Below are 57671 nucleotides of genomic sequence, written 5' to 3'. Positions count from 1 at the left end.
CCGTCGAGGTGGCGGGGACGTCGTCGATGCCGAAGATCGCCCCGAAGGTGTTGATGAACGCACCGGGTGAAAGGCGTTCGATGGTGTCACCGTCGATGTCGGCGGTGTCGGTGTCCAGGAGCGCGACCACCCCGACTCGCTCACCCGCCGTAGCCAATTCGACCGCCATGGCGTGGGCGATGAGGCCGCCGAAGGACCAGCCGAGCAGGTGATACGGGCCGGTCGGCTGGACGGCGCGGATCTCGCGCACGTAGCGGCGGGCGAATTCCTCGATGGACCGAGCCGATGGTTCCCGGCCGCTGAGGTCGGGCGCTTGCAGCCCGTAGATCGGTCGTCCCGGGCGTAGCTGCTCGGCCAATCCCAGGTAGCTCCACGACATTCCGGAGGAGGAGTGGACGCAGAACAGGGCGGGGCGGTCACCGCCGGGTCGGATCGGCAGCAGGACGTCGAGGCCGAGGCCAGCCGGTCCTGCCTTGGTGGGTGCGGTGCGGGCGGTCATCGCGGCGGCTTCGTCGGCCGAAGCGGTTCGGGCGGCGGGTGTTTCGGCGAAATGTGCGGCCGCGCGCAGTGCCTCGGCCCACAGGTCGGCGAGCTCGGTGACGTCTGCCTCGGCCAGTAGTTCCGCGGCGTAGCCGAATTCGGCGTGCAGGCGTTCGCCCGTGACCATCGCGTTGATGTCGACGGCCGACATGATCGGCACGCCCTGGTGCTCGGGTGCGTCCAGGTCGCCGAGCGCGTCGGTGGGCAGCCAGCCGAGTCCTTCGAGACCCGCGGGGGTATCGACGGAGGTGTGCCTGCCCAGGTAGTTCAGGCAGATCTGGCCGGGAAGACGGGTCGGGAGTTGTTGCGCTGCCGTTGGATTCAGGTAGCGCAGCATCCCGAAGCCGATGCCTTTGTCCGGTACCGACAGCAGATCGTGCTTCACCGCCCGGATGGCCGTACCCATTGCGGGACCGCCCGCGAACGCCTCGTCGACATCGACGCCGGCGAGATCGAGACGGACCGGGTACAGGGTGGTGAACCAGCCGATGGTTCGTGACAGGTCGGCGCCCGGCACGATCTCCTCCTGCCTGCCGTGGCCTTCCAGCCGCAGCAGCGCCGAACGTTCGGTGACGCCGCGGCGCAGGCGCCACCGCACCAGGGCCAGTGCGAGGGTGGCCAGCAGCGCGTCGGTGACCGTCCCCTGGAACAGCCGGGGCAGGGTGGTGAGCAGGGCCGCTGTGGTGTCCTCGTCGACCTCGATGCCGAAACGGCGCACGGTGCGTGCCTGATCGATCGCCGGATCGAGGTGTCGTGTGCCGAGCAGCGGGTCGGGACCGTTCACCACCTGTCGCCAGTAGTCGAGTTCGGATTCGCGCCGTTCGGAATTCGCCTGCTCGGTGAGGGCGTGCGACCAGCGCCGCATCGAGGTGCCGACCTCGGGGAGCACCGGCGTGGCGCCCGCATCGACCTGCGCCCAGGCGCCGATCAAGTCCTGCACCAGGATTCGCCACGACACGCTGTCGATCGCGAGATGATGGGCCACCACGATCAGTCGACCGGGCCGGGTGTGCGAACCGGCGTCACCGATGGGGTCGAGCCACACGAATTGCAGCACGACACCATCGGCGGGACGCAGCCGGTTCATCGCGGTGTCGAGTTCGGTCTGCGCGAATTCCCGCAGGTCGACCGGGTCGGCGGCGGAGTCGAACACGGTGCGGTGCACTAGTGCGTCGACGTTCACCGACCCCGGTTCGGCGACCCGCAGCCGCCACCCGTCCGCGCTCGCCCACAGCCGCGATCGGAGCATGTCGTGCCGGTCGATGACGGCCGTGAGCGTGGTGACGAGCGCGGCGCGGTCGATGCCGACGGGCAGTTCGAGGACCGCCGTCTGGGCGAACCGGTCGAAGTTCCCGCCGCGTTCGACCATGTACCGCACGATCGGGGTCAGCGGGAGGTCGCCGGTGCCGCCGCCGGGCAGTTCGGCGAGCGCTTCGACGGTGTCGGCGGCGTCGATCGCGGCGCCGAGCGCGGCAACCGTGCGGTGTTCGAACACCTGCAGGGGCGTGCAGTGCACACCGCGCAGTTTGGCCTGGGTCACCAGCTGGATCGCGAGGATGCTGTCGCCGCCGAGCGCGAAGAAGGAATCGTCGACACCCACCTGATCGCGGCCGAGCAGCTCGGCGTACACCTCGGCCAGCACCTTCTCGGTCGGGGTCTCCGGCGCCCGGTACGGTGCTTCATCGGTGACGAAAATCGGTGCGGGCAGCGCCTTTCGGTCGAGTTTGCCGACTGCGTTGACCGGGATCTCGTCCAGGACGACGAAGGCGGTGGGCACCATGTACGCGGGCAGGGTGTCGGCCGCCAGAGCGCGGACGCGGTCGACGTCCAGCTCGGTGCCGGGCACGCGCACCAGGTAGGCGGCGAGCGCGGTGGCTCCGGTGGGACCGGGAACACCCAGTGTCACAGCGACTTCCACCCCGTCGATGCCGCTGAGAACCGCATCGATCTCGCCGAGTTCGATGCGCTGACCACGCACTTTCACCTGGAAGTCGGTGCGGCCCAGATACTGCAGGGCGAGACCGGACACCCCACGGGTCCAGCGCACCAGATCGCCGGTGCGATAGAGCAGGTCACCGGGCGCGCCGAACGGGTCGGCCACGAACCTGGCCGCCGTCAGCCCCGGCCGGGCGTGGTAGCCGCGCGCCAGTGCGGTGCCCGCGAGGTAGAGCTCACCCGCGACACCGACCGGTACCGGGCTCAGCCGGTCGTCGAGGACGAGAGCCGCCGCACCACGCACCGGAGTGCCGATGGTGACCGGCTCCGTCGCCGACAGGGGACCGGAACCCGTTGCCCAGATGGTGTATTCGGTCGGACCGTACAGATTGACCATCGTCCGCCCGTCGGTGCCACCGCACCACCGCGCGACCAGGTCGGGACCGACCGCTTCGCCTGCCACCGCGAGGACCCGCACACTCGACACCCCGCCGGGATCGATGGTGGACAGTGCCGAGGGGGTGATCACCATGTGGGTCACACCCTCGGCCGCGATGAGTCCGGCCAGGGGTGCGCCGCCGAACACGTCCGGCGGGGCGATGACGGAGGCGGCGCCGCAGCCGAAGGCCATCAGTGCCTCGAAGATCGAGGCGTCGAAACTCGGTGAGGCGACCTGCAAGACGCGGGCGTGCTCGTCCAGCCGCAGATCGGCGCGCTGGGAGGTGACCAGATCGGCCAGGCCACGGTGGGTGACGGTGACGCCCTTCGGGGTGCCGGTCGACCCGGAGGTGTAGATCATCCAGGCCGGGTTCTCGACCCTGATCGGCGCCGGGAGGTCTTCGAGCGCGCTGTCGTCGGCGTCGTCCAGGCGCGCGGCGAAGTCCGGGTCGTCGAGGATCAGCCAGCGGGTGGCGTCCGACAGCGCGGGTCGGTATTCGGCGAGGGTGATCCCTACGCGCGCACCGGAATCGGTGAGCATGTGCTCGATGCGGTCGGCCGGATGCTTCGGATCGACCGGCAGGAACGCGGCGCCCGCCTTCGCCGCGGCCCAGATGCCGAGGTGCAGCTCGGGGCAGCGGGGAAGGCCGAGGGCGACAACGGTCTCCGTGCGCGCGCCCGCCGCGATGAGCAGCCGTGCCAGCTGGTTCGAGCGGGCATCGAGGGTGCGGTAGGTCGTCGTGCCGCCGGTGCCGGCGACCAAGGCGGCACGGTCGGGGAAGGTGGTCGCTGTGGTGGTGAGCAGCTGGGCAAGGGTGGTCGTTCCGGCGGTGGCTGGCCCGAGCACCGGAACCAGTTCGGCGCGTTCGGATTCGGCGAGGAGGTCGATGTCGGACAGGCGGGTGTCGGGGGAAGTGAGGACTGTGGTGAGTACCTGCTTCCAGCGGTCGGCGAAAGAGACGACGGTGGCGGGGTCGAACAGGTCGGTCGCGTAGGTGAGGACGCCGTCGATGCCCGCCGCACCGGCGTCGGTGAAGCGTTCGCGCAGGTCGAGGGTGAGGTCGAAGGCCGAGGAGCGCCGGTCGAAATCCTCGACCTCGAAGCGCAGGCCGGGCAGCTCGAGAACCGGCTCCACGAAGTTCTGCAGCGACAGCGACACCTGGAACAGCGGGTGATGCGCGGTGGACCGGGTGGGGTCGAGCGCTTGGACGAGTTGCTCGAACGGCACGTCGGCATGGGCGAACGCGTCGAGATCGGTGGCGCGGACGGCGGCGAGCAGCTGCCGGAAATCGGTGCCGGGGTCGACCGGTGTGCGCAGGGCGAGGGTGTTCACGAACATCCCGACCAGGTCGTCGAGGGCCTCCTCGCCCCGGCCGGCGATCGGGGTGCCGATGACCACGTCGTCGGTGCCGCCGAGCCGGGCCAGCAGGACCGCCAGCGCCGCGTGCACCACCATGAAGACGCTCACATTGTGGGCGGCGGCGAAGTCGATCAGCGCGCGGTGTGTCTGCTCGTCGATGCCGAAGTCCACGTCGTCGCTGCGCATCGTCTGCACGGCCGGTCGTGGCCGGTCCGAGGGGAGTTCCAGGGCGTCCGGTGCACCGGCGAGCATTGCACGCCAATACTGAACCTGCTGGGCGGCAATAGCTTCCGGGTCCGAGGGGGAGCCGAGTAGTTCGCGATGCCAGAGCGCGAAGTCCGCGTACTGCACCGCGAGCGGCGGCCGTGACGGTGCCTCGCCCGCGACCCGCGCCGAATACGCGGCGACCAGATCGGCGGCCAAGGGCGCCATCGACGCGCCGTCGGCGCTGATGTGGTGCACCACGAGAACCAGGACGTGGTCGGTCACACCCTCGGCGGTTTCGGTGCCCGAGCGCTCGGCAGAGGCAGGCCGACGGTCAGCTCCAGCGCGCCGCCGGTGAGCAGAAGGGTGCTGTTGCACCGCGAACAGCCCGACGCGCAGGGGCGCCTCACGGGTGAGGTCGAACCCGGTGCCTGTCAGCTCGTTGATCCGATCACGCAGTGCGGCACCGTCTTCGGTCTCGATGAGCGGCATCACCGGCGTGGCGGTGTCGATACCGACGACGACCTGACGTGGGCCCTCGGCGTCGGCGGGGTAGCGGGTGCGCAGGCTTTCCTGACGGTCGATCACGTCGATGAGGGCCGCGCGCATGGCCGCGACGTCCAGGGTTCCGGTGAGGCGGAGCGCGATCGCGATGTTGTAGGCAGAGGAGGCCGGATCGAGCTGGTTGAGCACCCACATGCGCTGCTGGGCCGGGGACAGCGGAAGGCGATCCGGGCGCACCCGTGGCGCGAGCGCGGGACGTCCTCGGCTGCCCTCGGCGGCGGGCACCACCCGCGCCGACAGCTGCGCCACCGTCGGCGCGTCGAACAGATCGCGCAGGGCGATGGTCGAACCGAGCGCCGCATTGACCCGCGCCACCACCTTGGTCGCGCTCAGCGAATTGCCGCCGAGCTCGAAGAACGACTGATCGACGCTCACCCGCTCGTTGCCGAGCACCTCGGCGAAAACTTCGGCGACGGCCTGTTCGACGGGCGTGCGCGGCGCCAGATACGCCTGCCGGGCCGCCGAGAAGTCCGGTACCGGAAGGGCTTTGCGGTCCAGCTTGCCGACCGGTGTGAGCGGAATGTCGTCGAGCACGACAACATACGCAGGCACCATGTAACCGGGCAGTTCCGCCGCGACGCGTGCCCGCAACCGCTCGGTGTCGAGTTCGACGTGTGGGACCGGCAGCACATAGGACACGAGCACGGTCGCGCCCGCCGGTCCTTCGCGCCCGATGGTGACCGCGTAGTCGACTTCCTCGTCGCGCGAGAGCACCGCGTCGATCTCGCCGAGCTCGATGCGCAGACCGCGGATCTTCACCTGGAAGTCGCTGCGGCCCAGGTACTCCAGGGTGAGCCGGCCGTCCGCGTCGGTCACCCAGCGCACCATGTCACCGGTCCGGTACATGCGGTCGCCGGGTGCGCCGAACGGGTCGGCGACGAAGCGACCGGCGGTCATCTCGAAGCGGTTGAAGTAGCCGCGGGCCAGCGCGGGGCCCGACAGGTACAGCTCACCGGCGATACCGACCGGGACCGGCCGCAACCAGCTGTCGAGCACCACCACCGCCGCACCGCGAATCGGCCCACCGATCGTGACCGGTGCACCGGCCACGAGTTCGGCGGGACCGGTCGCCCAGATACTGAACTCGGTCGGTCCGTACAGGTTCACCATGCGCCGGCCCGCGGCCCACTTCTCGATGAGCTCGGGTGTGGCCGCTTCGCCCGCCACCGCGAGTACCCGCAGGTCGGTGAGATCGGTGGGTTCCATCGTGGCCAAAGCCGACGGGGTGATCACCGCATGGGTGACGCGTTCGGTGCGCAGCAACGTCTCCAGCTCGCTGCCGCCGTACACCTCCGGCGGGGACACCACGAGCCGTCCACCCGCCGCGTGCGCGGTGAGCATTTCGAAGACCGACGCGTCGAAACTGGGGGAGGCCACCTGCAACGCGCTCGCCGACGGGTCGAGAGCGAGCGTTTCGCGCTGGGCGGCAACGAGATTGGCGAGGCCGCGATGGCTGAGCAGGACCGCCTTCGGTTTGCCGGTCGATCCGGAGGTGTAGATCAGGTAGGCGGTGTGGTCGATGTCGATGGGGCCGCCGCGTTCGGCATCGGTGATCGGCGCGTCGGACACCAGCATGGCCCGGCGCAAGGTGTTCAGGTCGTCGAGCAGCAGCCAGTCGATGGATCCCGGCAGGGTCTCGCCGGTCTCGGTGACGGTGACACCGATGGGCGCCTCGGAATCGGCGAGCATGTGCTCGATCCGCTCCACCGGGTAACTGGGATCGAGCGGGACGAACGCCGCGCCCGTCTTGGCCAGCGCCCACACCGCCACCACCGATTCCAGGGATCGGGTCAGGGCGAGCACGACGAACACCTCGGGTCCGATGCCCCGGCCGAGCAGGACCCGCGCGAACCGGTTCGACCAGGCGTCGAGTTCACCGTAGGTCATCCGCAGGTCGCCCGAACTGACCGCGATCGCGGCGGGGTCGATGCGGGCGCCCGCCGTCAGTACCTCGGGCAGGGTGCGCATCGGCAGCGGGGGGGAACCGTATACCGGTGCCAGCAAAGCTCTTTCGTCGTCGTCGCACTGTTGCAGGCGGGCCACCGGGATATCCGGATTCTCGGCGAGCGCACCGAGGAGCCGAATAAACCGATCCAGAAGAGACTGTGCCGCACTGTATTCGAGCTGATCGGCCATGAACTTGACGGTGATGCGCAAGGTGTCGCCCGCGTCGTCCTCGCCGCGCAACGGAATCACCATGAGGTTCAGCGGGTACGGCGTGGCGTCGGTGCCCTCCACATCGAGTACACGCATCCCGGCGATGTCGAGGGCCTGCGACAATGCGGCCCGGTCGATCGGATAGGACTCGAAAACCGTGAGTGTGTCGAACAATTCGGCCAGGCCGACAGCGCGATGGATCTCCGCCAGCCCGACGTGCTGATGGTCCATCAGGCGCGCCTGCTCGGCCTGCACCCGCGCCAGGAGATCGGTGACGCGCTCACCGGGGTCGAGCGTCACCCGCACCGGAAGCGTGTTGATGAACAGGCCGACCATCTCCTCGACGCCGGGCAGCTCCGGCGGCCGACCGGACACGGTGCTGCCGAACACCACATCGGTGCGGCCGGTGAGCATGGCCAGCACCAGCGCCCAGCTCGTCTGGACGAGGGTGTTCACCGTGGCACCGGCGGCGCGGGCGGCGGATTCGAGGGTGGCGACGGTGGTCCGTGGCAGGTCGTGCGAGATCATCGCGGTTTCGGTCGACTCGATCCCGGCCAGGGTGGGGACCGCGCGCGTCGGGGTGTCGATCCCGGCCAGCGACCGCGTCCACGCGTCGAGCGATTCCTGGGCGTCGCGCTCCGCGAGCCAGGACAGGAATTCGCGGTAGGACCGAGGGGGTGGCAGCGGTGACGTGTCGCCCGCGGTGACGTAGAGGGCGAGCAGTTCCCGGACCAGCAGGGGCGTCGACCAGCCGTCCAGCACCAGGTGGTGGTTGGTCATCACGAGGCGGTACGTGTCGGGTGCCGTCGTGATCAGGGTGAACCGCAGCAGTGGGGGACGGCTGAGGTCGAAGCGGGTGAGCGCGTCCAGTTCGACCACCCGGTCGCACTCGCGCGCCCGCTGCTCCTCGGCGATGTCGGTGAGATCGACTTCGTGCCACTGGATCTCGGCATCGGCGAGGACGAGTTGACGTGGCCCGTCGGCGGTTTCGACGAACGCCGCCCGCAGGTTCTCGTGCCGGTCGACCAAGGCCTGGGCCGCGCGGCGCAGGCGGGAGCTGTCGACGGTGCCCGCCAGGGTGAGCAGGGACTGGACGGTGTAACCGTCGGCGGTGTCGGAGTCGTAGAGCGCGTGGAACAGCAGCCCGTACTGCAGCGGCGACAGCGGCCACACATCGGCGAGATTCGGGTAGGTCGCCTCCCAGCTGTCGATCTGGGACTGATCGACCGTGACGAGTGCGAAGTCCGACGGTGTGCGCCCGCCTGCCCCATCGGTGCGCGCATGGTGGACCAGCGCGTCGAGCGCCTGTGCCCACAGTTCGCTCAGTACCCGCACGTCGGCCTCGTCGAGCAGCCTGCCCGCGTATGCCCAGGTGACCTCCAGCTCAGCATCGGTGAGCACGGCGTTGACATCCACGACGGCGGCCAGGGGCGCGCGATCGTCGTTGGTCGCGGCGAAGCGGCGCGGCAGCCAGGGGCCCTCGCCGGTGACCGCCCGGCCCAGATAGTTGAAGCTGAGCTGGGGCACCGGCGCGTCCGCCAGGGCCGGTGCCGTCTCGCTGTTCAGGTACCGCAGCAGTCCGTAGCCGACGCCCCGGTCGGGAACAGCGCGCAACTGCTCCTTGGTCGCCTTGACGACCGAGCCCGCCGAGCCGCCGCCCGCGAACGCGTCGTCCAGGTCGATGCCCGCGAGGTCGATCGCGACGGGGTAGACGGTGGTGAACCAGCCGACGGTGCGGCCGATATCGGCACCGGGCAGCAGGGATTCGCTGCGGCCGTGCCCTTCCAGGGTCAGCAGGGTGCCCGTGCGCGCACGCCAGCGGCATACCGCCATGGCGAGCGCGGCGAGCAGCACATCGTCCGCGCCGCAATGGAATCGCTCGGCAACGGTGGTGAGCACCGCGTGCGCGACCTCGGCGGGGACGGTCGATCGCAGCTGCGCCATGGTGGCGACCACATCGCGGGCCGGATCGAAGGTGTCGCGGCCGAACGCCGGATCGGGGGTGGCCGCGATCCGCTGCCAGACGGGCAGCTCACCGGCACGTAGCGCCGCCTGTTCCGCCTGGCCGTGTGCCCACCGCCGGAACGAGGTCCCGACCGGAGCGGGCGTGCCACCGGCTGCGGCGATCGCCAAGTCGGGCAGCAGGATTCGCCAGGACACACCGTCGGTGACCAGGTGGTGCAGCACGAGCCAGCACAGCGGGGACGCATCCGCGCGTTCGATCAGCACGCATCGCACCACCACGCCGACGGCGGGATCGAGCAGGTCCGCCGCGTCCTGCAACGCGCGGTCGACAACATCGTCGGAATCAGACCGCGTCACCTCGACGAGACTGTCGGCGTCGATCGAACCTGCCTCGGCGACAACCCATCCCCCGTCGCGCAACGAGCTGCGCAGCAGATCGTGATGATCGAGCAGCACCCCGAGCGCCGCGACGAGCGTCTCGCGGCGGGTGCCGTCGGGCAGACCGATCAGGACGGCTTGACCGTAGCGACCCCACGGCTCACCGTGCTCGATCATGGCGTGCACGATGGGTGTGAGCTCCACCGCGCCGACACCGCCGCCGGGCAGCTCGTGCACCACGGTGGCCTCGGTGTCGCCCGCGATCGCGGCCAGCGCGGCCACGGTCTTGCGTTCGAACACGTCGCGGGCGCTGAACGCGATCCCCGCCGCCTTCGCCCGCGAGACCAGCTGAATGGACACGATGCTGTCACCACCGAGGGCGAAGAAGCTGTCGTCCACCCCGACCGTGTCTACCCCGAGCACCTCGGCGAACAGGGCGGCGAGGACTTCCTCACGCGGTGTGGACGGCGCTCTGCTCGCGACGACGCGGGCGCCGAAATCCGGTGCGGGCAGGGCCTTGCGGTCCACCTTGCCGAGCGGCGTGAGCGGAACCCGGTCGAGCACGATCACCGAGGCGGGCACCATGTACGCCGGAAGCGTCTCGCCGACAGCGGCTTTCACGGCCTCGGGATGGGCATCGGCACCGGTTTCGACAGTGATGTAGGAAGCCAGAGCGGTCGCACCGGACGGTGTCTCGACACCGAGGGTGATGGCGAAATCGACGGCGGGCAGCCGTTGCAGCGCTGCGTCGATCTCACCGAGTTCGATCCGGTACCCACGCACCTTCACCTGGAAGTCACTGCGGCCCTGGTATTCCAGCGTGAACCGGCCGTCATCGGCGGTCCAGCGCACCAGATCGCCCGTGCGGTACATGCGGGCTCCCGGCGCATACGGATCGGCGACGAAGCGGCTCGCGGTCAGCCCGCTGCGCCGGTGATAACCGCGCGCCACTCCGGGACCCGACAGGTACAGCTCGCCCACGGTGCCCGGTGCGACCGGCCGCAGCCACGGATCGAGTACCAGCCCGTTCACCCCACGGGCGAGGCCACCGATGGTGACCGGGCCGCCCGGACTCAGCGGTTCGCTCAGCGTGGCGGTGACCGTCGTCTCGGTCGGGCCGTACCCGTTGAGCAGCTTGCACCCGGCCCACTTCGACACCAGCTCGGGCGGGCAGGCGTCACCGCCGACCACGATGGTGCCCAGGTCGGGCAGCGTCGCCGGATCGAGGGAGCCGACGACCGCCGGGGTCACGTTCAGATGCGTCACGCGGTGCGCGCGCAAGACCTGCGCCATGTCCTCGCCCGCGTAGGCCGACGGCGGCACCACAGCGAGGGTGGCCCCGGCCGCCAGCGTCACCAGGATCTCCTCCACCGAGATGTCGAAACTCGGGGAAACGGCGTGCGCGACAACCGAACCCGCATCGACACCGAAGCCCGCACCCGATCCGGCGGCGAGATTCGCCAGCCCGCGATGCGAGACGAGCACGCCCTTGGGCAATCCGGTCGAGCCCGAGGTGTAGATGACGTAGGCGACCTGATCGGGGTGGATCGAGGCGGTCCGGTCGGCGTCGGTGATCGGGGTGGCCTCCTGCTCGGCAACGCGGCCGGCGCTCGCTTCGTCGTCGAGGCAGAGCCAGTCGACCTTGTCGGGCAGGGACTTTCGCGCCTGGGTCACCGTCAGGCCGGTGACCACCGCGCTGTCGTCGAGCATGTGCTCGATCCGGTCGTCCGGGTAGGTCGGGTCGATCGGGACGAAGGGAGCACCGGACTTGGCGACCGCGATCGTGGCGAGCACCGATTCGGCCGAGCGTGGAATCGACAGCGCCACACCGTGTTCCGGTCTGGCACCGGCCGCGATGAGCACGCGGGCCAGCCGATTCGTGTAGTCGTCGACCTCGCGGTAGGTCATCGTGTCGTCAACGCCCCAGCGCAGCGCCACCGCGTCGGGATCGATCGCGGCGCCCGCGGCGAGGATCTCGGGCAGGGTGCGCTGCTCGACCCCGGCAGCACCGCGCGCGGGCACCGACACGGCCTGCTCGGCATCGGCGAGCACGTGGACCGACGACAGCGGCGCCTCGGGGCCCGCGGCGAGGAAACGATGCAGGAACCGCAGGAAACGGTCGTGATGCGCGGCCAGCTCCGCGGGACTGTAGAGGTTGCCGTTGCCCTGGAGATCGATATGGGTGCTGTCTCCGCCCGTCCCCGGATACAGGTTGACGAACAGGTCATCGATCAGTCCGGAGGTGAGCACGTGCAGGCGACCGACGACCGGGCCGAGCGCGATCTTGGTGTCCACCATCATCAGGTTCACCGCCGGACCGAACGACACCGCCTCGTCCATCGACCAGCCGAGATCGCGGATGATGTCCTCTTGGCGGTACCGCTGCCGTCGCAGCGCCCCGGTGAGCTCGCTCTGCACGGCGAGGATCGCGGCACCCACCGTGGTGGTCGGGTCGAGAGCGACCCGCAGCGGGACGACATTGGCCAGCATGCCGCCCGAGCGGCGCAGCGTCGCGGAGGTCCGCGCGGACACCGGCAGGCTCAGCACGACCTCGGGAGCACCGGTCATCGCCGCGAGATAGGCACCGAAGGCGGCCACCACCGTCGGGGCGACGCCCGAATTGATCTCCGCGGCGACCGAATCCAGCAGAGCGCTGGTCTCGGCGGGCAGCGCGCCCGCGACCCGGGTGGGATGGCTGTCGACCTCGGCGGCCCGACCGGCGAGAGTGACCGGGTCCGGCAGATCGGCCAGATGGGAGCGCCAGTACTCACGGTCGGCCGCGAAGCGGTCCGAGCTCCGGTAGGCCAGGTCGGCCTCGACGATCCGCTGCAACGGCTCGGCCTTGGCCGGCGGGGGCTCACGGCCCTCGAAGGCAGCGTTGTACAGCTCGCCGGTGCGCTGGACCAGCGCCAGCGCGCCCATCCCGTCGAGCACGATGTGATGCATCCGCGAGTACCAGAACCAGCGATCCTCGGCGATCCGCAGCATCGCCAGGCGGACCAGACGGTCATGCGTCATGTCCAGCGGCGCGGAGTACTCGGCGCGCATCCACGCGTGCGCGGCCGCTTCCGGGTCGGGCTCGCCGCGCAGATCCAGTTCGGCGATGTCGGCGTCCAGGGTCGGGTCGACGAGTTGATGGGGTTGTCCGTCGATGTCGACCAGGCGAACGAAACCGGTGCCGAACTCGCGACCGGTGCGCCGCACGGCCGCGGTCAGCAGCGCGTGGTCGATCGCGCCGCTGAGTTCGACGTACTGGGCGATGGAGATGGGGGTGTCGCCCGCGATGTGCTGGGCGAACCAGATGCCCCGCTGGGCGGCGGACAGGGGGAAAGGATCTTCGGGCGCGGTGTCGGACGCTCGCGAAGAAGGCTGGATCATGAGCTGACCTGCGTTTTCATATGTGGAGCCCGGTGTCCCCGACCGCTTGGTACTGCGCTCTGGGTTCCATTCTGAACCTGTGGGGACCAGACCGGAATGGGTTCAGGAGACCGCGCGCAGATCGATGCCGGACAGCGGGGCGTCCGAGCTCACCAGATAGCGCCGCAGGGTCGACCGATCGTCGAGCACCAGCCAGTCGACGGTGTCGGAGAGTTCGCCGCGGCGAGACCTGGTGGTGATCCCGAAACCCGTGTCCGACTGCTCCTCGGCACTCACCGGGACGGCGCCGATCTTGCGCACCGCGGCCTCGGCGACGACGGCCTCCACCCGTGGATCGACCGCGAGGGCGATCCGGTCGCCCGCGCCCGCGCCACGGCCGAGCAGGAGCCGGGCCAGGCGGTTCGCCCAGCGGTCCAGGTCGGCGTCGGCGAGTCGGCCGTCGGCGATCGGTGCGCTCGAGCGGCGCGGCAGCTGGATGACGTTGTCGGCGGGTGCGGTGACCAAGGTGCTCATCGTGTTCCCCTCGAGGGCTTGTCAGCGGTGTTTTCGGTACACCTCCAATCTCGTCGCCCAGGGACCTCGCCGACAGCGACCCCAGCGGTGGGGCACGCACTCCGAGGGGGATCGAATACCACCCCAAGGTGGGTGAACCGGATCGGCCGCGCACGAGACGCGCCGGAACCCGAAAGGTTGTCCCCGCCAACCGTTGCACCCGCGCGACCTGCGGAGGAAGATGGCGAGCGGCGCCTACGGCGCGCTGAATACGACACAGAGTAGGACCCGCGCGGAATGCTGCGGCCGCACGGTTTACGATCACTTCAACGCATGTCTGCTGCCCTTGTACGAGGCGCGGTCGGCTCTGCGAGTGACGTACAGGCATCTTCAGGAGGATCAGTGACTGCGGTAGAGCCCAGGCCAGTCCCTCAGTTGGAAGCGACTCGACCGTATCCGGCTCGGACCGGGCCGAAGGGCTCGTTCCTCTACAAGGCGGTCACCACCACCGACCCCAAGGTGCTCGGCACCATGTACCTGGTGACGGCGATCAGCTTCTTCATGATCGGCGGCCTCATGGCGCTGCTCATGCGTGGCGAGCTCGCCCGTCCGGGTCTGCAGTTCCTGTCGCCGGAACAGTTCAACCAGTTGTTCACCATGCACGGCACGATCATGCTGCTGTTCTACGCGACCGCGATCGTGTTCGGCTTCGCCAACATCATCCTGCCGCTGCAGATCGGCGCCCCCGACGTCGCCTTCCCGCGTCTGAACGCGTTCAGCTACTGGCTGTACCTGTTCGGCGCCTCGATGGCGACCGCGGGCTTCGTGACCCCCGGTGGCGCCGCGGACTTCGGCTGGACGGCGTACGTGCCGCTCACCGACATCCTGCACTCGCCCGGTGTCGGCACCGACCTGTGGATCCTGGGCTTGGCCGTGTCCGGTCTCGGCACCATCCTCGGTGGCGTCAACATGCTCACCACCGTGGTCTGCCTGCGCGCGCCCGGCATGACCATGTTCCGCATGCCGATCTTCACCTGGAACATCGCGGTCACCTCGGTCCTCGTGCTGCTGGCGTTCCCGCTGCTCACCGCGGCCCTGTTCGGCCTGGCCTACGACCGCCACCTGGGCGGCCACATCTACGACCCGGCCACCGGCGGCATCCTGCTCTACCAGCACCTGTTCTGGTTCTTCGGCCACCCCGAGGTGTACATCATCGCGCTGCCGTTCTTCGGCATCGTGTCCGAGATCTTCCCGGTCTTCAGCCGTAAGCCGATCTTCGGTTACACCACGCTGGTCTACGCGACCCTCGGTATCGCCGCGCTGTCCATCGCCGTGTGGGCGCACCACATGTACGCCACCGGCGCCGTGCTGCTGCCGTACTTCTCGTTCATGACCTTCCTCATCGCGGTCCCGACCGGTGTGAAGTTCTTCAACTGGATCGGCACCATGTGGCGCGGTCAGCTGACGTTCGAATCACCGATGCTGTGGTCGATCGGCTTCCTGGTGACCTTCCTCTTCGGTGGTCTGTCGGGCGTCATCCTCGCCTCGCCGCCGCTGGACTTCCACGTCACCGACTCGTACTTCGTCGTCGCGCACTTCCACTACGTGCTCTTCGGCACCATCGTGTTCGCCACCTTCGCCGGTATCTACTTCTGGTTCCCGAAGATGACCGGCCGCATGATGGACGAGCGTCTGGCCAAGTGGCACTTCTGGGCCACCTTCATCGGCTTCCACACCACCTTCCTGGTGCAGCACTGGCTTGGCGCCGAGGGTATGCCGCGTCGCTACGCCGACTACCTGCCCAGCGACGGCTTCACCACGCTGAACACCATCTCCACCATCGGCGCGTTCATCCTCGGCGCCTCGATGCTGCCGTTCGTGTGGAACACCTTCAAGAGCTACCGCTACGGTGAGGTCGTCACCGTGGACGACCCGTGGGGTTACGGCAACTCGCTCGAGTGGGCAACCACCTGCCCGCCGCCGCGCCACAACTTCTACGAGCTGCCGCGCATCCGCTCGGAGCGCCCGGCGTTCGAACTGCACTACCCGCACATGATCGAGCGCATGAAGCGCGAGGCGCACGTGGGTTGGGGCTCGGGCAAGCACAATGCCCACCACGACGAGCCCGTGCTGACCAAGTAGCAAGGAACCACCGAACGACCAGGGTGTGCACCTGCTGGGTGACCAGCGGGTGCACACTCTTTTTGTGGGTAAACGAACGGAGCAGATCGACTTGGCCGACACCACAGTTCTCGTGACCGTCACCGGCCCCGACCGACCCGGCGTCACCTCGGTGCTGCTGGCGGCGCTGTCGCGGCATCAGGTGAGCCTGCTGGACGTGGAGCAGGTGGTCATCCGGGGCAGGCTCACCCTCGGCGTGCTGGTCTCGTGCCCGAACGACCCCGAGGCGCTGCAGGACGAGCTCGAAGAGGCGATGAATACCGTCGGCATGCAGGTCGACGTGTCGGTCGACGCGCAGATCGGCAAGCCGCCGATGTCGACCCACGCCGTCGTCGTACTCGGTTCGCCGGTCACCGCGCACGCCTTCAGCGCCATCTCGCGGCTGCTCGCCGGGCTCGGTGCCAATATCGACACCATCCGTGGCATCGCCGACTACCCGGTCACCGGGATGGAGCTGATGGTGTCGGCGGCCGACTCCGGCGCCGACACCGATGCACGACTGCGCACCGCGCTGGCCGATGTGGCCGTCGCCGAACAGGTCGACATCGCCGTGGAACGCGCGGGCCTGGCCCGGCGCGCCAAGCGGCTCATCGTGTTCGACGTGGACTCCACCCTCATCCAGGGCGAGGTCATCGAGATGCTCGCCGCGCACGCGGGCGTCGAGGAGCAGGTTCGCGAGGTCACCGAGGCCGCGATGCGCGGTGAACTCGACTTCGCCGAATCGCTGCGTCAGCGCGTGGCCACCCTCGAGGGGCTCGACGAATCGGTGATCGAGGAGGTCGCCGACCGCATCGAACTCACCCCGGGCGCGCGCACCACCATCCGCACGCTGCGCAGGCTCGGGTTCCGCTGTGGCGTGGTCTCCGGCGGGTTCCGGCAGGTCATCGAGCCGCTCGCGCACGAGCTGGAACTCGACTTCGTACAGGCGAACACCCTCGAGATCATCGACGGCAAGCTCACCGGGCGGGTGACCGGTGAGATCGTCGACCGCGCGTTCAAGGCGACCGCGCTGCGCAAGTTCGCCGCCGACGCGGGCGTGCCGATGGAGCAGACCGTCGCCGTGGGCGACGGCGCCAACGACATCGACATGCTCAACGCGGCCGGACTCGGTGTGGCGTTCAACGCCAAGCCCGCGCTGCGCGAGGTGGCCGATACGGCGCTGTCGCACCCGTACCTGGACGCGGTGCTGTTCATCCTCGGTGTGACGCGTGACGAGGTGGAGGCGGCCGACGCCCGCGACGGCGGGGTCCGCCGAGTTCCGCTGCTCGGCCGTTAGTTCCGGGCACGGCGGGTAATCCCAGCGCAGAAAGAACTTCGGCGTTGGGAGAGTCCGTGCGCAAATTCCTGCTCGTCCCGCTCGCCGTGGCCGGTCTGCTCACCGGCTGCGGCGACGACGAACCGATCCCCGACAGCATCGGATCGACGACGCTCACCCTGCCGAGCACCGCTCCGGCGGTCGCGAAGCCGGCGGTCACCGTCGACCAGTCGGCCGCCGGTCGAACGGTGACCCTCGATGTGGGTCAGGAACTGCGGGTCCGGCTGCCCCAGGCGCCCGACTCGGACCAGGAATGGGAGCCGGTGAATCTCGACGAGGGCATCCTGGTCGCCGAGGAACCCGTGGCCGAGGGCCGGACGACGGTGTGGCCGTTGCGTGCGGTCGCCAAGGGGACGACGACGGTCGAGTTCACCTACGGGCAGCTCGAGGAGCCGCCGGTCCGGCCGGAGAGCACCTTCCTGGTGACGGTCGAGGTCTCCTAGCGCGCACGGCTCGCTACGCTGGTTCGCACGTGTGGGTGTCGATCGAATCGGGTGTGGTGTGGGTAGCGCGGAACTGAGCGGTGGGGATACCGAGGTGGAGGTCCGCGACGAAGCGGCCGAATTCGCCGTGCGGCATGCGGAATTGGCGCAGGGTTACGGCGGCACCGGTGATCCCGACGACCCGGCCATGGTGCAGGCGATGCAGATGGTGCTGCACATCCCCAAGGCCGAACCACCCGCGCGCAGTGCGCTACTCGCCGCCGCTGCCGCCGCCGCGGTCGCGGTGTGTCTCGACCCGCGTTCCGGGCCGGGCGGCGAATGGGAGACGCGATACCTGGCGTGGAAACGCTCGCGGATCAGGAAGGTGGCCCGCCGGGCGCGCGGAGCGCAATGGGTGGCGGCCAACGATGTCGACGGCGTGACCGTCGACATCGACGGTGCGCAGGCGCGGGCACTCGTCCCCGGCCCCGTCGGCGCGATCGACCAGCGCATCCGCAAACTCCAGATCGGCGGAACCGACCTCGAACACGACGAACCGGGCCCACCCGACCCCGACCTGCCCGTGCTGTGGGTGAACAGCGCGCTGCGGATGTCGGTGGGCAAGGCGGCCGCGCAGGTGGGACACGCGAGCATGCTGCTGGCCGGTGCCATGCCGGTCGAAACGGCCGCCGCCTGGGCCGAACGCGAATTCCGTTGCGCCGTGCGCGATGCCGACCCGCGGCAATGGTCCGAACTCGTCGCGCGGGTATCGGCGGGACGTGCTGTCGCCGTGCGTGACGCGGGCTTCACCGAGGTGGCCCCGGGCTCGATGACGGTGATCGCCGTGCCGTGAGACGGCCGACACGCGCGAGCGAATCGGACGGCTGTCGTTGCGGTTCGCGCGCGTCGTCGCGATGTCCGGGTGTACCGGCAGCATTGTGTGGGTAAGACCTATCGGATACCCGTCCGCAGCGACAGACACACGGAGGTTCCGCCATGATGACGACAATCGCCGTGATCCTGATCGTCTGGGTCGCACTCGCGGTGCCGGTGTCGTTCCTCGCCGCCCGGATGCTGCGCAGCGACCTCGGCGCGTCGCGCGAAGCGGCGCGGCACCGAACCGACGAATCCCACCCGGGCCGGTCGTTCCGCTGAGGGCTCCCGTGGGCCAAGATGGAGCGCGTGTCGCAACCCGATCCAGATCTGCTCATCGACTTCTCCGACGTCACCATCCGCCGCTCGGGCCGAACGCTCGTCGGCCCGGTCACCTGGCAGGTCGAACTCGACGAACGCTGGGTGGTCCTCGGCCCCAACGGTGCCGGTAAGACCTCACTGCTGAGAATGGCTGCCGCCGAGGTCCATCCGACCGCCGGGACGGCGAACCTGTTGGGCGAGACCCTCGGTCGCGTCGACGTCACCGAATTACGCCCACGCATCGGCCTGTCCTCGGCGGCGGTGGCCAGCCGCATCCCCGTCGACGAGAAGGTCAGCGACCTGGTGGTGTCGGCCGGGTACGCGGTGCTCGGCCGCTGGCGCGAGCGCTACGACGACATCGACACCGAACGCGCCGTCGACATGCTGGAAACCCTTGGCGCCGAACACCTTTCCGACCGCACCTACGGCACCCTCTCCGAGGGCGAACGCAAGCGGGTGCTCATCGCCCGTGCCCTGATGACCGATCCGGAACTGCTCCTGCTCGACGAACCGGCCGCGGGTCTGGACCTCGGCGGGCGCGAGGAACTCGTCGAGCGCCTCGGCGACCTGGCCGCCGATCCCGACGCGCCTGCCATGGTCCTGGTCACGCACCACGTCGAGGAGATCCCGCCGGGGTTCACTCATGCGCTGCTGCTCAAGGAGGGTGAGGTGGTCGGTCAGGGGCTGCTCGAGGACGTGCTCACGGCCGACAATCTCAGCAAGGCGTTCAGTCAGTCGATCGCGTTGGACCGCGTCGACGGGCGCTGGTTCGCGCGTCGGGCGCGTCGTTCGGGCGGGCATCGCCGGCGGAACTGACCGGTCTGTCGCGCCAGGATCTCTTGGTATTGCGCCCACAGGGGTGCTGGCTGTGTTTTTGGAGCGCTGGCGCGCTCGAGCGCGGCCCCTGGGGGGCCGCGCGAACAGCGCTCGAGACTTGCGCTTCGCGCGTGCGCTTCGAGCGCTGTTCGCGCGGCCGGGCCGCTGCGCCGCTTCGCGGCGGACCCTCCTCGAGGTCGGGTCGTGCGGAATTGGGAATGCGGTCATGGCGGATTGGGGGTGTTCTCGGGCGTCACGGTTCCTGGACGAAGTCGTTCAGGTTGGTGCGGATGTATGTGAGGACTCGTTGTTCGAAGTCTTCTGGTTCGTTGATGTCGTAGATCTCGTCGGGGTCGTCGGCGCGGTCGCCGGTGGGGCGGCGGATCTGGTCGGGTTCTGCCAGGGTGCGGTGTTCGTCGTCGAAGAAGCGGTCGAGGGGGTCGTCGGGGGAGTGGGGGGAGGTGTCGCGGGCGGCGAGGATCGCGGCGGCGGCCAGGCGTGGCATGCCCGCTGCACGCAATGCTCTTGTGGCCCAGGGGAGTTCGGTGCGACGGGTGCGCAGGTAGGTGCTGAAACCGGAATCCAGGACCGTGGTGTGCAGGCTCGTCAAGGCCAGCAGGTGGGCGAAGGCGGGCGGCAACTCGCCGAAGGCGCCGATCCCGGTGCGGTGCAGATCGTCGGCGGCCGGGTTGGCCCAGAAGACGATGTCGGCGGCGTCGTGAATGCTGTCGACCTCGGCCAATGCCTGGGTCAGCCTGTCGCGCGCCTGCGCCGGGAAGCGGTAATCCATGCGAGCAGGGTAGTCGTGGCAGGCGTGGGCACCGACCTGCCGCCACGACCAACCCGTGCGGTGCGGCGCCGAGTGCGTCGGGTGGTCTGCCTGGCCGTGGCGGCTCAGACGGGCACCTCACCGGCCAGTTCGACACCGGCGTCGCGCAGGGTGGTGAGGGCGGCAGCGGTGGTCTCCGGGGAGACGCCCGCGGTGAGGCCGAGCAGGATCGTGGTGTCGAAACCGGCGGTGCGGGCGTCCAGGGCGGTGGCGCGCACGCAGTGGTCGGTGGCGATGCCGACCACGTCGACGTGGTCGATGTCGCGGGCGCGCAACCAGTCGGCGAGGGTGATGCCGTCGGCCGACGCGCCTTCGAAACCCGAATAGGCGGCGGTGTATTCGCCTTTCGAGAAGACCTCTTCGATCGGGCCGGTGTCGAGGGCGGGGTGGAAATCGGCGCCGGGCGTGCCGACCACACAGTGCGGCGGCCAGGAATCGATGTAGTCGGGGGTGTCGGAGAAGTGGGCGCCCGGGTCGACGTGCCAGTCCCTGGTCGCCACCACCGCGTCGTACTTCTTCCCGGCGACGTGCGCGCTGATGGCCGCCGCGACCGCAGCGCCGCCGCGCACCGCCAGCGATCCTCCTTCGCAGAAGTCGTTCTGCACATCAACGATGACCAAACCGCGCATCAGCGTCCTCCCGATCAATTCCTGTCAACCATTTTCCTCTGCTCAGCCGAGGAAGGTCGTGGGGATGGCGGGCTCGCCGTCGGAGAGCTTGAGGCCCTCCCACGGCAGGCTCACCAGGCCCTGCGCGACCAGCTCCCGGCTGCGTGTCAGCGTCGCGACGCCGTCGACCGTCTCACCGCCGCGCACCAACGGAACCTGGAGCTCACGCACCTGGAAACCGTTGGTGGAGGGCGCTTCTCCCGCGGCCGGGTAGACGATCTCCTCGACGATGGTCCCGGTGGCCCGCGCCAGCCGCACCGCCTTCTTCGCCCCGCCGCGCGACTCCTTGTGGCTGCTGCGTTTGGCGACCGGGATCCCGTCGACCTCCACGAGCTTGAACACCATGCCCGCCGTCGGCGCACCGGAACCGGTGACCAGGGAGGTGCCGACGCCGTACACGTCGACCGGTTCGGCGCGCAAAGCGGCGATGGCGTACTCGTCGAGATCACCGGAGACGACGATGCGGGTGCCGGTGGCGCCGAGCGCGTCGAGCTGGTCGCGCACCTGGCGGGCCAGCACACCCAGCTCGCCGGAATCGATCCGAACACCACCCAGTTCGGGCCCGGCCACCTCGATGGCGGTGGCGACGCCACGGGTGATGTCGAAGGTGTCGACCAGCAGCGTCGTCCCGATGCCGAGCGCCTCCACCTGGCTGCGGAAGGCGGCCGCCTCGTGTTCGCCGTCGGCGCCGCTGTGCAGCAGGGTGAAGGCGTGCGCGCTGGTGCCCGCGCCCGGCACACCGAAGCTGCGCACCGCCTCGAGGTTGGAGGTCGCGTCGAAGCCGGCCAGGTAGGCCGCTCGCGAACTCGACGGCGCGGCCAATTCGTGGGTGCGCCGCGAACCCATCTCGATCATCCGGCGCCCGGCCGCGGCGCTCACCATGCGGGCGGCGGCCGAGGCGATGGCGCTGTCGTGGTTGAAGATCGACAGGACCAGCGTCTCGAGCACCACGCATTCGGCGAAGCTGCCGCGCACGGAGAGGATCGGTGAACCGGGGAAGTACAGCTCGCCCTCGGCGTAGCCGTCGATATCGCCGGTGAAGCGATACTCGCGCAACCAGTCGACGGTGGCCGGGTCCAGGAATTTCTCGGCGATCGCCAGCTCCTCGGCGCCGAACCGGAAGCGGGTGAGGGCCTCGAGCAGCCGCCCGGTGCCCGCGACGACGCCGTAGCGGCGGCCGTGCGGCAAGCGTCTGGCGAACACCTCGAAGGTGCACCGCCGCTGCGCCGAACCGTCGGCGAGCGCGGCGGCGAGCATGGTCAGTTCGTACTGGTCGGTCAGCAGCGCGGTGCTCGCTGACCCGTCACGGATCTGCACACCCGAAACTCTAGTCACGGCGGGTGTTGTATCTGGGTGGCCTCGTCGTACCCTGGGGTTTATGGCCCTGTGCAATTCCGTTCGAGCCGGCGCCGTCACCGACGCCGTGAACGCCGCACTGTCGGCGCCACAGGCGACGCCGGAGGCTACCGAATACACCGAGATCCTGGAGGCCGAGGACCGGCCGTGGGTGACCGTCGTGTGGGACGACCCGGTGAATCTCATGCACTACGTCACCTACATATTCCAGAAGCTCTTCGGCTACAGCAAAGCCAAGGCGACCGAGTTGATGCTGCAGGTACACAACGAGGGCAAGGCCGTGGTGTCGTCGGGTTCGCGCGACAAGATGGAACAGGACGTACGCCGCCTGCACGCGGCGGGCCTGTGGGCAACGATGCAGCGCGACGACTGAGCCTGAGTAACCTGGCCCTGTGCGCAAGTGGAGCAGAAAGAACTCACTCGGTGGTCTCAAGCTTCGATCCGAAATGGACGAGCACGAGGCCACGGTGTTGCGCTCCCTGGTCGCGGCGGTCTCCGGCCTGCTCGCCGACCGCGCCGCCGAGTCGCCCGAGGACGAACTCGCGGCGCTCACCGGGCTGCGCACCGGCAACTCCACCCCGCCCGACGACCCGCAACTGCTGCGCCTGCTGCCCGATTTCCACCGCGCCGAACCCGGTTCGCCCGACGCCAAACGGGCCGACCTCAACAGCGCGCTGCGCAGTCTGCACGAACCCGAGATCATCGACGCGAAACTGGCCGCGGGCCGGGTGGTGATGGACAGCTGCCCCGAGGACGGCGGCAAGATCGTGCTCACCCCCGAGCAGGCCGACGCCTGGCTCACCGCGCTCACCGACGTGCGCCTGGCACTGGGCACCCTGCTCGACATCGACGACGACACGCCCGACCACTTCGACCCCGATGATCCGCGCGCCCCGCATCTGGACGTCTACCACTGGCTGACCTGGATGCAGGATTCGCTGCTGCAGGCATTGGCGCCCTGATGCGCGGCGTTCCCGGTCCACGCAACGCGATCACCGACGTCACCGGTGTGCTCGTCGGTCATCATCATGTGCTCGACGACGAGGTGAGCCTCGGGTCGGGTGCCGCGACGGGGTGCACGGTGGTGCGGTTGCCCGGTGGTGCGGTCGCCTCTGTCGACGTGCGCGGCGGCGGGCCCGGTACCCGCGAAACCGACCTGCTGGACCCGGCCAACACCGTGCGCCGCGTCAACGCGGTGCTGCTCACCGGTGGCAGTGCCTACGGCCTAGCCGCCGCCGACGGAGTGATGCGCTGGGCCGAGGAACACGGCGAGGGCATCCCGATGAGCCCGACCGATCCGAGCCGGGTGGTGCCGATCGTGCCGGGCGCGGTGATCTTCGACCTGCCGGTCGGCGCGTGGGATATCCGGCCCGACGCGGACTTCGGTTTCCGCGCCGCCGAGGCCGCCTCGACGGACTTCGCCCGAGGGACCGTCGGTGCCGGGGTGGGCGCGCAGGCGGGTGCGCTCAAAGGCGGAATCGGTTCGGCCAGTGTGGTTCTCGACAACGGGGTCACCGTCGGCGCGATCGTCGTGGCCAATCCGGTCGGTTCGGTGGTCGACCCGCGCACCGGTCTGCCGTGGGGTGCGGGCACCGACGGGTCCGACTTCTTCGACCTGCGGCACGGCACGCCCGCCGAGCTCGCCGCCCTGGCCGCGTTGCCCGGTAAGAGCACTGTGCTCAACACCACGATCGGTGTCGTCGCCACCGACGCGGTGCTCGACCCGGTCGGTTGCCGCAGGCTGGCGGCCACCGCCCACGACGGCCTGGCCCGCGCCATCCGGCCCGTGCACTCGCCGCTCGACGGTGACACGCTGTTCGCGGTGTCGACCGGTGCCGTGCAGGTCCCTTCGGGTCCGCTACCCGCGGCTTTCCCCTCGGATCTGCTGCTGCTCGACGAGTTGTGCACCGCCGCGGCGGTCGTCGTGGAACGGGCGGTCGTCGATGCCGTCCTGGCCGCCACTTCCGTCGCGGGCATTCCCGCCTACCGCGACTTGTTCCCGCGCTGAACCCGGTGCGCAGGCGGGACCGGAATTCGGTCGGGCGGAATACCCGAATAGGGTGTGGGCGTTGTGCCGGATTGTGGAAAGGGTCGACAAGTGCTGGTGATCAGAGCCGATCTCGTTGACGCGATGGTTGCCCACGCGCGCGCCGACCACCCCGACGAGGCCTGCGGCGTGATCGCGGGCCCCGAAGGCAGTGATCGCCCCGAACGCTTCGTCGCGATGATCAACGCCGAACGCTCCCCGACGTTCTACCGGTTCGATTCCGGGGAACAACTGCGGGTATGGCGGGAGATGGACGACGCGGACGAGGTGCCCGTCGTCGTGTACCACTCGCACACCGCCACCGAGGCCTACCCGAGCCGCACCGATATCTCCTACGCCGGCGAACCGGACGCGCACTACGTACTGATCTCCACCCGCGATCCGCACGAGCACGAACTGCGCAGCTACCGCATCGTCGACGGCGAGGTCACCGAGGAACCGGTGCGCATCGTCGAGTCCTACGACGCCTGACAACCCAGAACAAGTCACCACCCCGAGGAGTCCCCATGCCGGTAACCGTGTCCATCCCGACCATCATGCGTGGTCTCACCGGAGGTGAGAAGCGAGTCCAGGGCGAAGGCGACACCCTGTCCGCGCTCATCGACAACCTCGAGGCCAACCATCCCGGGCTGGCCGAGCGGCTGCTCAAGGACGGCAAGCTGAACCGCTACGTCAACATCTACGTCGACGACGAGGACGTGCGTTTCGCCGGTGGGCTCGACGCGGAGGTCCCCGCCGGAGCGTCGGTCACCATCCTGCCCGCGGTCGCCGGCGGCGCGTGACCTCGTGGCCCGCTACGAATCGCTGATCGCGACCCTCGGCAACACGCCGCTCGTCGGACTGCGCACCCTCTCACCGCAGTGGGACGGTGACGACCACGTCCGGCTCTGGGCCAAGCTCGAGGACCGCAACCCCACCGGGTCGATCAAGGATCGCCCCGCGTTGCGGATGATCGAACAGGCCGAGGCCGACGGGCGGCTCGCGCCCGGCTGCACCATTCTGGAACCAACCAGTGGCAACACCGGGATCTCGCTGGCCATGGCGGCCAAGCTCAAGGGGTACCAGATCGTCTGCGTGATGCCGGAGAACACCTCGGTGGAACGACGTCAGCTGCTCACCATGTTCGGTGCCGAGATCATCGATTCCCCGGCCGCCGGTGGGTCGAATCAGGCTGTGGCGCTTGCCAAGCAGATCGCCGAGGAGAACCCCGACTGGGTGATGCTGTACCAGTACGGCAATCCGGCCAACGCGCTCGCGCACTACGAGACGACCGGGCCCGAACTGCTGGCCGACCTGCCTGAGATCACGCATTTCGTGGCGGGGCTCGGCACCACCGGCACGCTGATGGGCACCGGTCGGTACCTGCGTGAGCAGGTGCCCGATATCGAGATCGTCGCCGCCGAGCCGCGTTACGGCGAGCTGGTCTACGGCCTGCGCAACATCGACGAAGGCTTCATCCCCGAGCTCTACGACGAGAAGGTGCTCACCACCCGGTTCTCCGTCGGCCCCTACGACGCCGTGCGGCGGACCAGGGAACTCGTCGGCGAGGAAGGGATCTTCGCGGGCATTTCGACCGGCGCGATTCTGCACGCGGCGCTCGGGATCGCGAAGAAGGCGCAGAAGGCCGGGCGGCGCGCCGACATCGCGTTCGTGGTTGCCGACGGTGGCTGGAAGTACCTGTCGACGGGGGCTTACGACGGGACGCTCGACGAGGCGGAGGAGAAACTCGAAGGGCAGCTCTGGGCGTAGTCCTATGAGGTGAGGAGCCGGGTGCGTTTGTGAACGTGCCCGGCTCTTTCCGTCGGTTCGATGGGATCTACCGGAGCAACGCGAAGGGCGTGCGGCGGTACCCTCGTGGGGTGGGCGACGTCGGCCCGGCCGTTTGGAGGCGATGACAGTGAGCGGTGGGGTTGGGGCCTCGTTCGATCCGGAGGGTGTTCGGGGGCTGCGCAGTGGCGGTTCGTCCGGGCGCCGGGGTGGGTCGGTGGTGTCGGCCGCGGTGGGGATCGTCGGGTTCGTGGTGGCGCTGTTCGTCATCGAGGGCATCGACATGGTGCTGTCCTACGATCGGCCGCCGGGGGCGGCGAACGAGCTCGACGGTGCGGGGATCGAACCGCGTGCGGTGAGTGGGCTCGACGGGATTCTGTGGGCGCCGCTGTTGCACGGTGGGTGGGACCACCTGCTGGCCAACAGCCTGCCTCTGCTCGTGCTCGGGTTCATCGTGCTGCTCTCGGGGATCGGTCGCGGTATCGCCGCCACGGCGATCATCTGGGTGATCGCGGGGGTGGGGACGTGGCTGACGGGGCAGACCGGAAGCGTGCACATCGGTGCGTCCTCGATCGTGTTCGGGTGGCTCACCTATCTGATCTGCCGGGGATGGTTCGCGCGCAATGTCGGGCAGATCGTGGTGGGGCTGGTGATCTTCCTGATCTACGGGTCGATGCTGTGGGGCGTGCTGCCCACGGACCCCCGAATTTCTTGGCAGGGGCATCTTTTCGGGGCGGTGGGTGGAGTGCTGGCGGGCTGGGTACTCTCTGGTGATGAACGTCGACGCCGCCGTGAAGCATCGGTCGGCCGCGCACTACCAACGCGGTAACCGGGGATCCGGTCTGGAGAATGGGGGGATCCCGCAGTGAGTACCAGCCCGTCGTGGCAGCATGAGGGCATGCGCCTTACCGTCCTCGGGTGCTCGGGCAGTGTGTCCGGCCCGGACTCCCCAGCGTCGGGGTACCTGTTGACCGGCCCGGATATGCGTCCGACCGTCATCGACTTCGGGCCGGGCGTGTTCGGCGCACTGCAGAAGCACCTGAACCCCGGCGATGTCGACATCTTCCTCACGCACCTGCACGCGGATCATTGCCTCGACCTGCCTGCCCTGCTCGTGTGGCGTCGATACCACCCCAATCCGCCGACCGGCAAGGCCCTGGTCCGTGGCCCGTCCGACGCGGCCTTACGCATCGGCAACGCCTCGGCCGAGATCGGTGGCGAAACCGACGACTGGTCCGACGTGATCGACTCCCAGGCGTGGGCCGAGAACGTCCCCGTCCCGTTCGGGCCGGGTCACACGGTCGAAGCGCGCCGCATGTACCACCCGCCGGAGTCCTACGGTCTGCGTATCACCGCCGCGAGCGGCCGCGTGTTCGTCTACACCGGTGACACCGCCATGTGCGACGCCGTCGTCGAACTCGCCCAGGGCGCCGACGTGCTGATGGCCGAGGCGTCCTGGACCCACGATCCCGCGAATCGTCCTCCGGGCATTCACCTTTCGGGCACCGAGGCGGGCGAGATCGCCACCCGCTCGGGCGCCAAGGAACTGCTGCTCACCCATATCCCGCCGTGGACCTCGCGCGAAGACGTGATCGCCGAGGCCAAAGCGGCCTTCGCGGGACCGGTCCACGCGGTCGCACCGGGCGAGACCTTCGACCTGTAGCGCCACGGCCCCGGCACCTCGACGAGGGGCCGCGAACACGGACGCACGCCGACGGGCATAATCCCTACCGTGTCGAGACGAGCCGATGGTAGGGCGGATGACGAACTCCGCGAGGTCAAGATCACCCGAGGATTCACCTCGCACCCGGCCGGGTCGGTGCTGGTGGAATTCGGGCAGACCAGGGTGATGTGCACCGCCAGCGTCACGGAGGGGGTGCCGCCGTGGCGGCGCGACTCGGGCCTTGGCTGGCTCACCGCCGAATACGCGATGCTGCCCGCCGCCACCCACACCCGCAGCGGGCGTGAGTCGGTGAAGGGCAAGGTCGGCGGGCGCACCCAGGAGATCAGCAGGCTGATCGGGCGTTCGCTGCGCGCGTGTATCGATCTGGCCGCGCTCGGCGAGAACACCATCGCGCTGGATTGCGACGTGCTGCAGGCCGACGGCGGCACCCGGACCGCCGCCATCACCGGCGCCTACGTCGCGCTCAGCGACGCCGTCACCTACCTGGCCGCCGCGGGCAAACTGGCCGACCCGCAACCGATCTCGTGCATGATCGCCGCGGTGAGCGTCGGCGTCGTCGACGGCCGGGTGCGCCTGGACCTGCCGTACGAAGAGGACTCGCGTGCCGAGGTCGACATGAACGTGGTCGCCACCGACACCGGAACCCTCGTCGAAATCCAGGGCACCGGCGAAGGCGCCACCTTCCCCCGCTCCACCCTGGACAAGCTGCTCGATTCGGCGCTGGTCGGCTGCGAGGAGCTGTTCGCGATCCAGAAGGCCGCCCTCGCCCTGCCCTACCCGGGCGAGTTGCCCGAACCGGTGGGGAAGAAGTAACCGTGGGCACGCGCGTGCTGGTCGCCAGCCGAAATGCCAAGAAGCTGAAGGAATTGCGTCGCATCCTCGACGACGCGGGTGTCGCCGGGATCGAACTGGTGAGCCTCGACGACGTGCCCCCCTACGAGGAGGCCCCCGAAATCGGCGCCACCTTCGAGGAGAACGCGATCGCCAAGGCGCGTGACGGTGCTGTCGCAACCGGATTGCCCTGTGTGGCAGACGATTCCGGTATCGAGGTGGATGCCCTCAACGGAATGCCCGGTGTGCTGTCGGCCCGTTGGTCCGGCCGCCACGGCGACGACGAGGCCAACAACGCCCTGCTGCTCGGTCAGCTCGGCGACGTCCCCGACGAACGGCGCACCGCCCGCTTCGTCTCGACCTGCGCCCTCGTCCTGCCCGACGGCACCACCACGGTGGTCCGCGGCGAATGGCCCGGCACCATCGCCCGCGAACCACAGGGCGAAGGCGGCTTCGGCTACGACCCGCTCTTCCACCCCGACGGCGGCCCCCGCAGCGCCGCCGACCTCACCCCCGCGGAAAAAGACGCCGCCTCCCACCGAGGCCGCGCCCTGGCCCAGCTCATCCCCGCCTTGGCGGCCCTGGCCTGAGCTTCGAGATCGCGACGCTCTGGTGGTGGAACCACTCGGCCGATGCCGCCATCAGGGCGTGGTGATCGTTTGTCCAGGACGTCAGAGGTTGTACTGGGCTTTGACGTCTTTGGCGTTGCGGTGCTCGACGAAGAAGGAGAGCAGGGGGATGGTGCCCGCGATGAGGGTGCCGACGGTGCGGGCGATGGGCCAGCGGACCTTGACCGCGAGGTCGGCGGTGACCAGCAGGTAGGCGAAGTACACCCAGCCGTGCACGAGCGCGATCCAGCGCGGGGTGTCCATGCCGAAGCCGTACTGGGCGATCATCTCGGCGGTGAGCAGCAGCAGCCACAGACCGGTGAACCAGGCGAGGGCGCGGTAGCGCAGCAGCGCGGAGGCGATCTTGGCGTTGCCCGCCGGTGCGCCGGTAACCGGTTTGTCCAGCGACGGTGCGGTGGTGTTGTTGTCGGTCACCCGGCGTTCCTCTCAGGGGCGTGCAGACCGGCGGCGCGGGTCTGCGCATCGATATCGCTGGCGTGCAATCGCGCCAGGTACTGGTTGTAGGCGGCGGTCTCCGGGTCCTCCGCGGCGGCGGCCTTGGGCCGTTCCGGCAGGATCCCGGCCGGAATCTCGCGCGGCGCCTCGGCCTTGCTCGCGCGCGGCGCGGCGGGCTCGTCCGCCTCGCGTTCGAGACGCACGAACCTGACGTAGGCGAACACCGCGAACGCCGCGAACAGCGGCCACTGCAGCGCGTACCCGAGGTTCTGCCCGGTCCCGGTCGCGGAATCGAACCGTTCCCACTGCCACCAGGCCAGTGCGAGACAGCCGAGCGCGACCACGATGACCAGCGCGATCAGCGCGGGCCGGTTGTACGCCGGGCGGGAAGGTCGATCGGACACACAACCACGGTACCTGCCTACTACACGTTGCGTAGGAGCAGGTCGCGGCCCACAAACCCGGTCGAGGCAGGCGTCACAGCTGCGCGGCGCGGAAGGTGTGGCGGTAGGTGGTGGGGGAGACGCCGATGGTGGTGGCGAGATGCTGGCGCAGGGAGGCGGCGGTGCCGAGGCCGGACTCGGCCGCGACGCGGTCGATGGGCAGGTCGGTGGCCTCGAGCAGGTGACGGGCCAGGTCGACGCGCTGGCGGGTGAGCCACTGGCCGGGCGGGAGGCCGGTTTCCTCGCGGAAGCGGCGGCAGAAGGTGCGCACACTCATTCGGGCGTGGGCGGCGAGTTCGGCGAGGGACAGGGGGCGGTCGAGGTGGGTGAGCGCCCAGGCGCGGGTGTCGGCGGTGCTCGCGGTCCCCGATTCGGGCATCGGCCGATCGATGAACTGGGCCTGACCGCCCTCGCGCCACGGTGGCACGATGCACAGCCGCGCCACCCGGTTGGCGACGGCGCTGCCGTGGTCGCTGCGCAGCAGGTGCAGGCACAGGTCGATGCCCGCCGCGCTGCCCGCGGCGGTGAGGATGCGCCCGTCGTCGACGAACAGCACGTCGGCGTCCATGCGCACCCGGGGGAACTCGCGGCGGAACCGTTCGGCCTGGTTCCAGTGGGTGGTCGCGGGTCTGCCGTCGAGTAATCCGAGCGTGGCCAGCACGAACGCCGAGGTGCAGAAGCTCACCACCCGGGTCTGCGGGCACCGCAACGCGTCGGCCACCGTCTCGGGTAGGCGATAGCTCGCGTGGTCGTCGCATTCGTTGAACGGCGGGATGACGACGATGTCGGCGTCGTCGAGGGCACTGCTGTCCCACTCCACCGCGATCGTGAAGTCGGCGTTCGTGCGTACCGGCGCGCCGTCGAGGCTGCAGGTGCGGATTTCGTAGAGCGGGCTGCCGTCCGCGGCGACCGCCGTCCCGAAGATGCGGGCCGGGATCCCGAGTTCGAAGGGATACACGCCGTCCAGGGCCAGAACCACCACGCGCTGCATGGCAAGATCCTTGCACATATTGGCTTTCTTGCCACTCGTCGGCTTCCCTGATGCCCGGCATTGTCTTTCCCGTACGGAAATGGCAACGCGCACAGAAGGAATCGACATGCGGGCAATCGGACAGGACACCTTCGGCGGACCCGAGGTGCTGCGGGTGATCGACGTCGACCGGCCGGAACCCGGCCCGGCGGAAGTACTGATCCGGGTACACGCGGCGGGTGTGAACCCGACCGACTCCTGGCATCGCGCCCTGGGCGGACTGCGGGGCGTGATCACCCCGCTCGGTTGGGATGTGTCCGGTGTCGTCGAGGCGGTGGGCCTCGGCGTCACCTTGTTCGCCCCGGGCGACGAGGTGTTCGGCATGCCACGACACCCGCACCCGGCCGCAACCTACGCCGAGTACGTCACCGCGCCGGCCCGCCATCTCGCCCACAAGCCCACGAACCTGAGCCATCTCGAGGCGGCCGGTCTGCCGCTGGTCGCACTCACCGCGTGGCAGGCGCTGGTGGACACCGCCGATGTACGGCCGGGACAGCGTGTGCTGGTCCACGCCGCGGCGGGCGGTGTCGGACAGGCGGCGGTGCAGATCGCGAAAGCGCGCGGTGCCCATGTGGTCGGCACGGCCCGCGCCGACAACCACGAATTCGTCCGCGGCCTGGGCGCCGACGAGGTGATCGACTACACCACAACGGCTTTCGAGGAAGTGGCCCACGACATCGACGTGGTGGTCGACACCATCGGCGGCGAATACGGGCCACGCTCGCTGCGCACCCTCCGACCGGGCGGCATCGTGGTCTCCCTCGCCTCACCCGCCGAGGCCGCGCTCGCCGACATCGCGCGTCCGCTGGGGTTGCGGGCCCAGTTCATGATCGTCGAGGCCGACCGCGCCGACATGCTCGCGATCGCGGATCTGGCCCGCGAGGGCGCCCTGCGCGTGCACGTGGACACCGTGGTGCCGCTGGAGTCGGCGAGCAAGGCGCACGAGATCGCCGACACCCAGCGCACGCGGGGCAAGATCGTGCTCGAGGTCGCTCAGAACTTGTAGGCGACGCCCGTCATCCGCTCCGATTCCTCCCAGAGACGCCGCAACAGTTCGGGATTGCGCGACAGCGAACTCGACGGGCACGCCTCGACCGGCCCCTGCGACTGCATGAGCCGGTTCGGACCCCAGTAGACGGTGGGATCGGCGTCGGGCTCGGTCGCGGCGAACAGGGTGGAGTGGGCGGCCTTGGCAGGCGGATGGCCGACGAGGCGGATGACCGGCTTGCTCACCCGGTCGAGCAGGGTTTCGGTGCGGGCGAACAGGTCGGTCGCCGAGACGCCGGGGTGCACCGCGTAGGACTTCTGCTTCGCACCGGCCTCGCCGAGGCGGCGCTGCAGTTCACGGGCGAACATGAGGTTGGCCAGCTTCGCCTGCGCGTAGGCGAGATTGCGCTGGTAGCGCCGGTTCTCGTAGTTCAGGTCGTCGATCCACAGCTTGGGGGTCTGCTTGTGGGCGATGCTGGCCAGGGTCACCACCCGGTCACGGACGCGGTCGAGCAGTAGACCGGTGAGGGCGAAGTGACCCAGATGGTTCACCCCGAACTGGGTTTCGAACCCGTCTGCCGTCCGCGAGAACGGCACGTTCATCAGGCCCGCGTTGTTGACGAGCACATCGAATTCGCCCTGCTGCTCGGCGAATTCGCGCACGGAGGCCAGGTCGGCCAGATCGAGAGCGGCCACCCGCACGTCGCCGGGGATGGCGGCGGCGATCGGTTCGGCCTTGGCCTTGTTGCGACAGGCCATGATCACGGTGGCGCCCTTGGCGGCCAGCACCTTCGTGGTCTCGGCGCCGAGGCCGCCGTTGGCGCCGGTGATCACGAAGGTGCGGCCGGTCTGGTCCGCGATGTCAGCTGGTTTCCATGCCATGCCCCGACCTTACTCTCGAGTAAGATCGATCGGAAGTGGTCAGCCGAGCAACCCGGCCAGCGTACGGGCACACGCGGGCCTGCGCAGCTTGGTCATGGCCTTCGCCTCGATCTGCCGGGCACGCTCCCGGGAGACACCCAGCTGCGAACCCACTTCCTCCAGTGTGCGGGCCTCACCGCGATCGAGGCCGAAACGCAGCCGGATGACGTCGGACTCGCGCTCGGTGAGCCCGGCCAGGGCCGCCTCCACGTACCCACGGAGCATCCGCTCGGCGACCAGCTCGGCAGGTGGGGGCGCGGTGTCGGGCAGTACCGAGCCGAGTTCGGTGTCCTCCCCGAGCGGTGTCTGCAGTGACACCGGTTCCGCCTCGTGGCGCAGCGCCGCGGCCACCTGGGCGACGGTGAGTTCGGCCCGCTCCGCGATCTCCTCGGCGGTGACCGCCCGGCCGAGCTCGTGGGTCAGCTCGCGACGCACCCGCACGACTTTGTGCAGTACATCGGCCACATTGGACGGCAGCCGGATGGTCCGCCCCTGGTCGGTGAGCGCGCGACCGATGGACTGGCGGATCCAGTAGGTGGCGTAGGTCGACAACTTGAGCCCGCGGCGGTGGTCGAACTTGTCCACCGCGCGCATCAGTCCGAGGGTGCCCTCCTGGATCAGGTCGAGCAGCGACATTCCGGTGTTGGTCGGGAAACGACGGGCGATGGACACCACCAGGCGCAGATTCGCCCGAACCATATGGTCTTTGGCGCGCTGCCCATCGAGCACTGTGCGCTGCAACTCCTTCCGCCGTGACGCAGGGAGCTCGACTCCCGCCGAGGCGTTCTCATCCAGTTCCGTGCGGGCCTCGACACCCGCGGCGATGCGTGCGGCGATGGCGTATTCCTGCTCGGCCGTCAGTAGGGGCGTGCGGCTGATGGCGGTGAGGTAGTCGCGGATGGGATCGGCGGTGACAGTCAAGGAGGACTCCCGTTCGGCGAAGGAATGTCGCTCGCGGCGACGAACACAAACTTAGGTCCAACCTAAAAATATGTCAAGGACAATGTTGGGACGAGTTCAGTTACGCTGAGGACATGACTACGCAGCAGGGGTTACGGGCCAGGAAGAAGCAGCAGACCAGGGAGCAGATCTCGCATCGGGCCACGGAGTTGTTCCTCGAACGCGGCTTCGACAAGGTGACGATCGCCGAGATCGCCGCGGCCGCCGACGTGGCGAAGATGACCGTCACCAACTACTTCCCCCGCAAGGAAGACCTGGCCCTGGACCTCGGCGCGGCCTACGTCGAACAGCTCGCCGCGATCGTGCGCGAGCGCGCCCCCGGCCAGTCCGCACTGGCCGCCCTGCGCGGCGCCTACCTCGCCGCCGTGGCCGCCCAGGACCCCGTGATCGGTTTCAGCGGCGCGCCGTTCGCCAAGATGATCACCGACAGCCAAGCCCTCACCGCCCGGTTACGGGAGTTCCACGACGAGCGGGAGGCGGCACTGGCCCGCGCACTCGCCGAGGAGACCGCCGCCGCGCCCGACGACATCACCCCTCGGGTAGCCGCCGCACAACTGGCAGGAGTACATCGCGTGTTGTTCGAGGAGATCCTGCGTCGCACCCTCGCGGGTGAGTCGGGCGACGAGATCGCCGCTGCCCTCACCGATTACGCCGAGGTCGCCTTCGACGCGCTCGAACCGGGGCTGGCCGGGTACGCCGTGCGCTGAGATATCGGTCCGATTGCTGCCGTGTCACTGGCCTCTCGCCGGGCGCGGCAACGCCCATACTGGGGCCATGCCGGATGGTGTTGCTGTAGACGAGCCCGTCGCGCCGATGAGCAAGACCAAGATCAATCTCGTATTCGCCACGGTGGTGCTCGGCATGCTGATGGCCGCGCTCGACCAGACCATCGTGTCGGCCGCGTTGCCCTCGATCGTCGCCGATCTCGGCAGCGCGGGGCACATGGCCTGGGTGGTCACCTCGTACCTGCTCGCCGAGGCCGTCGCGACCGTGCTCGCGGGCAAACTCGGTGACCTGTTCGGCCGCAAGCTGCTGTTCCAGATCAGCGGCATCATCTTCATCGCCGGTTCCGCGCTGGCGGGCATGGCAGGCGGCATGCCGATGCTGATCCTCGCGCGCGGAATCCAGGGCGTCGGTGCGGGCGGGCTGATGGTCACGTCGATGGCCTTGATCGCCGACACCATTCCGCTGCGCGAACGCGGCAAATACCAGGGTGCGCTCGGGGCGGTCTTCGGCATCACCACGGTCCTCGGTCCCACCCTCGGCGGGCTGTTCACCGACCACGCGAGCTGGCGCTGGTGCTTCTATGTGAACGTCCCGGTGGTCGTCGTGATGCTGGTGATGGCGGCGCGGACACTGCCCAAACTCGCCGCCCGGACCCGGCCGGTGATCGACTATCTCGGCATCGGTCTGGTCGCCGTCGGTGTGTCGGCGCTGATCCTGGGCCTGGAATTCGGTGGCAACGAGTATCCGTGGGGTTCCTGGCAGATCATCGGGCTGTTCGTGCTCGCCGTCGTGCTGCTCGCCGCGTTCGTGCGGGTGGAGAACCGGGCGAAGGAGCCGATGCTGCCGATGCGGTTGTTCCGCAGCCGGGTGTTCACGGTGTCCTCGGTGCTCAGTTTCATCGTCGGTTTCGCCATGCTCGGCTCGATGACCTACCTGCCCGCCTACCTGCAATACGTCGACGGTGTGTCGGCCACGGTGTCGGGTATCCGCACCTTGCCGCTGGTCGTGGGCCTGTTCATCACCTCGATCTTCTCCGGCCAGGTGGTCGGCAAGACCGGCCGGTACCGGTATTTCCCGATCGTCGGCATGGCCGTGCTCGCCGTGGGCCTCGGCTTGATGTCGACGATGGACCGGCACACCAGCGTGTGGCTGGAATCGCTGTACATGCTGATCCTCGGCGCGGGCCTCGGGCTGGGCATGCAGGTGCTCACCATCGTCGTGCAGAACACCGTGCCCTACGCCGACCTCGGCACGGCGACCTCCGGTGTCACCTTCTTCCGCACCCTCGGCAGCGCGTTCGGCACTGCGGTCTTCGGGACGCTCTACAACAACGAGAGCAAGACCGCGCTGGCCGAGGCGATGCGCGAGGCGCCCGACATTCCGGCGGAGGTGGTGGCGAATCCGAAGCTGCTGCGCGAGCTGCCCGTCGAACAGGCCGCACCGGTGATCGACGCCTACGCCCGCTCGATCGACCATGTCTTCGCCTGGGTGGTTCCCGTGGCGCTGCTCGGTTTCGTCGTCGCCTGGTTCCTGCCGCAGGTGCGGCTGCGCGACAGCGCGCGCCACGGTGCGGGCGATGTGGGCGAAGGGTTCTCGGTGCCGGACTCGCACGACCGGGTGGTGCAGCTGGAGCGCTCGGTCGCGGCGACCGTCCGCAAGGCGCGGGCGAAGGGCCCGATCATTCCCGAACTCATCGCCGCCTCGGGCAGCCGGTTGAGTCCGGACACCGCGTGGGCGCTCGGGCAGGTGTACCTGTACGGCAAACAGGACATGCCCGCCACCGTGTATGGCATCGCCTACCGGCACCGGCTCCCGGTCGAGGTGCTCGCCCCGGTCTTCCGGCAGGCGGCCGACACGGGACTGCTGCACGCCGAGGCGGGCACCCTCACCCTCACCGACTCGGGTCGCACCGAGGTCGACACCTTGCGGGCCGGGTGGCGGCGCTGGCTGGGCGACCGCCTCGACGACTGGAACTGCGAGGACCCCACCGATCGGGCGCTGCTCGACGAGGCACTGTCGAAGATCGCCACGAAACTCCTGGATGAAGGCGCCGACGGCGATCGTGGGGCCAAGGTCTATACCGGTTGACCACACCTTGTCACCGATTACTCGTAGACGTATATTCGTAGACGAGTAAGGAGGCGGCCGTGGCGACGAAGCGCAAGGTGAACAATCTGCTGGCCCTGGCCGTGCTCTCGGTCATCGTGCAGCGCCCGATGCACCGCTACGAGATCGCCGCGACCCTGCGCGCGCAGGGCAAAGACCGTGACATGGACATCAAGTGGGGTTCGCTGTACACGGTGGTGCAGAACATGGCCAAGGCCGGTTTCCTGGAAGTCGTCGGCAGCGAGAAGGAGGGGGCGCGGCCCGAGCGGGTGATCTACCGGATCACCGACGCCGGCCGCGCCGAAATGGCCGACTGGACACGCGAACTCCTCGCCGAACCCGAACCCGAACACCACCGGTTCACCGCAGGCCTATCGATCCTGGCGATCCTGCCGCCCGATGAGGTGATCGACCTGCTCGGCACCCGCGTCGCCAGGCTCGAGGAAACCATCGCCCGCATCGAGAGCGACCTCGGCGCGCTCACCCTGCCACGGCTGTTCCTCGTCGAGACCGAATACGGCCTGGCGATGTTGGAAGCCGAGGCACGCTGGGCGCGCGCGCTGCGCGCGGAGCTGGTGGCAGGCACGTTCGACGCGCTCGACCAGTGGCGGCAGTGGCATGCCGACGGCATGCCTGCCGAAAGAGCCCCGGCGGAGAGGAGCTAGGACCAACTCAGCATGTGAAGACCCCGAGCCCGGTGGCGTGCGGCAACACTCCACCGAGCCCGGAGAACCGTCCCGAAACCAGGCGCACCCGGCCTCGAGGCTGGCAACCACAGGATAGCTGGGTGACGTCGAAATCCCGATCTGGAGATCACCCATGTCCATTCATTCCGCCCTGATCATCGGCGGTGGCATCGCCGGACCCGTCGCCGCGACCGCCCTGCGCAAAGCGGGCATCGACGCCCACGTCTACGAGGCCTATTCGGGCCCGTCCGAGGGCATCGGCTCTGGGCTGGCGCTGGCACCCAACGGCATCGCCGCCCTCGACATCCTCGGCGCCGGTGACCCGGTGCGCCGCATCGCCTCACCCGTGTCCGGGATGCGCCTGCGGGTCGGTGGCCGCATGCACGAGCTTCCGACGCTGTCGGATCAACCGCCGTTGCAGCTGGTCGACCGCGGCGAGTTGCACCGCACACTGCACGACCATGCCGTCGCCGCCGGGGTGCCGTTCACCTACGACAAGCGCCTGATCGGTGTCGACGAACACGACGACGGCGTCACCGCGCACTTCGCCGACGGGTCGAGCGCGACCGCCGATATCCTCGTCGGCGCCGACGGAATCCGTTCCACCGTCCGGGGTTTGATCGATCCGTCCGCACCCGGCCCGCACTACACCGGCATGCTCGGGTTCGGGGCTCAGGTCGAGTTCGACATCGACGTTCCCGACGACACCATGGTGTTCGCCTTCGGCGCCAACGCCTACTACCTGTACTGGAAAGGGGCCGACGGCCAGATCGCCTGGGGCGCGAATCTGCCGAGCAAGCAGCACCTTTCGTTCACCGAGGCAAGGGCGAAATCACCCGAGTACTGGCTGCGGATCCTGCGCGACACCTACGCGCCCGACACGCCGGGCGGTGAATTCGCCCGCCGCACAACGGCCGACACCCTCGAGATCACCGGTGCGCTGCACATCATGCCGCCGGTGCCGCACTGGTATCGCGATCGGCTGGTCCTGGTCGGTGATTCGGTGCACGCACCGTCGAACAGTTCCGGCCAGGGCGCGTCGCTGGCCATCGAGAGCGCCGTCCAACTGGCCCGCTGTCTCCGCGATATCGACTCGCCCACAGCCGCTTTCGCCGCCTACGAACGGTTGCGGCGATCGCGGGTGGAAGGCATCACGGCCCGGGCCGCGAAGGTCAATCGCAGCAAGACACCGGGTCCGGTCGCCCGCAAGGTGATGAACGCGGTCATGCCGCTCATGGTGCGGACGGTGATGGACCCGGAGAAGACGATGGGCGCCGAACGTCGCTACCGCATCGACTGGGATGAGCCGGTGCAGCGCGAAATCGCCTCGGCCGCTTCCTGATCCGTGCGCAAGTGGCGCCAAGGTCACCCGCGCCTACGCCATGTTCCTGGCCGATGGCGAATCCGTCTTCGCCGCGGCCGGGGCCGTGGAACTGCCTGCGGGCACCGCCGGCGTCGCGTGGACGATGAACCGCCGCGACGACGGCACCGCCCAGGGCGGCGGCTTCGATCTGCTCGCCCTCGACGCCGACGGCCGCATCGTGACCGACCACCAGTTCATCGAGGGATCACGATGAATGCCGGATCAGGGGCGCGGGCGGCGCACTAAGGCACGCGCGACCAATTCGAGCGTCACCGCCACCGCGCACGCCTCCGACAGCATCAACCCGATCAGCACGAGCACCTGCACCGCGCCGGCCTGCGCGGCGGACCCACTGGTGAGCAGCACACCGATGAACGCGCCGGGCAGGGTGACCAACCCGACCGTGCGGGCCTGGTCGACACCGGGGATGAGCGCGTCGGTCGCCGCGCCCGTGAGCACCATCTTGCGGGCGGGGCGATCGGTGAATCCCAGACTCAGGGCCGCCTCCACCTCACCCCAGCGCTGGCCGATGGCATCGAGTCCGCGCCGGGCCGCCAGCGAGGTGGAGGTCATGGTGCCGCCCAGCAGGATGCCACCGATCGACACCAGTGTGACGCCGTGGATCGGCACCGCGCCGCTGAGCAGGGTCGCCGGCATCACCGCCGCGATCCCGGTCGCGACGGCCAACCCGAGCCAGATCCCGGAGCGGCCCGCCTGCGCCCGCCGGACGGCGGTGAATACGGCCGCGCCGAACATGACCAGCAGCACGAGCGCGGCCGACCACAGGTGCCGAAGCGCGGCCGCGAGGATCAACGCGATCAGGCCCAGTTGCAGCACCGCGCGGAAAGCGGCCTTCGGCACCACGAACGGCGAACCGATTCCGGTGAACCGGTACACCAGTGCCGCCGCGACCACCATGGCCACGCACAGCACGATCAATGCGACGCTCGGTTCCACCGTCATCAGCGAACTCCTTGCCAGATGTTCGGCACGCGCCGGTCAGGTGCGGGTCGTGCTGCGCGCGTGCAGGCGGATGAACAGGGTGACGCTCAGTGTCAGCCAGAGCAGACCGACGATCCAGCCCGCCAGCACATCGGTGATCCAGTGCACCCCGAGATACACCCGCGACAGCCCGACCGCGATCGGGAAGACCACTGCCACACCGATGGCGGTGCGGCGCACCCAGACCCGGCGAAGGCGGGGGATGAGCGCGATCGCCACCACCCCGACCACCGCCGCCGACCCGAGCGAATGTCCCGACGGATACGACAGACTCAGCTCGGTGACCAGCCGTGACTCCATCGGCGGACGATGCCGGTCGACGATCCGCTTGATGCCCCACACCAACGCGCCCGCGCCGAGCGAGGTGACACCGACCAGCGCGGCCACCGGCAGATCGCGCCGGGCGAGTAACCAGATCACCGTGACGAGGGCCAGAATCGTCATCGCCACGGTGCCGCCGAGATCGGTGATCACCCGCGCCACCGTGGTCAGCGGTTCGCCGCGATGCGCGATCATCCAGTCGAGCACCCGCACATCCCACGGTGTGCCGTCCATATTGCCGACGACCACCCAGGTGAGCAGTCCGAACAGGGCGAGGGCAGTGGCGATGAGCGCGGCCGCGAGCGGTATCCGGTGGCCGAGCCCGGACCAGGCGACCCGGGGGGAGTGGTAGTCGATGGGCATGACTACCAGATTGCCAGCCGGACGCTCAGGCCTCGAAGACCACCGTGTTCCCGGCCACGTCGCGGGTGCCCGCCACCTTCTTGATCGCTTTCACGAGGTCGGCGACGCACTCCCAGGTGCGCGGCGGTTCGGCCTCGATATTGCCGATGGTGTACCAGGTGTCGGTGCCGCGGTAGCGGACCAGGCCTTTACCCGCGTCGTCGAGCATGACGTCGAGCTCGCCCGACACCGTCCCTTCCTCTTCGGTCATGACGGCGCATTCGGCGGTGATCTCGATGGGCTCGCTTATTTGAACTCTCCTCGGCGGAGGCAGTCGTCGACTGCGGTGCGCAACGCGGTGTGCTCGGCGGTATCAACGGTCAGTGCGTACTTTATCTTGACCTTCACGTAGTGCTCGATATAGGCGCACCGGAAGTTGCCGGGCGGCAGGTAGTTCGCGGGGTCCTGGTCGCCCTTGGACCGGTTGGCCGACGGGTCGGCGGCGACCAGGTTCATCGCGTCGTTGGCGATGCGGCGGCGGGTGTCCTCGTCGCGGTCGGCGGCACCGGAACGCCAGGCTTCGGCGAGGGCGACGATGTGTTCGGCGTCGACCTTCGACGGGTCGGTGATGAACTTGTAGGGCCCGAGCTGCCCGGTCTTCTTGTCGATGAAGCCGTAGCGGTCCTGCCAGCCGGCACCCGTTGGCACTGTCAGTTCACAGGTTTTGGGGTCGAGGGTGACCTTGCCGGTGGCGTCGCGCAGCATCATCACGTCGCGGCTGGTGCATTTGGTGTACGTGGCGAGGTCGCCGGTGAAGCCGTGTTCGGGCTTGTTGGTGTCCCAGTGCGGGAACTTCTCGCGGGTGTAGCCCGTCATCGGGCCTTCCTTGGCGACGACGAGGGTGGCGACCAGATCGCCGATCTCCTTGCCCGACACCGTGGCCGCGCCCGCGGAGCCGGGGCCGGGCGCGGTCGGATTCACCTTGTCCAGCAGCGAATTCGCGACTGTCACCACCAGCGCGACAACCATCGCGGCGGCCAGTGCGAGCACTGCGCGCCCGATCGGTGAGCCGCTGATCGAGGACCACTTCATGCCCGTACCACCTGTGCCTTCGTCGAACTGCGAACCGGCACAACCTACGGGGCGATTACCGGTCCGTCGGTCATTGTCGCCTATGACATTCGGCACAGGCCAGGGCAAACGGATTGCAGCTCAATAGCGTTCGCCTATCACGTACCCGTTCAGTCGGGTAGCGAACCGGATTCGGTGGGAATACCGGTGTCCAGGAAGCGGATCAGCCGGGCGATGCGGGCGGCGTGGTCCACGCATCGCTGGAACTGGCTGCCGAGCAAGGCCAGATCAATGGCGGCCGCGGTATCGATACCGGCTTCGGCTGCGGTGAGTACGGAGTTCAGCTGTTTGAACAGGTCGTCCATGGCGGCCGCGTCCGAACCGTCGTCCTCGACGAATCGGCCCGTGGCGACCGAATCGCTCACCCGGGCAACACATTCGGCGGCCAGCCCGCCCATCGCCACCAGCGCCTGGATCACCGGCGCCGGTGCGACGGCGTCGGGGTGAGCGCGATACACATACTGTCCCGCGGCTTCCGTGCGCCGCCCGATGCGCGAGAGTTCACCGGCCACCTGGATGGCCGTGACCACGTGGCGCAGGTCCCGGGCGACCGGCGCCTGCAGGGCGAGCAGTGCCATGGTGCGTGACTCGCAGGCGGCGAACATCTGCTGTAGCCGCTCGTCGAGCGCGAAAACCTCGTAGGTGGCCGCCAAATCGGCGCCCGCCAGGGCCTCGGTGATCCGCTCGGTCGCGTCATGGGCCAGCCGCGACATGAGGGTGAGCTCGTTGGACAGCGCCAAGAGCTCGAGGGTGAACTGGGTCCGCACGCGCTGAATTGTTCCCCATCGCAGCGCGACTGTGAATCCATCGGCGCATGTTCGCGGCCGCGCATCCGGTCGCTGGTGCCACACACCTGGAACGATGGAGATCATGATCGCCGCATTGACGACCAGGTGGACCCTCTTCGTACCGATTCTCGCCGCGCTCGTACTCGCCGTCACATGGGGCCGCGACATACCGGGCGCGGTGGTGGCGGTGGTCAGTGCCGTGCTGGTCGGGGCGGTGCTCTCGGCGGTTTATCACGCCGAAGTGGTGGCCCATCGGGTCGGCGAACCGTACGGTGCGCTGATCCTCGCGGTGGCGGTCACCGTGATCGAGGTGGCCCTGATCGTCACCATGATGATCTCCGGTGGTGACAAGGCGGCGTCGCTGGCACGCGACACGGTCTTCGCGGCGGTGATGATCACCTGCAACGGCATCTTCGGTCTCGTGCTGCTGGTCGGCGCGCTGCGGCGCCGGATCGCGGTGTTCAATCCGGAGGGCACCGGTGCGGCCCTGGCGACCGTGGCCACCTTGGCCACGCTGAGCCTGGTGCTGCCGACCTTCACCACGAGCAAGCCCGGCCCGGAGTTCTCACCCGCGCAGCTCGCTTTCGCCGCGGTCGCCTCGCTGGCGCTCTACGGGCTGTTCGTGATGGTGCAGACCGTGCGTCACCCTGACGATTTCCTCCCGGTGGAGGCCAGCGGCGCGATCGACGAGGACGAGGGGATGCACGCCGAGCTGCCGACCAACCGGATCGCCCTGACCAGCCTCGGCATGCTCGTGCTCGCCCTGGTCTGCGTCGTCGGGCTGGCGAAGGTGGTCTCGCCCGCACTGGAGTCGGGTATCGCCTCGGCGGGGTTGCCGCAGGCCGCGGTCGGTGTGGTGATCGCGATGCTGGTGTTGCTGCCCGAGACGCTGGCGGCGGTCAACTCCGCGCGGCGCAACCAAGTGCAGATCGGCCTGAACCTCGCGCTGGGGTCGGCGATGGCCAGTATCGGACTGACCATTCCGGTGATCGCGATCGCCACGATCTGGCTCAGCGGCCCGCTGGTCCTCGGGCTCGGCGCCACCCAGATGGTGCTGCTCGCGCTGACCTTCGTGGTCGGCACGCTGACCGTTGTGCCAGGTCGGGCCACCTTGCTGCAGGGCGGTGTGCACCTGGCGTTGTTCGCCGCTTTCGTGTTCCTCGCCGCAAGCCCGTAGGTGCGGTGTTGCGGATCACAACCTGCGTGATCCTGTCATCGAAACAGTGGAAAAGCGACGAGGGTCACCCACCCGAAATTTTGTTGTGACGCAGAGTACCGGTTAGCTTGCTGGAGTTGGCACCGACGCCGAAGCCAGAGAGTGCGGTATGAATTTCACCCTGCCCCGCGCTTCGCAAGCGGGCCGGAGGCATTTCTGATGTCGACCGATCTGCATTCCGCGAAGACGGATTCCGCTACCCAGATCGTCCGCGAGAACTTCACCGCCACGGTGGTGTCGTCGCTGCGGACCTTCGGGCGTGCGGTCGACCTCGCGCAGGAGTCGGTCACCGGCACCGTCGCCGACGTGGCCCGCCGCCAGTTCCAATGGCGCGAGACCCTCGTGCAGGCCTGGCGCCTCATCACCGTCACCGCCATCCCGGCCGTGCTCATGGCGATCCCGTTCGGCGTGATCGTCTCGGTCCAGGTGGGCAACCTCATCCACAGCCTCGGCGCCGACTCCATGCTCGGCGCCACCGGCGGCCTCGGCGTCATCAAGCAGGGCGCCCCCATCGCGACCGGCTTCCTGCTCGGCGGCGCGGGCGCGGCGGCCATCGCGGCCGACCTCGGCGCCAGGACCATCCGCGAGGAGATCGACGCGCTCAACACCATGGGCATCAGCCCGGTGCACCGGCTGGTGATCCCGCGCATGATGGCGATGCTGATCGTCGCCCCGATGCTCAACGTGCTCATCATCTTCGTCGGCGTGCTCGCCGGGTACGCGGTGGCGGTCGGCGGTCAGGGCGTGACGCCCGGCAGCTACTGGTCCACCTTCGGTTCCTTCGCGACCGCGGGTGATGTGTGGGTGTCGCTGCTCAAAGCCCTGATCTTCGGGTTCCTCGTGGTCGTCATCTCGTGCCAGCGCGGCCTCGAGGCCAAGGGCGGCCCGCGCGGTGTGGCCGACGCGGTGAACGCGGCGGTGGTGCTCTCGGTGGTCTCGATCGCCATCGTGAACCTGCTGGCCACCCAGATCAGCGCCATGTTCCTGCCGACGAAGTTGGCGTGATGGCTGCCTCCTCCTATCTCCCCACCTCGCTGCACTGGCTGCGCACCCCCGCACGCCTGGGCAGACGGATCGTCGGCGCGGGCGAATCGCTCGGCTTCGTCGCCGTGTTCGTCTGGCAGGTGCTGTCCTCGGTGCCGCTCACGCTGCGCCGCTACCGCGACGAGACGCTGCGCGCGGTCACCGATATGACCTGGGGTCGCGGCTCGATCATCGTCGGCGGCGGGACCGTGCCGATGATGATCGTGCTCGGGCTGGTGATGGGCGCCTCGGTCGGCGTCGAGTCCTTCGCTTCGCTGGACATGCTCGGGATGGGCCCGGTCACCGGCGTCATCTCCGCCTACGCCACCACCCGTGAGCTGGCCCCCATCGCGGCCGCCATCGGCTTCGCCGCCCAGGCGGGCTGCCGGATCACCGCCGAGATCGGCTCGATGCGCATCTCCGAGGAGATCGACGCGATCGAGGCGCTCGGCCTGCGCTCGGTGCCGTTCGTGGTCACCACCCGCGTGATCGCCGGCGCCATCGCGATCGTGCCGACCTTCCTGATCGCGCTGATCCTGTCCTACGGCGCCTGCCGCGGCCTGCTCACCATGGTCTACGGGCAGTCGGCGGGCGTGTACGACCACTACTTCTTCCAGTTCATCTCCGGCTTCGACATGATCGCGGCGGTCATCAAGGTCGCCGTGTTCGGCACGGTCGTGATCCTGGTGCACAGCTACTTCGGGTTCTTCGCCACCGGCGGACCCGAGGGCGTCGGCATCGCCTCGGGTCGCGCGGTGCGGGCCAGCTCGGTGGCCATCGTCGCCATCGACATGGTGCTGTCGATCATGCTGTGGGGCTTCAACTCGGCGATCAGTTTTACGGGGTGAGCTAGTGCCGAATTACGGAATGCCCGGCGTCGCGGCGAATCGGCGCACCTCGCGCCTGACCGGTGTCGTCATCCTCGCGGTGATCGCGGTGGTCGCGCTCGGCTACGTCACGTACTCCAACGTTCGCTCCGAGGAGGGGCTGCGGATCGCGCTGCGCACCGAGCACCTCGGTGACGGCATCGAATCGGGCAGCCAGGTCCGCGTCGACGGCGTCACCGTCGGCGAGGTCGCCGAGGTGACCCCCGGCGAGCGCGGCACCCAGCAGATCGCGCTGCTGCTCGACGAGAACCGCCTGCACGGCATCGACGACAGCCTCGCCATCGACTACGCGCCGACCAACCTGTTCGGCATCGCCGAGATCGAACTGCGGCGCGGCCCCGGCGGGGCACCGCTGCGGGCAGGCGCCGTGCTCGACCTGACCGGCCCGAACAACGCCCGGGTCTACGACGCGACCATGAGCGCGATCCTGCGCAGCCTCTCGCAGGTCGGCATGACCGTGACGAGCCCGCAGATGGCGACGGTGATCTCCCAGCTCGCCGCCGACTTCAAGGCCTTCACCCCGCTGGTCCAGGCGCTCATCACGGTGGCCAAGACCATCGCCGACAACCAGGACGTGGCGCCCTCGGAACTGTTCGGCAAGCTCGGCCCCGCCTTCGACGGCGGCGGCCAGTTCGCCGGCGCGACCATGCAGGTGATCGACCAGCTCAGCGAGATCAAGGTGACCCAGACCGACAAGGATCGCTACGACATCGGTGTCGGCGTGATCGGCGGCAGCCTGCTACCCGCCCTGACCACCACCTTGAGCACCGCGGGCGGCCACCTCGCCGAGTCGACCGACATGCTCGCGCCGATGCTGCTCGCGCTGGCGCAGATGTCGCCGAATTCGCGCCACACCGGCGCCGAACTCACCGCGCTGCTGCGGAACCTGCGCGGCGCCATGCCCGACGGCCCGGACGGCCCGGTGCTCAACCTCGATGTCGAGCTCAGCGGTGTGCCCGCCATCGCGGTCCCGCTGTTCGGAAAGGGCGGTGCGTGATGAGGATTCGCGGTGTCGCACTGCGCCTCGGCGTGTTCACGCTGGTGATGGTCGCCGTGCTCGGTCTGGTCTTCACGCTCATCAAACGTCCCGTGTCCGGTGACACCAACGCGCACGACGTGCTGTTCACCGACGCCAACGGCCTCAAGGTCGGCAACGACGTGCGTATGTTCGGTGTGCAGGTGGGCAAGGTCGAGAAGATCTCGCTCGAGGGCGACAAGGCCAAGGTGCGCCTGACGGTCAAGACCGATACGCCGATCTACGACAACTCCAAACTGGCCATCCGCTACCAGAACCTCACCGGCCAGCGCTATGTCGACCTGCAGCAGGCGCCCAACCCCGGCACCCGCATCGCCGCGGGCGCCCGCATCGGCGCGCACATGACCGTGCCGTCCTTCGACGTGACCAGCCTGTTCAGTGGTCTCAAGCCGGTGCTCGCGACGCTGTCACCCGAGGCGATCAACCAGTTCACCGCGAGCATGCTCGCCGTGATCGAGGGCGACGGCAGCGGCCTCGGCCCCGCGCTCACCGCCATCGACGAACTCGCCTCCTACGCCGAGAACCGCCAGCAGGTGATCTCCACGCTCATCCGCAATCTGTCGGATCTGGCCGACCGGCACGGCGGCCGGGTCGGTCACCTGCTGCCGCTGCTGGCCCGGCTCACCGACATCTTCGAGGCGATGCAGCGCAATATCGGCGGTGTCGCCGACTTCGCGATGAGCGCGCCCTCGGTGCTCGCACCGGTCGACCGGCTGCTCGCCTCGCTCGGCCTGGTCGAGGGCGGCGGCGCCGATGTCGACGCGATGATCCGTGCCCTGTTCCCGAATCCGCAGGAGGCCGTGGAGGTTTTCGGCCGCCTGCCCGGTCTGCTGGCCACCGTCGACTCCTCGCTCTCGCGCGGTTTCACCGACTTCACACCGCACTGCAGCAACGGCGCCGCCGAGGTGCCCGCGCCGCTGCAGGTGCTGATCGCCGGACAGAAGGTCACCGTATGCAACCGCTGAAATTCTTCTCCGGTGATCGCCCGATCCTCGACGAAGCGGGCAAACGCGCCCGTGAGCTGCGGATGGGCATCATCGGCCTGACCGCCGTTGTGCTGTTCATCATCGCCGCGGGCGTGGTGTACGTGGTGCCGCTCGGCAAACACACCTACACCGCCGAGCTCACCGAAGCCCAGTCGGTGCGCGAGGGCGACGACGTGCGCCTGGCCGGTATCTCGGTCGGCAGCGTCACCGACCTCGAGCTGAAGCCCGACAAGGTGATCATGCGGTTCACCGTGAACAACGACGTGTTCGTCGGCGACCAGACCTCCCTGGATGTCCGCATGCTCACCGTCGTCGGCGGTCACTACGTCGCGCTGTACCCCGCCGGTTCGGAGCCGCTGGGCGATGAGGCGATTCCCGCCGACCGAATCCGCTTGCCCTACAGCCTGATCGAGACCTTCCAGGACGCCACCGCGCCGCTGGCCGCCGTCGACGGCGCGACGGTTCGCCAGAACCTGGCCGCCGCCAACACCGCGTTGCAGAACTCGCCGGAGGCGCTGCGCACCACCTTGGACACGGTCGGCAAGTACGTCGACATGCTCGACCGCCAGCGTTCGCAGGTGTCGAAGTCCATCGCGATCCTCGACGAGTACATCTCCATGTACGACGGCGCCAAGTCCGATCTCGGCAGGCTGATGGACAACGTCAACCTCCTCGAGGACGTGCTGCTGAGCAAGCAGGCCGAGGCGGCCGAGGCGGTCCGGCTGCTCGTGTCGGTGGTCAACCGCCTCGCCACCCTGGCCCCGGGCTGGGAGTCCACCCTGAAACCGCAGGCACAGGCGCTGGCCGACGCACTACCCCGGCTCCAGGAACTCACCGGCCGGTTCGAGCCGGTGATCGCAACGGTGCACGAATTGCAGACCAAGTTGTCGCAGCTGGTGACGCCCGAGGCCGGCGTGGTCCTCGACCAGTCGGACGCACGGGTGTGTGTGCCGCTGCCGGGGAAGGCGTGCTGATGCTGAAAAAGCTCCTCGGGTCCCAGGCGTTCATGTCGATCGCCGGTGTCGCGGTGCTCGTCGCGCTCGTCACCGGCGGCTACTTCATCGCCTTCGATCCGCTGAAGAAGACCGAATCCTATTGCGCGCTCATGCCCGACGCGGTCGGCCTGTACCCGGGCAACCACATCACCATGCGCGGTATCTCCGTCGGTGAGGTGACCTCGGTCCGCAACGAAGGTCCCAAGGTGCGCGTCGATTTCGAGGTCGACGCCGAATACCCCGTCTACGCCGATGCTGCGGCGACCACGGTCGCGTATTCGGTGGCGGCGGATCGCAATCTGGCCGTGCTGTCCAGCGGCAAGGACACCCGCAAGTTCGAGGGTGGCTGCATCACCAAAACGCTGACGCCCAAGAGCATCACCGAAACGCTCACCGCCCTGGCGAGCCTGTCCGAACAGCTCTCGGGCACCAACTCGGGTCAGCCGACCGCCCTGGTCGACGGCCTCGGCGCCCTGGATCGCGCCACGCAGGGCACCGGCCCGACCGTCAACGAGCTCATCAGCAAACTCGGTTCGGCGATGAACAAGCCGGACGCCGACATCGGCCATCTCGCAGGCCTTTTCGACGCCTTCGCATCGGTGTCCAATCGCGTCGCCGCGAACTGGGGCGACCTGCAGTCCATGCTCACCCGGCTCGCGCCGCTGCTGAACATGGCCTCCGACGACCTGCTCGGCCCCGCCACCTCGCTGTTCGACGGGCTCGGCGAACTGCTGCCGATGCTCAACGACCTCACCACCATCCTCGGCGATCCGCTCATCGGCACTCTCGACGGCGCTGTCCCGCTGGTGAAGATGTTGCGCGCCAACGTCGGATCGCTGCGCGATGTGGTGCTGAAGCTGCCCGCGCTCACCTCCGCCTTCCAGAGCGCAGCAGGTGGCACCGCGATCACCTACGCCCCGCCGAAGGTCGCCCTGCCCGCGGGTGAGGCCGACCAGGTGTGCGCCGCCCTCAACGCGGTGCTGCCGGGCCAATGCCCCGATCCCGCCGCGGGATTGACCGATGTGAACCTCGTGCAAGTAGTGCTCGGAATGGCAGGTGCCCGATGATCAGGTCGCGAAAGAGTATGCGGCGCACCATGATCGCGCTGGTTGTTGCCGCCGGTCTCGCCGTCGGCGGCTGCGGTTTCGATCCGGCCGATGTGCCGGTCCCTGGATCGTCGGTCAGCGGTGACACCTACCGCGTCCACATCGAGTTCGCCAGTGCGCTGAACCTGCCGTCGAAGTCGAAGGTGATCGCCAACGGCGCCGAGATCGGCACCGTCACCGACGTGCGCGTGGTCCAGCCCGCCGACGCGCCGGCCGGTCGCGGTGGTTACGTCGTCGTCGAGGCCGACATCCTCGAGTCGGTCTCGCTGCCCGCGTCGACCATCGCCGAACTGCGCCAGGACACCATTCTCGGCGATATCCACGTCGCCCTGACCACGCCCAAGGACGGTTTCGGTCAGCTGCTACGCGACGGCGGAACCATCCCCATCGAGCGAACCAAACCCCCTGTGCAGCTGGAAGACACGATGGCGACCATGGCGCTGTTCGTGCAGGGCGGCGCGATCGGTCAGCTGCAGGACATGATCGCCCGGGTGAACTCGGTGATGCCGCAGGACCCGCGCGAGACCGCCCGCATCTCGGCGGTGATGGGTGCCGACGCCGCCGACCTGGCCGCCAACCTCGACCAGGTGGACCTGCTCGTCAACGGGCTCGCCGCCAACGCCGAGATCATGCACAACATCGAAGGCGAACTCACCAACATCCTCACTCCCGAGGCGGTGCGCGCGCTGTCGGGCACCCAGGACTCCATCGCCAAGACGATGGTCATCTTCAACGCCCTCGGCCCGCTCGCCCACTCCATGGCTTGGCTCGCGCCGCTGGCGAATTCGGGTGACGCGGCCGCGACCGCCTTCCTGCCGCTGCTGATCGGCGCCTCGCCCGACCTGCGGAACCCGACCAATATGGCCCTGCTCACCGACCTGTTGCGCGACAAGATCATTCCCTTCGCCGAGCGCGGCCCGAAGGTGAACGTCACCGGTGTGCAGGTCTCCGAACAGGAGCAGCTGGACCAGATCGTGACGGCCCTGCGGATGATCGGAATGGTGCGATGAAGATCGGAGCACTCGCCTCGCTCAGCGGCATCGCCGCCATCACCGTGCTCGGCGCGACCTATCTGACCTTCGGGGTGGTGCGCGTCGACCCGCTGGCCGACTACACCGAGGCCTCCCTCGAGGTCGCCGACTCGGGCGGCCTCAGCGTCGGATCGCCGATCCTGCTGACCGGCATCGAGATCGGTGAGGTCACCGCTGTCGACACCGACGCACGCGGGGGAGTGCGTGTCGGGTTCCGGGTCGGCGCCGACCACAAGGTGCCGATGAGCAGCATCGTCACCATCGAACACCTGTCGTCGCTGGGTGAGCCCTTCGTCCAGTTCGTACCGCCGAGCGCCGATGGCCCGTATCTGACCGACGGGCAGCGGCTGGCGGGGGAGAACGTGCGAACCCCGATGTCGATTCCCGAAGTGGCGCGCCTGGTCACCAAGACCGTCGAACAACTCGACCCGACGGTGGTCGACTCGCTGGTCGGCACGCTCGGCACCGCCATGGCAGGCACCGAGAACGTGATCCCCGAACTGGCCCGCGCCGGTGACCTGCTCGCGGCTGCCATCATGAGCCGCGCACCCGCCATCGCCGAACTGCAGAACAACTTCGAATACGTCTCCGGTGACATCGCCTGGGCCGGTCCGGCGACCTCCGCCGCCGCGCCCGCGTTCGTCCGCCTGAGCCAGGTGATCGACCAGTTCGTCGAATCCGTCGGCCGCGCCACCGAGGGCGACCCCGAGATGTACCTGCGCGAGGGTGGGCTCGTCCCCGTCCTGAACGAGTTGGTCGCGAAGCTGAACGAGATCGGTCCCGAGCTGTCGGCCCTGCTGCCCGCACTGCGTCCGCTCACCGAGGCGGTCACCGCCACCGGCCCGCAGCTGGATCTGAGCGCGCTCGTTTCCCAGGCCCTGCACAACACCGACGCCGATTCGGTGAAGGTAAGGGTCGCGATCAAGTAAATTTTCGGCAACCGCTGTGTATAGGTATCGTCCCTGCACAGTGACAGTGGCCCGAACACTGTCGGCCTGCGAGCAACTCTGCGGTAGCCTCCCTGGACGAGGGAGTCCAAGTCCGCGGCGAAGGCGGTGCGATGGCAGGCAGCAGCGAGGGCCCCGACGAGGAGCCCGCCAGCAGTACCCGGACGATCGCGATAGCGGCGGTGCTCGCCGCACTGCTCGCCCTGGTGGTCGCCGTCGGTTTGGTGCTGCGCGCGAATCAGGGCGACGACGACAACTCCGAGGTCGATCCGATGGGGTCGAACGGTCTTTCGGTCGACGGTCAGCAGGTCAGCGACACGGACCCGAACCCGCCGTGGCCTGCCAGGCGGGTGGGCGGCAATTGCTCGGCGGGCGGCATCGTCGCCCGCTGGCAGGTCGACGACGACGGCAACTGGCGCTGCACCGCGGGCGCCCCGGACACGCCGGCCCCCACGACGCCCGCCCTGCCACCGCCCCCACCACCGGAACCGGTCCCGGTGGAACTCCCACCGCCGCCACCCCCGGTCGAGGCTCCCTACGAGCCGCCGCCCCCGGCTTACGAACCGCCGGTCTACGACCCACCTCCCCCTCCTGAGCCGGTCCCGGCGCCCGAGCCCATCCCGGTCCCCGAGCCCGCACCTCCGCCGCCACCCCCACCGCCGGCCATCCAGCTCCCGTTCCCCCTGCCCCCGATCCTGCTTCCACCGGCAGCGGCGACTCTCGGCTGAGCTGCGCGAGCGGCGGCGGGTCTGCCGCGTGCGGGGCCCGCGGTCCCCGACACTGGTCAGTTATGGACCAGTTGGTGCTGATTCTGGTGATCCTGCTCGCCGCTGTGCTGGCCGAAGCGCTCGGCGATCGCTTCGGACTCGCACCCTCGATCCTGATGACGGTGTTCGGCTGCCTGCTCGCCCTGATCCCGGCGGTGCCGAGCCTGAACATCCCGCCCGATCTCATCCTGCCGCTGGTCCTGCCACCCCTGCTCTACGCCGCCGCCCGGCGCACGTCCTGGCGTCAGTTCGCCGAACAGTGGCAGGTCATCGCCCTGCGCGCGGTCGGACTCGTCATCGTCACCGCCCTCGCGGTCGCGGTCGTCTTCCATGCCTGGAATCCGGCGGTCGCGGTGGCGGCGGGGGTGGTGCTCGGCGCGCTGGTCGCCCCGCCCGACCCGGTCGCGGCGATGTCGATGGCGGGCCGGCTCGGGTTGCCCCGGCGCCTGATCGTCACCCTCGGCGGCGAAGGCCTGTTCAACGACGTCACGGCGATCGTCGTCTACACGGTCGGTATCCAGGCGGTCGTCACCGGCGTGTTCTCGCCGTTGCATGCCCTCGGCGATTTCGCGCTCGCCGCGATCGCCGGCGCGCTGGTCGGTCTGCTGCTCGGCTGGCTCGGGAGCAAACTCACCCGCTATCTGAACGACGCCACCTCCCAGGTGGCACTGAGCCTGCTGCTGCCGTTCGCCGCATACGGCATCGCCGAACACTTCGAAGGTTCGGCGGTTCTCGCGGTGCTGGTGTGCGCGCTGTACCTCACCGACGCGGTGACCGAGATCGGCGACCGCGACTACCGGCTGATCGCCGACTCGTGCTGGGACGTCGTCGAAATGCTCATCACCGGTTTCGCGTTCGCGCTGATCGGGCTGGAACTGCGGGTGGTCATCGAGACCTCCGGCCACAACTGGCGCACGTTGGCCGGGGTGAGCGTCGCGGTGATCGCCGTGGTCGTGCTGTTGCGGTTGGTCTGGCTGATGGGCATGTGGACGGTGACCCACCGTTGGCGCGATGTGGACGACGCGTTCACCTGGCAGGAGGTGATCGTCACCTGGTGGGCGGGGATGCGCGGGGTCGCGACGGTCGCGCTCGCCCTCGCGGTTCCGTTCACCATCGACTCCGGCGCCGAGTTCCCCGCCCGCTCGGAGATCCTTTTCGCCGCGTTCTCGGTCGTCCTGTTCACCCTGCTCGTGCAGGGCCCGACCCTGCCACTGGTCGTCCGCCTGACCGGCGTGCACGCCGACACCCGTCAGGAGCGGGCCCTCGAACGGCAGCTCTGGGAGCGCGTGGTCGGCGCCGAACTCGCCGAGCTGAAGATGATCGCCGCCCGCGACGACCTGCCCGACGACGTCTACGAGGACATCAAGGCCAGGCTGCGCCGCCTCTCCGCCAAAGCCGACCCGGAGGCCGCCGACGCCGACGCCAAGGCCGCCATGGACAAGGAACGCAAATCGGTCGCCCAATTCGGTGCGGTTCGCGCCGCCGTGGTCGAGGCGGGCCGGCGTGAGGCGCTGGCCGCCCGCCGCGACCCGGGCATGCCCGCCGACGTCGTCGACCGCGTCACCCGGCGCCTGGACCTCGGGCCGACCCGTTGACCCTCAGGCGTCGTGTTCACAGTGCTGGTTCACGAAAGCCCGGACGTACCCGGCGGATTGGCGCACATACATCCAGCTCCAGAACCCGAGCCCCGTCTGCGTCGGGCTGGCGACCATGGTGATCTCGCCGTCGAAACACCGGCCGACGATGTAGCGCGCCCGCGACACATGCGGCGTGAACGTGACGACGATGATGTGCCGCCAGCCGTAAATCGTTGCCCGCCTGACGATTTCGCGTGCCTCGCCGTCGGTGGTCCAGGGGTCGGGTACGAAACAGGCGACCCGGAAGGCGAATCGGCCCCCGCAGTACTTGTCCATCAGCGGATCGTCGGCACCGGTGGACTGCGAGATCAGCACCTCGGGCGCATACCCGCGCTCGGCCAGTTCGATGCCCACGTCGAATCGTTCGTAGGGCGTTCCGCCCAGGACCACGATCACGTCGGCCCGTCGCAATGGGTCGAGTTGCGGGTACACGAACACCGGTAACCCGGCGACAGCGGCAGCGAGCACGGTGACGAGTGCGCCGACGAGCAACCATCCCGCACGTCGAAAGATCGACACCGCACCGACGATAGGCGAAATCAGCGTCTTCTCCCACCGCCCGTGAGCAGGCACACTGGTGCCCATGACCGACACCGCCGTAAGCCCCGAACACCTCGACGTCGTCATCGTCGGCGCCGGACTGTCCGGCATCGGGGCCGCCTACCGGCTGCAGACCGAGCATCCGCACCGCAGCTACGCCGTTCTCGAGGCCCGCGCCGATCTCGGTGGTACCTGGGACCTGTTCCGCTACCCCGGAATCCGGTCCGATTCGGACATGTTCACCCTCGGTTACCCGTTCAAGCCGTGGCGGGCCGCGCGTTCCATCGCCGACGGCGCCTCGATCCTCGACTACATCCGCGAGACGGCCGTGGAGAACGGCATCGACCGCCACATCCGTTTCGGGTCACGGGTGATCGGTGCCGACTGGTCGTCGGCGCGGGCCCGCTGGCAGCTGACCATCGCGCACGAGGGCCCCGACGGACCCGAGCTCAGCACGCTGACCTGCTCTTTCCTCTACGCCTGCGCCGGCTATTACGACTACCAGCAGCCGCACGACCCGCAGTTTCCCGGCCGTGCCGAATTCGCGGGCACGATCGTGCACCCGCAGTTCTGGCCCGCCGATCTCGACGTGCGCGACAAGCGTGTGGTGGTGATCGGCAGCGGCGCCACCGCGGTCACCCTCGTCCCCAACCTGGCCGCCGAGGCCGCGCACGTCACCATGCTGCAGCGCAGCCCCACCTGGATCAGCCCGGTTCCCGGCCGCGACAAACAGGCCGACAAGATCCGCGGCCTGCTGCCCGCCGGCCTGGCGCACCGCGTGATCCGCACCAAGAACATCCTGTTCAACATCGGTTTCTATCAGTACTGCCGCCGCCGCCCCGCCGCCGCGCGCAAACTCCTCACCGGCCTGGCCACGCGCATCCTCAAAGACGAAAAGCTCGTCGCCCGGCACTTCACCCCCGACTACGACCCGTGGGACCAGCGCCTGTGCGCGGCCCCGGACGCCGACTTCTTCAAAGCGCTGAAGAAGGGCAAGGCCTCGGTGGTCACCGACCACATCGACAGCTTCGTCCCCGAGGGAGTCCGCCTCGCCTCGGGCCAGACGCTGCCCGCCGACATCATCGTCACCGCCACCGGCCTGCGGTTGCTCGCCTTCGGCGGGATCGCCCCCTCGGTCGACGGAAAGCAAGTCGACCTCGCCGATCAATTCGTCTGGCAGGGTGCCATGCTCACCGGCTTGCCGAATTTCGCGATCTGCGTCGGTTACACCAACGCGTCCTGGACGCTGCGCGCCGACCTCACCTCCCGGCTGGTCTGCAAGGTGCTCACCCACCTCGATCGCACCGGGGCCCCCGCGGTGGTCCCCGAACCGGGCCGCAACCTGAAACAACACCCTTTGCTCGACCTGAACGCCGGCTACATCCTGCGTTCGATCGCCGCGTTCCCCAGGCAGGGTGACCGTCATCCGTGGCGGGTCAGGCAGAACTACCTGCTCGATGCCTTGCTCACCCTGCGCACCGACCTCGGTAAGACCCTTCGCCCGGTGCACCGGGTCCGCGAATTCACCCACAACGGGTGAGGTGAACCGGGGACCTGGTTCCTACCGTTGGCCTATGCCGAAGTGGCATGTCCGTTGATCGACGGAAAGGCCGAGTGATGACCAACAGGAACCAACACGAAGTCCGCGACGGAATCGCGGCAGGCACCTCCATCGCCGCCGGGATCCTGCTGGCGGTCGTCGGTGTGCTGCAGATCTTCCAGGGAATCTCCGCCGTGGCCAACGACGATCTGATCGTCGTCGGGCCCGAATACGCCTACCAGTTCGACCTCACCAGCTGGGGTTGGTGGCACATCGTCCTCGGCGCGATCGTGGTGATCGTCGCGATCGGCCTGATCGCGGGCCAGACGTGGGGCCGGGTGGCGGCCATGCTGATCGCCGCGCTGTCCATCGTGGCGAACTTCCTGTGGCTGCCGTACTACCCGTGGTGGTCGATCATCATCATCGTGCTGGACGTGGTCGTGATCTGGGCGATCGCGACCTGGCACCCGCGCGCCGTCTGAGTTCGACACCCGACGCCGCCCGGCTGTTTGCCGGGCGGCGTTGTCGTGTCAGCCCGAGGTCTCACCGACAGGGGAGTCGCCGAGCATGCCGATCAGGTGATGCGACAGCTTCTCGGCGAGCACCGCGAGCTCGGCCTTCTGCGCTTCGTCGAGCCCGTCGAGCACCAATCTGCGGACCGCCACGAGGTAGTCCGGCGTCGCCTCGACGACCTTGGCGAGCCCGCTCGGCGTGAGCGCGGCATCGACCCCTCGACCCGTTGTCACGGCCACCCGCCGGACGAACCCCACCCGCTCGAGCTTGGAAACCACGTGGGAGACCCGTGAAATGGAGCCGTGCCCCCGCGCGGCGAGCATGCTCAGCCGCATCCGGTGGCCCGGTGAATCCTGGAGCAGAGCCAGCACCCGGTACTCGAAGTGCGTCAACCCGAACTCGCGTTGCAGCCGGGAATCGAGCACGCTCGGGACCCGCATCGCGAGGGTGACCACAGCGCCCCACGCACGACGTTCGACCGAGTCGAGATCGTCGGTCACCACGGCCCCTTTCCGACACGATATTTGCTCAGCGATTGCTGATTGTCGGAAAACTGTATATCGGCCGCTGGTCGGTGTCCACGCGAGACCGGCATGTCTCCCGGTGAGATGGTTGCCTGAGCGGCGGCGCGCTCGGAGGGCTGGCAAGTTGCGGGGCGATCGCCCCGCGCACGGCACGCCCGGTCGACCAGGCGATTTGACTTCGTCGTCGGGGCTGCGTAACTTAGTTCGAGTCAGAGCGACACGGACACCGACCCGGCCACGAGATGGCGGGGACACGAGGTAGGACGATGAGTGCCTGGCAGCCAAGTAGTCGGAACCCCGGATTTGCTTCGGTTGGTCCTCTGCGCTAGGTTGGAACAGTTGCCTTGCTGAAGCCCCTACGACAAGTTGTGGGTGGATGTTTGTGCGTGTGTTCTTTGAGAACTCAATAGTGTGTCGATGAATGTCAGTGCCAATATTTTTATTGGTTCCAGCCTTCGCGTACCCCCCGGTCGTGGGAGGTTGGACATTTTGAACAACAGCGAATCTTATTTTGCTGGTGTTCGCTTTGCTA

The 57671-nt window shown here is 68.8% G+C and carries 52 protein-coding genes (1 of these 52 running past the window's edge); 35 read left to right on the top strand and 17 right to left on the bottom strand.

The features are described 5' to 3' along the window. Together ACWEVR_RS29075 and ACWEVR_RS29070 are read right to left on the bottom strand one after the other, a co-directional pair. Nucleotides 1-12919, bottom strand: the 5' portion of a protein-coding gene (locus ACWEVR_RS29075) for an amino acid adenylation domain-containing protein (protein WP_452469534.1). The gene continues 332 nt to the left of window position 1, outside the view; 12919 of the gene's 13251 nt are visible here — the first part of the coding sequence; it begins with the start codon at nt 12917-12919; the stop codon falls past the left edge of the window. 102 nt (nt 12920-13021) lie between these two features. Further along, on the bottom strand, nt 13022-13432 hold the full coding sequence (locus ACWEVR_RS29070; protein WP_067637020.1) for an AMP-binding protein: 411 nt from the start codon (nt 13430-13432) through the stop codon (nt 13022-13024). Between the two features lie 381 nt (nt 13433-13813). On the opposite strand from ACWEVR_RS29070, the gene ctaD reads away from it, so the two are divergent. From ctaD to ACWEVR_RS29040, 6 genes are all read left to right on the top strand, one after another. Beyond that, the gene (gene ctaD, locus ACWEVR_RS29065; RefSeq protein ID WP_067985436.1) at nt 13814-15553 is read left to right on the top strand and encodes an aa3-type cytochrome oxidase subunit I; all 1740 of its coding nucleotides are present in this window, start codon (nt 13814-13816) and stop codon (nt 15551-15553) included. An 85-nt stretch (nt 15554-15638) separates the two neighbouring features. Next, nucleotides 15639-16868: a phosphoserine phosphatase SerB gene (serB, locus tag ACWEVR_RS29060; protein WP_133733910.1), complete on the top strand. Its 1230-nt coding sequence runs from the start codon at nt 15639-15641 to the stop codon at nt 16866-16868. 56 nt (nt 16869-16924) lie between these two features. Beyond that, nucleotides 16925-17350, top strand: coding sequence for a protease inhibitor I42 family protein (locus ACWEVR_RS29055; protein WP_452469533.1), 426 nt, complete (start codon nt 16925-16927; stop codon nt 17348-17350). A gap of 58 nt (nt 17351-17408) precedes the next feature. Continuing rightward, nucleotides 17409-18182, top strand: a complete 774-nt coding sequence (locus ACWEVR_RS29050; RefSeq protein ID WP_452469532.1) for a peptidyl-tRNA hydrolase — start codon at nt 17409-17411, stop codon at nt 18180-18182. 143 nt (nt 18183-18325) lie between these two features. Then, nucleotides 18326-18484, top strand: a complete 159-nt coding sequence (locus ACWEVR_RS29045) for a hypothetical protein (protein WP_157104673.1) — start codon at nt 18326-18328, stop codon at nt 18482-18484. An 18-nt stretch (nt 18485-18502) separates the two neighbouring features. Next, nucleotides 18503-19339, top strand: coding sequence for an ABC transporter ATP-binding protein (locus tag ACWEVR_RS29040; protein ID WP_452469531.1), 837 nt, complete (start codon nt 18503-18505; stop codon nt 19337-19339). 253 nt (nt 19340-19592) lie between these two features. On the opposite strand, the gene ACWEVR_RS29035 is transcribed toward ACWEVR_RS29040, so the two are convergent. The 3 genes from ACWEVR_RS29035 to ACWEVR_RS29025 form a co-directional block, all read right to left on the bottom strand. Then, nucleotides 19593-20129: a DMP19 family protein gene (locus tag ACWEVR_RS29035; protein WP_452469530.1), complete on the bottom strand. Its 537-nt coding sequence runs from the start codon at nt 20127-20129 to the stop codon at nt 19593-19595. Between the two features lie 104 nt (nt 20130-20233). Continuing rightward, complete coding sequence (locus tag ACWEVR_RS29030; protein WP_452469529.1) at nt 20234-20797, bottom strand: isochorismatase family protein; 564 nt, start codon at nt 20795-20797, stop codon at nt 20234-20236. 42 nt (nt 20798-20839) lie between these two features. Continuing rightward, complete coding sequence (locus tag ACWEVR_RS29025; RefSeq protein ID WP_452469528.1) at nt 20840-22171, bottom strand: nicotinate phosphoribosyltransferase; 1332 nt, start codon at nt 22169-22171, stop codon at nt 20840-20842. Nucleotides 22172-22214: 43 nt separating this feature from the next. On the opposite strand from ACWEVR_RS29025, the gene clpS reads away from it, so the two are divergent. The 10 genes from clpS to rdgB all read left to right on the top strand — a co-directional run bounded on the left by clpS (nt 22215) and on the right by rdgB (nt 29111). Further along, nucleotides 22215-22565, top strand: a complete 351-nt coding sequence (gene clpS, locus ACWEVR_RS29020) for an ATP-dependent Clp protease adapter ClpS (protein ID WP_067498269.1) — start codon at nt 22215-22217, stop codon at nt 22563-22565. A 19-nt stretch (nt 22566-22584) separates the two neighbouring features. Beyond that, nucleotides 22585-23154, top strand: a complete 570-nt coding sequence (gene aosR, locus ACWEVR_RS29015; RefSeq protein ID WP_452469527.1) for an oxidative stress transcriptional regulator AosR — start codon at nt 22585-22587, stop codon at nt 23152-23154. Continuing rightward, on the top strand, nt 23154-24200 hold the full coding sequence (locus ACWEVR_RS29010; RefSeq protein ID WP_452469526.1) for a P1 family peptidase: 1047 nt from the start codon (nt 23154-23156) through the stop codon (nt 24198-24200). The genes aosR and ACWEVR_RS29010 overlap by 1 nt, the downstream gene beginning before the upstream one ends. Nucleotides 24201-24290: 90 nt before the next feature. Beyond that, nucleotides 24291-24710, top strand: a complete 420-nt coding sequence (locus ACWEVR_RS29005; protein ID WP_067644997.1) for a Mov34/MPN/PAD-1 family protein — start codon at nt 24291-24293, stop codon at nt 24708-24710. A gap of 35 nt (nt 24711-24745) precedes the next feature. Then, nucleotides 24746-25021 carry a MoaD/ThiS family protein gene (locus ACWEVR_RS29000; protein ID WP_067498283.1) on the top strand — a complete coding sequence of 92 codons (276 nt, stop codon included), beginning with the start codon at nt 24746-24748 and terminating at the stop codon, nt 25019-25021. Between the two features lie 4 nt (nt 25022-25025). Beyond that, nucleotides 25026-25988, top strand: a complete 963-nt coding sequence (locus ACWEVR_RS28995) for a PLP-dependent cysteine synthase family protein (protein ID WP_452469525.1) — start codon at nt 25026-25028, stop codon at nt 25986-25988. Nucleotides 25989-26130: 142 nt separating this feature from the next. Beyond that, complete coding sequence (locus ACWEVR_RS28990) at nt 26131-26835, top strand: rhomboid family intramembrane serine protease (protein ID WP_452469524.1); 705 nt, start codon at nt 26131-26133, stop codon at nt 26833-26835. A 69-nt stretch (nt 26836-26904) separates the two neighbouring features. Beyond that, nucleotides 26905-27669 carry a cyclic nucleotide-degrading phosphodiesterase gene (locus ACWEVR_RS28985; protein WP_225282610.1) on the top strand — a complete coding sequence of 255 codons (765 nt, stop codon included), beginning with the start codon at nt 26905-26907 and terminating at the stop codon, nt 27667-27669. Between the two features lie 69 nt (nt 27670-27738). Beyond that, a complete protein-coding gene (gene rph, locus ACWEVR_RS28980; RefSeq protein WP_067644972.1) occupies nt 27739-28503 on the top strand; it encodes a ribonuclease PH in 765 nt (254 codons plus the stop codon). A 2-nt stretch (nt 28504-28505) separates the two neighbouring features. Beyond that, entirely contained in the window at nt 28506-29111 is a 606-nt protein-coding gene (gene rdgB, locus ACWEVR_RS28975) for an RdgB/HAM1 family non-canonical purine NTP pyrophosphatase (RefSeq protein WP_452469523.1), read from the top strand. Between the two features lie 81 nt (nt 29112-29192). Here the strand turns inward: rdgB and ACWEVR_RS28970 are convergent, their stop codons facing one another. The 3 genes from ACWEVR_RS28970 to ACWEVR_RS28960 all read right to left on the bottom strand — a co-directional run bounded on the left by ACWEVR_RS28970 (nt 29193) and on the right by ACWEVR_RS28960 (nt 31019). Then, a complete protein-coding gene (locus ACWEVR_RS28970; protein ID WP_452469522.1) occupies nt 29193-29564 on the bottom strand; it encodes a DUF3817 domain-containing protein in 372 nt (123 codons plus the stop codon). Further along, nucleotides 29561-29989: a transcriptional regulator gene (locus ACWEVR_RS28965; RefSeq protein ID WP_452469521.1), complete on the bottom strand. Its 429-nt coding sequence runs from the start codon at nt 29987-29989 to the stop codon at nt 29561-29563. Before ACWEVR_RS28965 ends, ACWEVR_RS28970 begins: the two co-directional genes overlap by 4 nt. A 73-nt stretch (nt 29990-30062) precedes the next feature. Then, nucleotides 30063-31019: a GlxA family transcriptional regulator gene (locus tag ACWEVR_RS28960; protein ID WP_452469520.1), complete on the bottom strand. Its 957-nt coding sequence runs from the start codon at nt 31017-31019 to the stop codon at nt 30063-30065. 106 nt (nt 31020-31125) lie between these two features. Here ACWEVR_RS28960 and ACWEVR_RS28955 point away from each other — a divergent pair, with 106 nt between their 5' ends. Next, nucleotides 31126-32064: an NADP-dependent oxidoreductase gene (locus ACWEVR_RS28955; protein ID WP_452469519.1), complete on the top strand. Its 939-nt coding sequence runs from the start codon at nt 31126-31128 to the stop codon at nt 32062-32064. Here ACWEVR_RS28955 and ACWEVR_RS28950 read toward each other — a convergent pair. Both ACWEVR_RS28950 and ACWEVR_RS28945 read right to left on the bottom strand, forming a co-directional pair. After that, nucleotides 32052-32927, bottom strand: coding sequence for an oxidoreductase (locus ACWEVR_RS28950; protein ID WP_452469518.1), 876 nt, complete (start codon nt 32925-32927; stop codon nt 32052-32054). The two genes, ACWEVR_RS28955 and ACWEVR_RS28950, sit on opposite strands and share 13 nt — an antisense overlap. 39 nt (nt 32928-32966) lie before the next feature. Beyond that, nucleotides 32967-33887, bottom strand: coding sequence for a sigma-70 family RNA polymerase sigma factor (locus ACWEVR_RS28945; RefSeq protein WP_452469517.1), 921 nt, complete (start codon nt 33885-33887; stop codon nt 32967-32969). Between the two features lie 113 nt (nt 33888-34000). Between ACWEVR_RS28945 and ACWEVR_RS28940 the strand changes: the two genes are divergently transcribed. From ACWEVR_RS28940 to ACWEVR_RS28920, 5 genes are all read left to right on the top strand, one after another. After that, entirely contained in the window at nt 34001-34633 is a 633-nt protein-coding gene (locus ACWEVR_RS28940; RefSeq protein WP_067644953.1) for a TetR/AcrR family transcriptional regulator, read from the top strand. Between the two features lie 67 nt (nt 34634-34700). Next, nucleotides 34701-36740 carry an MDR family MFS transporter gene (locus ACWEVR_RS28935; protein WP_452469516.1) on the top strand — a complete coding sequence of 680 codons (2040 nt, stop codon included), beginning with the start codon at nt 34701-34703 and terminating at the stop codon, nt 36738-36740. Nucleotides 36741-36799: 59 nt separating this feature from the next. Continuing rightward, the gene (locus ACWEVR_RS28930; protein WP_452469515.1) at nt 36800-37423 is read left to right on the top strand and encodes a PadR family transcriptional regulator; all 624 of its coding nucleotides are present in this window, start codon (nt 36800-36802) and stop codon (nt 37421-37423) included. Nucleotides 37424-37577: 154 nt separating this feature from the next. Next, complete coding sequence (locus tag ACWEVR_RS28925) at nt 37578-38786, top strand: FAD-dependent monooxygenase (protein ID WP_452469514.1); 1209 nt, start codon at nt 37578-37580, stop codon at nt 38784-38786. A 40-nt stretch (nt 38787-38826) separates the two neighbouring features. Then, nucleotides 38827-39021: a hypothetical protein gene (locus ACWEVR_RS28920; RefSeq protein WP_452469513.1), complete on the top strand. Its 195-nt coding sequence runs from the start codon at nt 38827-38829 to the stop codon at nt 39019-39021. Nucleotides 39022-39029: 8 nt separating this feature from the next. Here the strand turns inward: ACWEVR_RS28920 and ACWEVR_RS28915 are convergent, their stop codons facing one another. The 5 genes from ACWEVR_RS28915 to ACWEVR_RS28895 form a co-directional block, all read right to left on the bottom strand. After that, nucleotides 39030-39770: an ABC transporter permease gene (locus tag ACWEVR_RS28915; RefSeq protein WP_452469512.1), complete on the bottom strand. Its 741-nt coding sequence runs from the start codon at nt 39768-39770 to the stop codon at nt 39030-39032. Nucleotides 39771-39806: 36 nt separating this feature from the next. Next, a complete protein-coding gene (locus ACWEVR_RS28910; protein WP_452469511.1) occupies nt 39807-40493 on the bottom strand; it encodes a phosphatase PAP2 family protein in 687 nt (228 codons plus the stop codon). 25 nt (nt 40494-40518) lie between these two features. Next, the gene (locus ACWEVR_RS28905) at nt 40519-40743 is read right to left on the bottom strand and encodes a hypothetical protein (RefSeq protein WP_084477023.1); all 225 of its coding nucleotides are present in this window, start codon (nt 40741-40743) and stop codon (nt 40519-40521) included. A 35-nt stretch (nt 40744-40778) separates the two neighbouring features. Beyond that, nucleotides 40779-41564 carry an HNH endonuclease family protein gene (locus ACWEVR_RS28900; protein ID WP_452469510.1) on the bottom strand — a complete coding sequence of 262 codons (786 nt, stop codon included), beginning with the start codon at nt 41562-41564 and terminating at the stop codon, nt 40779-40781. A 149-nt stretch (nt 41565-41713) separates the two neighbouring features. Next, nucleotides 41714-42370, bottom strand: a complete 657-nt coding sequence (locus ACWEVR_RS28895) for a phosphate signaling complex PhoU family protein (RefSeq protein ID WP_452469509.1) — start codon at nt 42368-42370, stop codon at nt 41714-41716. Nucleotides 42371-42473: 103 nt separating this feature from the next. On the opposite strand from ACWEVR_RS28895, the gene ACWEVR_RS28890 reads away from it, so the two are divergent. The 11 genes from ACWEVR_RS28890 (at nt 42474) to ACWEVR_RS28840 (ending at nt 53980) form a co-directional block, all read left to right on the top strand. Continuing rightward, nucleotides 42474-43568, top strand: a complete 1095-nt coding sequence (locus ACWEVR_RS28890) for a calcium:proton antiporter (RefSeq protein ID WP_452469558.1) — start codon at nt 42474-42476, stop codon at nt 43566-43568. Between the two features lie 198 nt (nt 43569-43766). Continuing rightward, nucleotides 43767-44612, top strand: a complete 846-nt coding sequence (locus tag ACWEVR_RS28885; RefSeq protein ID WP_067498343.1) for an MlaE family ABC transporter permease — start codon at nt 43767-43769, stop codon at nt 44610-44612. Further along, nucleotides 44612-45478: an MlaE family ABC transporter permease gene (locus tag ACWEVR_RS28880; RefSeq protein WP_067498346.1), complete on the top strand. Its 867-nt coding sequence runs from the start codon at nt 44612-44614 to the stop codon at nt 45476-45478. The genes ACWEVR_RS28885 and ACWEVR_RS28880 overlap by 1 nt, the downstream gene beginning before the upstream one ends. A gap of 4 nt (nt 45479-45482) precedes the next feature. Continuing rightward, complete coding sequence (locus ACWEVR_RS28875) at nt 45483-46514, top strand: MlaD family protein (protein ID WP_439268987.1); 1032 nt, start codon at nt 45483-45485, stop codon at nt 46512-46514. Continuing rightward, nucleotides 46514-47518 carry an MlaD family protein gene (locus tag ACWEVR_RS28870; protein ID WP_452469508.1) on the top strand — a complete coding sequence of 335 codons (1005 nt, stop codon included), beginning with the start codon at nt 46514-46516 and terminating at the stop codon, nt 47516-47518. The genes ACWEVR_RS28875 and ACWEVR_RS28870 overlap by 1 nt, the downstream gene beginning before the upstream one ends. After that, the gene (locus tag ACWEVR_RS28865; RefSeq protein WP_452469507.1) at nt 47506-48513 is read left to right on the top strand and encodes an MlaD family protein; all 1008 of its coding nucleotides are present in this window, start codon (nt 47506-47508) and stop codon (nt 48511-48513) included. The genes ACWEVR_RS28870 and ACWEVR_RS28865 overlap by 13 nt, the downstream gene beginning before the upstream one ends. Further along, nucleotides 48513-49601, top strand: a complete 1089-nt coding sequence (locus ACWEVR_RS28860; protein WP_452469506.1) for an MlaD family protein — start codon at nt 48513-48515, stop codon at nt 49599-49601. Before ACWEVR_RS28865 ends, ACWEVR_RS28860 begins: the two co-directional genes overlap by 1 nt. Continuing rightward, on the top strand, nt 49598-50650 hold the full coding sequence (locus tag ACWEVR_RS28855; RefSeq protein WP_357153122.1) for an MlaD family protein: 1053 nt from the start codon (nt 49598-49600) through the stop codon (nt 50648-50650). The genes ACWEVR_RS28860 and ACWEVR_RS28855 overlap by 4 nt, the downstream gene beginning before the upstream one ends. Further along, nucleotides 50647-51600 (top strand): MlaD family protein, encoded by a 954-nt coding sequence (locus tag ACWEVR_RS28850; protein WP_452469505.1) that lies wholly within the window; start codon nt 50647-50649, stop codon nt 51598-51600. Before ACWEVR_RS28855 ends, ACWEVR_RS28850 begins: the two co-directional genes overlap by 4 nt. Before the next feature lie 131 nt (nt 51601-51731). Further along, nucleotides 51732-52346 (top strand): hypothetical protein, encoded by a 615-nt coding sequence (locus ACWEVR_RS28845; protein ID WP_067498368.1) that lies wholly within the window; start codon nt 51732-51734, stop codon nt 52344-52346. A 62-nt stretch (nt 52347-52408) separates the two neighbouring features. Continuing rightward, a complete protein-coding gene (locus ACWEVR_RS28840; protein ID WP_452469504.1) occupies nt 52409-53980 on the top strand; it encodes a Na+/H+ antiporter in 1572 nt (523 codons plus the stop codon). Nucleotides 53981-53983: 3 nt separating this feature from the next. On the opposite strand, the gene ACWEVR_RS28835 is transcribed toward ACWEVR_RS28840, so the two are convergent. Then, nucleotides 53984-54541: a YdcF family protein gene (locus tag ACWEVR_RS28835; RefSeq protein WP_357399972.1), complete on the bottom strand. Its 558-nt coding sequence runs from the start codon at nt 54539-54541 to the stop codon at nt 53984-53986. Between the two features lie 64 nt (nt 54542-54605). Between ACWEVR_RS28835 and ACWEVR_RS28830 the strand changes: the two genes are divergently transcribed. Continuing rightward, on the top strand, nt 54606-56102 hold the full coding sequence (locus ACWEVR_RS28830) for a flavin-containing monooxygenase (RefSeq protein WP_452469503.1): 1497 nt from the start codon (nt 54606-54608) through the stop codon (nt 56100-56102). Between the two features lie 77 nt (nt 56103-56179). Then, nucleotides 56180-56584, top strand: a complete 405-nt coding sequence (locus ACWEVR_RS28825) for a DUF7144 family membrane protein (RefSeq protein WP_067644895.1) — start codon at nt 56180-56182, stop codon at nt 56582-56584. A gap of 48 nt (nt 56585-56632) precedes the next feature. Here the strand turns inward: ACWEVR_RS28825 and ACWEVR_RS28820 are convergent, their stop codons facing one another. After that, the gene (locus ACWEVR_RS28820; protein WP_067644978.1) at nt 56633-57115 is read right to left on the bottom strand and encodes a MarR family winged helix-turn-helix transcriptional regulator; all 483 of its coding nucleotides are present in this window, start codon (nt 57113-57115) and stop codon (nt 56633-56635) included. Nucleotides 57116-57671 lie beyond the last annotated feature (556 nt).

The organism is Nocardia sp. NPDC003979, assembly GCF_053605015.1.
The sequence above is the reverse complement of the archived record's forward strand: the minus strand, read 5'-3'. Positions and strand labels throughout refer to the sequence as shown.

Bases quoted from the DNA above. Each gene is read 5' to 3' on its own strand.
- ACWEVR_RS29070 (WP_067637020.1), bottom strand. From the start codon at position 13,432: ATGAGCACCTTGGTCACCGCACCCGCCGACAACGTCATCCAGCTGCCG.
- ACWEVR_RS29045 (WP_157104673.1), top strand. From the start codon at position 18,326: ATGATGACGACAATCGCCGTGATCCTGATCGTCTGGGTCGCACTCGCG.
- ACWEVR_RS29040 (WP_452469531.1), top strand. From the start codon at position 18,503: ATGGAGCGCGTGTCGCAACCCGATCCAGATCTGCTCATCGACTTCTCC.
- ACWEVR_RS29035 (WP_452469530.1), bottom strand. From the start codon at position 20,129: ATGGATTACCGCTTCCCGGCGCAGGCGCGCGACAGGCTGACCCAGGCA.
- ACWEVR_RS29030 (WP_452469529.1), bottom strand. From the start codon at position 20,797: ATGCGCGGTTTGGTCATCGTTGATGTGCAGAACGACTTCTGCGAAGGA.
- clpS (WP_067498269.1), top strand. From the start codon at position 22,215: ATGGCCCTGTGCAATTCCGTTCGAGCCGGCGCCGTCACCGACGCCGTG.
- ACWEVR_RS29010 (WP_452469526.1), top strand. From the start codon at position 23,154: ATGCGCGGCGTTCCCGGTCCACGCAACGCGATCACCGACGTCACCGGT.
- ACWEVR_RS29000 (WP_067498283.1), top strand. From the start codon at position 24,746: ATGCCGGTAACCGTGTCCATCCCGACCATCATGCGTGGTCTCACCGGA.
- ACWEVR_RS28990 (WP_452469524.1), top strand. From the start codon at position 26,131: ATGACAGTGAGCGGTGGGGTTGGGGCCTCGTTCGATCCGGAGGGTGTT.
- ACWEVR_RS28985 (WP_225282610.1), top strand. From the start codon at position 26,905: ATGCGCCTTACCGTCCTCGGGTGCTCGGGCAGTGTGTCCGGCCCGGAC.
- ACWEVR_RS28960 (WP_452469520.1), bottom strand. From the start codon at position 31,019: ATGCAGCGCGTGGTGGTTCTGGCCCTGGACGGCGTGTATCCCTTCGAA.
- ACWEVR_RS28955 (WP_452469519.1), top strand. From the start codon at position 31,126: ATGCGGGCAATCGGACAGGACACCTTCGGCGGACCCGAGGTGCTGCGG.
- ACWEVR_RS28950 (WP_452469518.1), bottom strand. From the start codon at position 32,927: ATGGCATGGAAACCAGCTGACATCGCGGACCAGACCGGCCGCACCTTC.
- ACWEVR_RS28940 (WP_067644953.1), top strand. From the start codon at position 34,001: ATGACTACGCAGCAGGGGTTACGGGCCAGGAAGAAGCAGCAGACCAGG.
- ACWEVR_RS28935 (WP_452469516.1), top strand. From the start codon at position 34,701: ATGCCGGATGGTGTTGCTGTAGACGAGCCCGTCGCGCCGATGAGCAAG.
- ACWEVR_RS28925 (WP_452469514.1), top strand. From the start codon at position 37,578: ATGTCCATTCATTCCGCCCTGATCATCGGCGGTGGCATCGCCGGACCC.
- ACWEVR_RS28920 (WP_452469513.1), top strand. From the start codon at position 38,827: ATGTTCCTGGCCGATGGCGAATCCGTCTTCGCCGCGGCCGGGGCCGTG.
- ACWEVR_RS28915 (WP_452469512.1), bottom strand. From the start codon at position 39,770: ATGACGGTGGAACCGAGCGTCGCATTGATCGTGCTGTGCGTGGCCATG.
- ACWEVR_RS28910 (WP_452469511.1), bottom strand. From the start codon at position 40,493: ATGCCCATCGACTACCACTCCCCCCGGGTCGCCTGGTCCGGGCTCGGC.
- ACWEVR_RS28905 (WP_084477023.1), bottom strand. From the start codon at position 40,743: ATGACCGAAGAGGAAGGGACGGTGTCGGGCGAGCTCGACGTCATGCTC.
- ACWEVR_RS28900 (WP_452469510.1), bottom strand. From the start codon at position 41,564: ATGAAGTGGTCCTCGATCAGCGGCTCACCGATCGGGCGCGCAGTGCTC.
- ACWEVR_RS28890 (WP_452469558.1), top strand. From the start codon at position 42,474: ATGATCGCCGCATTGACGACCAGGTGGACCCTCTTCGTACCGATTCTC.
- ACWEVR_RS28885 (WP_067498343.1), top strand. From the start codon at position 43,767: ATGTCGACCGATCTGCATTCCGCGAAGACGGATTCCGCTACCCAGATC.
- ACWEVR_RS28880 (WP_067498346.1), top strand. From the start codon at position 44,612: ATGGCTGCCTCCTCCTATCTCCCCACCTCGCTGCACTGGCTGCGCACC.
- ACWEVR_RS28870 (WP_452469508.1), top strand. From the start codon at position 46,514: ATGAGGATTCGCGGTGTCGCACTGCGCCTCGGCGTGTTCACGCTGGTG.
- ACWEVR_RS28865 (WP_452469507.1), top strand. From the start codon at position 47,506: ATGCAACCGCTGAAATTCTTCTCCGGTGATCGCCCGATCCTCGACGAA.
- ACWEVR_RS28860 (WP_452469506.1), top strand. From the start codon at position 48,513: ATGCTGAAAAAGCTCCTCGGGTCCCAGGCGTTCATGTCGATCGCCGGT.
- ACWEVR_RS28855 (WP_357153122.1), top strand. From the start codon at position 49,598: ATGATCAGGTCGCGAAAGAGTATGCGGCGCACCATGATCGCGCTGGTT.
- ACWEVR_RS28850 (WP_452469505.1), top strand. From the start codon at position 50,647: ATGAAGATCGGAGCACTCGCCTCGCTCAGCGGCATCGCCGCCATCACC.
- ACWEVR_RS28845 (WP_067498368.1), top strand. From the start codon at position 51,732: ATGGCAGGCAGCAGCGAGGGCCCCGACGAGGAGCCCGCCAGCAGTACC.
- ACWEVR_RS28840 (WP_452469504.1), top strand. From the start codon at position 52,409: ATGGACCAGTTGGTGCTGATTCTGGTGATCCTGCTCGCCGCTGTGCTG.
- ACWEVR_RS28830 (WP_452469503.1), top strand. From the start codon at position 54,606: ATGACCGACACCGCCGTAAGCCCCGAACACCTCGACGTCGTCATCGTC.
- ACWEVR_RS28825 (WP_067644895.1), top strand. From the start codon at position 56,180: ATGACCAACAGGAACCAACACGAAGTCCGCGACGGAATCGCGGCAGGC.